Source organism: Rhizobium ecuadorense, from assembly GCF_001187535.1.
Lineage (GTDB): Bacteria > Pseudomonadota > Alphaproteobacteria > Rhizobiales > Rhizobiaceae > Rhizobium > Rhizobium ecuadorense.
The window spans coordinates 1-55338 of sequence record NZ_LFIO01000367.1 but is presented as its reverse complement, the minus strand read 5'-3'; the positions used below and the strand labels follow the sequence as shown (position 1 = coordinate 55338).

The 55338-nt window shown below is 61.8% G+C and carries 63 protein-coding genes (1 of these 63 only partly in view); 36 read left to right on the top strand and 27 right to left on the bottom strand.

The window, feature by feature from the left end:
• The 19 genes from AF337_RS07845 to ureG all read left to right on the top strand — a co-directional run.
• On the top strand, positions 1-194 hold the final stretch of the coding sequence (locus AF337_RS07845; protein ID WP_049731665.1) for an acid phosphatase. Its footprint begins 1711 nt before the window's first position; 194 of the gene's 1905 nt are visible here — the last part of the coding sequence; its start codon lies beyond the left edge, outside the window; it ends in the stop codon at positions 192-194.
• A 188-nt stretch (positions 195-382) separates the two neighbouring features.
• Positions 383-1675 (top strand): urea ABC transporter substrate-binding protein, encoded by a 1293-nt coding sequence (gene urtA, locus AF337_RS07840; protein WP_049731664.1) that lies wholly within the window; start codon positions 383-385, stop codon positions 1673-1675.
• 115 nt (positions 1676-1790) lie between these two features.
• On the top strand, positions 1791-3443 hold the full coding sequence (gene urtB / locus AF337_RS07835; RefSeq protein WP_049731663.1) for an urea ABC transporter permease subunit UrtB: 1653 nt from the start codon (positions 1791-1793) through the stop codon (positions 3441-3443).
• On the top strand, positions 3440-4603 hold the full coding sequence (gene urtC / locus AF337_RS07830) for an urea ABC transporter permease subunit UrtC (protein WP_049731662.1): 1164 nt from the start codon (positions 3440-3442) through the stop codon (positions 4601-4603). The genes urtB and urtC overlap by 4 nt, the downstream gene beginning before the upstream one ends.
• A 5-nt stretch (positions 4604-4608) precedes the next feature.
• Entirely contained in the window at positions 4609-5364 is a 756-nt protein-coding gene (gene urtD, locus AF337_RS07825) for an urea ABC transporter ATP-binding protein UrtD (protein ID WP_049731716.1), read from the top strand.
• Between the two features lie 76 nt (positions 5365-5440).
• The gene (locus tag AF337_RS07820; protein WP_049731715.1) at positions 5441-5959 is read left to right on the top strand and encodes a hypothetical protein; all 519 of its coding nucleotides are present in this window, start codon (positions 5441-5443) and stop codon (positions 5957-5959) included.
• A gap of 18 nt (positions 5960-5977) precedes the next feature.
• Entirely contained in the window at positions 5978-6673 is a 696-nt protein-coding gene (gene urtE, locus AF337_RS07815; RefSeq protein WP_049731714.1) for an urea ABC transporter ATP-binding subunit UrtE, read from the top strand.
• Positions 6674-6824: 151 nt separating this feature from the next.
• Entirely contained in the window at positions 6825-7646 is an 822-nt protein-coding gene (locus AF337_RS07810; RefSeq protein ID WP_049731661.1) for an urease accessory protein UreD, read from the top strand.
• Between the two features lie 20 nt (positions 7647-7666).
• The gene (locus AF337_RS07805) at positions 7667-7969 is read left to right on the top strand and encodes an urease subunit gamma (protein WP_003561955.1); all 303 of its coding nucleotides are present in this window, start codon (positions 7667-7669) and stop codon (positions 7967-7969) included.
• Positions 7970-7979: 10 nt separating this feature from the next.
• Positions 7980-8231 (top strand): DUF1272 domain-containing protein, encoded by a 252-nt coding sequence (locus AF337_RS07800; RefSeq protein ID WP_049731660.1) that lies wholly within the window; start codon positions 7980-7982, stop codon positions 8229-8231.
• A gap of 9 nt (positions 8232-8240) precedes the next feature.
• A complete protein-coding gene (locus AF337_RS07795) occupies positions 8241-8546 on the top strand; it encodes an urease subunit beta (protein WP_049731659.1) in 306 nt (101 codons plus the stop codon).
• A 12-nt stretch (positions 8547-8558) separates the two neighbouring features.
• Complete coding sequence (locus AF337_RS07790; RefSeq protein ID WP_049731658.1) at positions 8559-8966, top strand: lysozyme inhibitor LprI family protein; 408 nt, start codon at positions 8559-8561, stop codon at positions 8964-8966.
• Between the two features lie 16 nt (positions 8967-8982).
• Entirely contained in the window at positions 8983-9621 is a 639-nt protein-coding gene (locus AF337_RS07785) for a hypothetical protein (protein ID WP_049731713.1), read from the top strand.
• Positions 9622-9722: 101 nt separating this feature from the next.
• Positions 9723-11435, top strand: coding sequence for an urease subunit alpha (gene ureC / locus AF337_RS07780; RefSeq protein WP_049731657.1), 1713 nt, complete (start codon positions 9723-9725; stop codon positions 11433-11435).
• Between the two features lie 32 nt (positions 11436-11467).
• Positions 11468-12136 carry a TIGR02117 family protein gene (locus AF337_RS07775; RefSeq protein ID WP_049731656.1) on the top strand — a complete coding sequence of 223 codons (669 nt, stop codon included), beginning with the start codon at positions 11468-11470 and terminating at the stop codon, positions 12134-12136.
• Positions 12137-12466: 330 nt separating this feature from the next.
• The gene (locus AF337_RS07770) at positions 12467-13330 is read left to right on the top strand and encodes a GGDEF domain-containing protein (protein ID WP_049731655.1); all 864 of its coding nucleotides are present in this window, start codon (positions 12467-12469) and stop codon (positions 13328-13330) included.
• An 87-nt stretch (positions 13331-13417) separates the two neighbouring features.
• On the top strand, positions 13418-14044 hold the full coding sequence (gene ureE, locus AF337_RS07765) for an urease accessory protein UreE (protein WP_049731654.1): 627 nt from the start codon (positions 13418-13420) through the stop codon (positions 14042-14044).
• A 6-nt stretch (positions 14045-14050) separates the two neighbouring features.
• Positions 14051-14722 (top strand): urease accessory protein UreF, encoded by a 672-nt coding sequence (locus tag AF337_RS07760; protein WP_049731653.1) that lies wholly within the window; start codon positions 14051-14053, stop codon positions 14720-14722.
• A gap of 89 nt (positions 14723-14811) precedes the next feature.
• On the top strand, positions 14812-15423 hold the full coding sequence (gene ureG / locus AF337_RS07755) for an urease accessory protein UreG (protein WP_003590582.1): 612 nt from the start codon (positions 14812-14814) through the stop codon (positions 15421-15423).
• Between the two features lie 106 nt (positions 15424-15529).
• On the opposite strand, the gene AF337_RS07750 is transcribed toward ureG, so the two are convergent.
• The 6 genes from AF337_RS07750 to AF337_RS07725 all read right to left on the bottom strand — a co-directional run bounded on the left by AF337_RS07750 (position 15530) and on the right by AF337_RS07725 (position 24370).
• Positions 15530-18856, bottom strand: a complete 3327-nt coding sequence (locus AF337_RS07750) for an efflux RND transporter permease subunit (RefSeq protein ID WP_049731652.1) — start codon at positions 18854-18856, stop codon at positions 15530-15532.
• A 12-nt stretch (positions 18857-18868) separates the two neighbouring features.
• Complete coding sequence (locus tag AF337_RS07745) at positions 18869-20059, bottom strand: efflux RND transporter periplasmic adaptor subunit (protein WP_049731651.1); 1191 nt, start codon at positions 20057-20059, stop codon at positions 18869-18871.
• 401 nt (positions 20060-20460) lie between these two features.
• The gene (locus AF337_RS07740) at positions 20461-21432 is read right to left on the bottom strand and encodes an ABC transporter substrate-binding protein (protein WP_049731650.1); all 972 of its coding nucleotides are present in this window, start codon (positions 21430-21432) and stop codon (positions 20461-20463) included.
• Positions 21433-21491: 59 nt separating this feature from the next.
• Positions 21492-22619 (bottom strand): ABC transporter permease, encoded by a 1128-nt coding sequence (locus tag AF337_RS07735; RefSeq protein ID WP_049731649.1) that lies wholly within the window; start codon positions 22617-22619, stop codon positions 21492-21494.
• The gene (locus AF337_RS07730; RefSeq protein WP_049731712.1) at positions 22616-23545 is read right to left on the bottom strand and encodes an ABC transporter permease; all 930 of its coding nucleotides are present in this window, start codon (positions 23543-23545) and stop codon (positions 22616-22618) included. Before AF337_RS07730 ends, AF337_RS07735 begins: the two co-directional genes overlap by 4 nt.
• Before the next feature lie 39 nt (positions 23546-23584).
• Complete coding sequence (locus tag AF337_RS07725) at positions 23585-24370, bottom strand: ABC transporter ATP-binding protein (RefSeq protein WP_049731648.1); 786 nt, start codon at positions 24368-24370, stop codon at positions 23585-23587.
• Positions 24371-24464: 94 nt separating this feature from the next.
• Between AF337_RS07725 and AF337_RS07720 the strand changes: the two genes are divergently transcribed.
• The gene (locus AF337_RS07720; protein WP_049731647.1) at positions 24465-24878 is read left to right on the top strand and encodes a cupin domain-containing protein; all 414 of its coding nucleotides are present in this window, start codon (positions 24465-24467) and stop codon (positions 24876-24878) included.
• A gap of 58 nt (positions 24879-24936) precedes the next feature.
• Here AF337_RS07720 and hydA read toward each other — a convergent pair whose 3' ends face one another.
• Genes hydA through AF337_RS07705 form a run of 3 tightly spaced genes read right to left on the bottom strand, consistent with a single transcriptional unit; the run spans position 24937 to position 27919 of the window.
• On the bottom strand, positions 24937-26391 hold the full coding sequence (gene hydA, locus AF337_RS07715; RefSeq protein WP_049731646.1) for a dihydropyrimidinase: 1455 nt from the start codon (positions 26389-26391) through the stop codon (positions 24937-24939).
• The gene (locus tag AF337_RS07710; RefSeq protein ID WP_049731645.1) at positions 26388-26669 is read right to left on the bottom strand and encodes a hypothetical protein; all 282 of its coding nucleotides are present in this window, start codon (positions 26667-26669) and stop codon (positions 26388-26390) included. The genes hydA and AF337_RS07710 overlap by 4 nt, the downstream gene beginning before the upstream one ends.
• Positions 26666-27919: a Zn-dependent hydrolase gene (locus AF337_RS07705; protein WP_049731644.1), complete on the bottom strand. Its 1254-nt coding sequence runs from the start codon at positions 27917-27919 to the stop codon at positions 26666-26668. The genes AF337_RS07710 and AF337_RS07705 overlap by 4 nt, the downstream gene beginning before the upstream one ends.
• 300 nt (positions 27920-28219) lie before the next feature.
• Between AF337_RS07705 and AF337_RS07700 the strand changes: the two genes are divergently transcribed.
• Positions 28220-28870: a TetR family transcriptional regulator C-terminal domain-containing protein gene (locus tag AF337_RS07700; protein WP_049731643.1), complete on the top strand. Its 651-nt coding sequence runs from the start codon at positions 28220-28222 to the stop codon at positions 28868-28870.
• A gap of 3 nt (positions 28871-28873) precedes the next feature.
• Here AF337_RS07700 and AF337_RS07695 read toward each other — a convergent pair whose 3' ends face one another.
• The 3 genes from AF337_RS07695 to AF337_RS07685 form a co-directional block, all read right to left on the bottom strand.
• A complete protein-coding gene (locus tag AF337_RS07695; protein ID WP_049731642.1) occupies positions 28874-31441 on the bottom strand; it encodes an HWE histidine kinase domain-containing protein in 2568 nt (855 codons plus the stop codon).
• Positions 31438-31974 (bottom strand): biliverdin-producing heme oxygenase, encoded by a 537-nt coding sequence (locus AF337_RS07690; protein WP_049731641.1) that lies wholly within the window; start codon positions 31972-31974, stop codon positions 31438-31440. Before AF337_RS07690 ends, AF337_RS07695 begins: the two co-directional genes overlap by 4 nt.
• 184 nt (positions 31975-32158) lie before the next feature.
• Positions 32159-33058, bottom strand: a complete 900-nt coding sequence (locus AF337_RS07685) for a LysR family transcriptional regulator (protein ID WP_049731640.1) — start codon at positions 33056-33058, stop codon at positions 32159-32161.
• Positions 33059-33161: 103 nt separating this feature from the next.
• Here AF337_RS07685 and AF337_RS07680 point away from each other — a divergent pair, with 103 nt between their 5' ends.
• Positions 33162-34184, top strand: coding sequence for a zinc-dependent alcohol dehydrogenase family protein (locus tag AF337_RS07680; protein WP_049731639.1), 1023 nt, complete (start codon positions 33162-33164; stop codon positions 34182-34184).
• A gap of 39 nt (positions 34185-34223) precedes the next feature.
• Here AF337_RS07680 and AF337_RS07675 read toward each other — a convergent pair whose 3' ends face one another.
• Entirely contained in the window at positions 34224-34634 is a 411-nt protein-coding gene (locus tag AF337_RS07675; protein ID WP_049731638.1) for a rhodanese-like domain-containing protein, read from the bottom strand.
• A 70-nt stretch (positions 34635-34704) separates the two neighbouring features.
• Here AF337_RS07675 and ftrA point away from each other — a divergent pair, with 70 nt between their 5' ends.
• From ftrA to prfH, 3 genes are all read left to right on the top strand, one after another.
• Positions 34705-35706, top strand: coding sequence for a transcriptional regulator FtrA (ftrA, locus tag AF337_RS07670; RefSeq protein WP_049731637.1), 1002 nt, complete (start codon positions 34705-34707; stop codon positions 35704-35706).
• Positions 35707-35905: 199 nt separating this feature from the next.
• Complete coding sequence (locus AF337_RS07665; RefSeq protein ID WP_049731711.1) at positions 35906-37129, top strand: RNA ligase RtcB family protein; 1224 nt, start codon at positions 35906-35908, stop codon at positions 37127-37129.
• Complete coding sequence (gene prfH / locus AF337_RS07660; RefSeq protein ID WP_049731636.1) at positions 37116-37730, top strand: peptide chain release factor H; 615 nt, start codon at positions 37116-37118, stop codon at positions 37728-37730. The genes AF337_RS07665 and prfH overlap by 14 nt, the downstream gene beginning before the upstream one ends.
• A 105-nt stretch (positions 37731-37835) precedes the next feature.
• On the opposite strand, the gene AF337_RS39960 is transcribed toward prfH, so the two are convergent.
• The 5 genes from AF337_RS39960 to AF337_RS07640 form a co-directional block, all read right to left on the bottom strand.
• Positions 37836-38084, bottom strand: coding sequence for an SEC-C metal-binding domain-containing protein (locus AF337_RS39960; protein WP_081278570.1), 249 nt, complete (start codon positions 38082-38084; stop codon positions 37836-37838).
• A gap of 71 nt (positions 38085-38155) precedes the next feature.
• Positions 38156-39469, bottom strand: a complete 1314-nt coding sequence (gene preA, locus AF337_RS07655) for an NAD-dependent dihydropyrimidine dehydrogenase subunit PreA (protein ID WP_049731635.1) — start codon at positions 39467-39469, stop codon at positions 38156-38158.
• A 15-nt stretch (positions 39470-39484) separates the two neighbouring features.
• On the bottom strand, positions 39485-40846 hold the full coding sequence (locus tag AF337_RS07650) for an NAD(P)-dependent oxidoreductase (protein ID WP_049731634.1): 1362 nt from the start codon (positions 40844-40846) through the stop codon (positions 39485-39487).
• Positions 40847-41257: 411 nt separating this feature from the next.
• On the bottom strand, positions 41258-42211 hold the full coding sequence (locus tag AF337_RS07645) for a sensor histidine kinase (protein WP_049731710.1): 954 nt from the start codon (positions 42209-42211) through the stop codon (positions 41258-41260).
• A 248-nt stretch (positions 42212-42459) separates the two neighbouring features.
• On the bottom strand, positions 42460-43254 hold the full coding sequence (locus AF337_RS07640) for a response regulator (protein ID WP_049731633.1): 795 nt from the start codon (positions 43252-43254) through the stop codon (positions 42460-42462).
• A 254-nt stretch (positions 43255-43508) separates the two neighbouring features.
• On the opposite strand from AF337_RS07640, the gene AF337_RS07635 reads away from it, so the two are divergent.
• Positions 43509-43715 (top strand): NepR family anti-sigma factor, encoded by a 207-nt coding sequence (locus tag AF337_RS07635; RefSeq protein WP_007630755.1) that lies wholly within the window; start codon positions 43509-43511, stop codon positions 43713-43715.
• A gap of 10 nt (positions 43716-43725) precedes the next feature.
• On the top strand, positions 43726-44283 hold the full coding sequence (locus AF337_RS07630; protein WP_049731632.1) for an RNA polymerase sigma factor: 558 nt from the start codon (positions 43726-43728) through the stop codon (positions 44281-44283).
• Positions 44284-44494: 211 nt separating this feature from the next.
• On the opposite strand, the gene AF337_RS07625 is transcribed toward AF337_RS07630, so the two are convergent.
• From AF337_RS07625 to hemP, 7 genes are all read right to left on the bottom strand, one after another.
• Positions 44495-44893 carry a hypothetical protein gene (locus AF337_RS07625; RefSeq protein WP_049731631.1) on the bottom strand — a complete coding sequence of 133 codons (399 nt, stop codon included), beginning with the start codon at positions 44891-44893 and terminating at the stop codon, positions 44495-44497.
• 9 nt (positions 44894-44902) lie between these two features.
• Complete coding sequence (locus AF337_RS07620; RefSeq protein WP_049731630.1) at positions 44903-45247, bottom strand: ElaB/YgaM/YqjD family protein; 345 nt, start codon at positions 45245-45247, stop codon at positions 44903-44905.
• A 149-nt stretch (positions 45248-45396) separates the two neighbouring features.
• Positions 45397-46191, bottom strand: coding sequence for a heme ABC transporter ATP-binding protein (locus AF337_RS07615; protein ID WP_049731629.1), 795 nt, complete (start codon positions 46189-46191; stop codon positions 45397-45399).
• Positions 46192-46211: 20 nt separating this feature from the next.
• Positions 46212-47324 (bottom strand): FecCD family ABC transporter permease, encoded by a 1113-nt coding sequence (locus tag AF337_RS07610; protein WP_049731628.1) that lies wholly within the window; start codon positions 47322-47324, stop codon positions 46212-46214.
• A gap of 2 nt (positions 47325-47326) precedes the next feature.
• Complete coding sequence (locus tag AF337_RS07605; protein WP_049731627.1) at positions 47327-48256, bottom strand: heme/hemin ABC transporter substrate-binding protein; 930 nt, start codon at positions 48254-48256, stop codon at positions 47327-47329.
• 11 nt (positions 48257-48267) lie between these two features.
• The gene (locus tag AF337_RS07600) at positions 48268-49317 is read right to left on the bottom strand and encodes a hemin-degrading factor (protein WP_049731626.1); all 1050 of its coding nucleotides are present in this window, start codon (positions 49315-49317) and stop codon (positions 48268-48270) included.
• A gap of 19 nt (positions 49318-49336) precedes the next feature.
• Positions 49337-49519, bottom strand: coding sequence for a hemin uptake protein HemP (gene hemP / locus AF337_RS07595; protein WP_049731625.1), 183 nt, complete (start codon positions 49517-49519; stop codon positions 49337-49339).
• Positions 49520-49696: 177 nt separating this feature from the next.
• Between hemP and AF337_RS07590 the strand changes: the two genes are divergently transcribed.
• The 6 genes from AF337_RS07590 to AF337_RS07565 all read left to right on the top strand — a co-directional run bounded on the left by AF337_RS07590 (position 49697) and on the right by AF337_RS07565 (position 52962).
• On the top strand, positions 49697-50122 hold the full coding sequence (locus AF337_RS07590) for a hypothetical protein (RefSeq protein ID WP_049731624.1): 426 nt from the start codon (positions 49697-49699) through the stop codon (positions 50120-50122).
• A 57-nt stretch (positions 50123-50179) separates the two neighbouring features.
• The gene (tolA, locus tag AF337_RS07585; protein ID WP_049731623.1) at positions 50180-51484 is read left to right on the top strand and encodes a cell envelope integrity protein TolA; all 1305 of its coding nucleotides are present in this window, start codon (positions 50180-50182) and stop codon (positions 51482-51484) included.
• A 109-nt stretch (positions 51485-51593) separates the two neighbouring features.
• Positions 51594-52001, top strand: coding sequence for a DUF2325 domain-containing protein (locus tag AF337_RS07580; RefSeq protein WP_049731622.1), 408 nt, complete (start codon positions 51594-51596; stop codon positions 51999-52001).
• Positions 51998-52270, top strand: a complete 273-nt coding sequence (locus AF337_RS07575; protein ID WP_049731621.1) for a hypothetical protein — start codon at positions 51998-52000, stop codon at positions 52268-52270. The genes AF337_RS07580 and AF337_RS07575 overlap by 4 nt, the downstream gene beginning before the upstream one ends.
• 9 nt (positions 52271-52279) lie before the next feature.
• Positions 52280-52594 (top strand): heme-degrading protein HmuQ, encoded by a 315-nt coding sequence (gene hmuQ, locus AF337_RS07570; RefSeq protein WP_049731620.1) that lies wholly within the window; start codon positions 52280-52282, stop codon positions 52592-52594.
• Positions 52591-52962 (top strand): bleomycin resistance protein, encoded by a 372-nt coding sequence (locus AF337_RS07565; RefSeq protein WP_049731619.1) that lies wholly within the window; start codon positions 52591-52593, stop codon positions 52960-52962. The genes hmuQ and AF337_RS07565 overlap by 4 nt, the downstream gene beginning before the upstream one ends.
• On the opposite strand, the gene AF337_RS07560 is transcribed toward AF337_RS07565, so the two are convergent.
• Entirely contained in the window at positions 52959-53330 is a 372-nt protein-coding gene (locus AF337_RS07560) for a DUF423 domain-containing protein (RefSeq protein WP_049731618.1), read from the bottom strand. The genes AF337_RS07565 and AF337_RS07560 overlap by 4 nt on opposite strands.
• 2 nt (positions 53331-53332) lie before the next feature.
• Positions 53333-53737: a group II truncated hemoglobin gene (locus AF337_RS07555; RefSeq protein ID WP_049731709.1), complete on the bottom strand. Its 405-nt coding sequence runs from the start codon at positions 53735-53737 to the stop codon at positions 53333-53335.
• A 161-nt stretch (positions 53738-53898) separates the two neighbouring features.
• Here AF337_RS07555 and AF337_RS07550 point away from each other — a divergent pair, with 161 nt between their 5' ends.
• The 3 genes from AF337_RS07550 to AF337_RS07540 all read left to right on the top strand — a co-directional run.
• Positions 53899-54462, top strand: coding sequence for a TetR/AcrR family transcriptional regulator (locus tag AF337_RS07550; RefSeq protein ID WP_049731617.1), 564 nt, complete (start codon positions 53899-53901; stop codon positions 54460-54462).
• A gap of 17 nt (positions 54463-54479) precedes the next feature.
• A complete protein-coding gene (locus AF337_RS07545) occupies positions 54480-54821 on the top strand; it encodes a DMT family transporter (RefSeq protein WP_049731616.1) in 342 nt (113 codons plus the stop codon).
• A gap of 192 nt (positions 54822-55013) precedes the next feature.
• On the top strand, positions 55014-55338 hold a 325-nt coding region (locus tag AF337_RS07540; RefSeq protein ID WP_193393587.1), incomplete at its 3' end, for a ThuA domain-containing protein.

The window sequence follows — 55338 nt, the reverse complement described above, 5'->3', positions numbered from 1 at the left end:
TCGAGGGCAAGGCGGCGCTCGCTGGCGATCTCGACGTGACGCTTGCCGATGGTTTTGCCCCGGCACCCGGGACAAAGATCGAGATCCTGAAGGCCGGTAGCGTCGCCGGCACCTTCGGCAAGGTCACTTTTCCTGGCCGCAAGGCCAGCCTTTCCTACAGCCCGACATTGGTCACCCTGACGATTGACGGATAATTTTCTTCTCAAACCAAGAGGGCATTCCCAATGGCGGGGATGCCCTTTGCTTTCCCTGTGTCCGTTTGCCCCCTGCGCCTACGTCATTTTGCGTATGTGTTTTTGCGATGCAGCACCCGATAGTCCCCTCGGCAACAGTTAAATTCCGTTTCCGGCCTGTTGCAGAACAAGAAGAGGGGCTCAACCAGATGAATCTCAGATCCACGATCACCGGCGCTGCGCTCGGTGCCGTCATGGCGGCATCGGCCGCTTTCCACGGCGCGGTTGCCGCCGACGACACGATCAAAGTCGGCGTATTGCATTCGCTTTCCGGCACGATGGCGATTTCCGAAACCACGCTGAAAGACGCCATGTTGATGCTCATCGACGAGCAGAACAAGAAGGGCGGCCTTCTCGGCAAGAAGCTCGAGGCCGTCGTCGTCGACCCGGCTTCCGACTGGCCGCTGTTTGCCGAAAAGGCCCGCGAACTGATCCAGAAGGACAAGGTTGCCGCCGTCTTCGGTTGCTGGACGTCTTCGTCGCGCAAGTCTGTTCTGCCGGTTTTCGAAGAGCTGAATTCGCTGCTCTTCTACCCCGTGCAGTATGAGGGCGAAGAATCCTCGCGCAACATCTTCTACACCGGTGCTGCTCCGAACCAGCAGGCAATTCCGGCCGTCGACTACCTGATGGAAAAAGAAGGCGTCAAGCGCTTCGTGCTCGAAGGTACCGACTACGTCTATCCGCGCACGACCAACAAGATTCTCGAGGCATACCTGATTTCGAAGGGTATTCCGAAAGAAGACATCATGACCAATTATACGCCGTTCGGCTTCTCCGACTGGCAGACCGAAGTTGCCAAGATCAAGGAATTCGGTTCGGCCGGCAAGAAGACCGCCGTCGTCTCGACCATCAACGGCGACGCCAACGTTCCATTCTACAAGGAACTGGGCAACAAGGGCATCAAGGCAACCGACATTCCCGTCGTCGCCTTCTCGGTCGGTGAAGAAGAACTTGCCGGTCTCGACACCAAGCCGCTTGTCGGCCATCTCGCTGCCTGGAACTATTTCGAGTCTGTGGAAAGCCCGGCCAACAAGAAGTTCATCAAGGACTGGCACGCTTACACCAAGAACGACAAGCGCGTGACGAACGACCCGATGGAAGCTGCGTATATCGGCTTCAACGCATGGGTTAAGGCCGTCCAGGCTGCCGGCACGACCGATACCGACAAGGTTCTCGACTCCATCATCGGCGTCAGCGTTCCAAACCTCTCCGGCGGTTATGCGACCGTCATGCCGAACCACCACATCACCAAGCCTGTGCTGATCGGTGAAATCCAGGCCAACGGCCAGTTCGAAATCGTCCAGCAGACGCCTGCCGTCGTCGGCGACGAATGGTCCGATTACCTGCCTGATTCCAAGGACCTGATCTCCGATTGGCGCAAGCCGATGTCCTGCGGCAACTTCAACGTTGCCACCGGCAAATGCGGCGGCAAGGGTTCCTGAGCACGACCCCGATCAGATGATTGTCTGAAGACTTCCGTCCGGGTTTGATCCCGGGCGGAAGCTCCGTCCCAGCGATCACGCCGCGAGGCCAACACTATCCAGGGCGAGAAAGCCGATGCATCGCGCTATAAAGATTTTCCTCATCACGCTCTGCCTGACATTTTCGGGCCTGACATTTTCCGGCCTCGCATTTCCGGGCTTGGCAACATTAAGCGAAGCTCGGGCAGAGGACGATATCCACGTGCTCATCGATGCGCTCGGCATCGGCGACTTCCCGGAACGCGAGGCAGCCATCAAGGCGCTGGTCGCCTCCAAGGATCCCCATGTCAGCCAGATCCTGCAGCAGTTGAGCGACGGCCTTCTCTACGTCAATTCCGATGGCGGCCCGGTGCTCCTCCAGGGCGGCACCGATGACGAGCCGACCTATTCCGATCCGATCAGCGGCGAAGCCGCTGCCGATGTCGATCCTGACATGATGACCAAGGTCAAGATCAACAATGCACTTCGCGGCGTTATCAGCGCCGCCACCAGCCAGTTGACGCTGATGAGCCCGGATCGTTCGGCGCGGCTTGCCGCGGCACAGGGCCTGCTGAAAGATGCCGATCCCGCCAATCTCGACCTGCTGAACGCGGCGCTTGCGGCTGAAAAGGACGCCGAGATCAAAAATACGATGGAAGCGGCGCGCGCAGTGCTGCTGCTGAAGACGGATGCGAGCGTCGAAGACAAGAAGGCAGCGATCGATACGATCGCGGCTCGCGGCAATCGTGATGCGCTGACCATTCTGACGACCACACTCGAAACCGCGCCTGATGACCTGAAGCCGGCGATCCAGGCAGATATCAGCGCCATCAATCGCAGCCTGGCGCTGTGGGATATCGTCCAGAACGTCTGGTACGGATTGTCGCTCGGCTCGGTGCTGCTGCTGGCGGCGATCGGCCTTGCCATCACCTTCGGCGTCATGGGCGTCATCAACATGGCGCATGGCGAAATGGTGATGATCGGCGCCTATACCACCTATGTGGTGCAGGAATACATTACCTCGACCTTTCCCGGCGTGGCGGACTATTCGCTTGCCTTTGCCGTGCCTGCCGCCTTCGTCTTTACCGGCTTCGTCGGTCTGGTGATCGAACGCGCCGTCATCCGCTATCTCTACGGCCGGCCGCTCGAAACACTGCTTGCGACCTGGGGCGTGTCGCTGATCCTGCAACAGGCCGTGCGCAGCATCTTCGGCCCGACCAACCGCGAGGTCCGCAATCCGACCTGGATGTCCGGCGTCTTCGACCTCGGCGGGCTCTCCATCACCTGGAATCGACTGTGGATCATCGTCTTTTCGATGGTTGTCTTCGTGACGCTGCTCCTGCTGCTCAAACGCTCGGCCTTCGGGCTGCAGATGCGCGCCGTCACGCAGAACCGCCGCATGGCATCGTCGATGGGCATCCGCACCGGCTGGGTCGATGCCTTCACCTTCGCGCTCGGTTCGGGCATTGCCGGTATTGCCGGCGTGGCGCTCAGCCAGATCGACAACGTTTCGCCAAACCTCGGTCAATCCTACATCATCGACAGCTTCATGGTCGTCGTCTTCGGCGGTGTCGGCAACCTCTGGGGCACGCTGGTCGGTGCGCTCTCGCTCGGCGTCGTCAACAAATTCCTCGAGCCCTTCGCCGGCGCCGTGCTCGGCAAGATCCTGGTGCTCGTCCTCATCATTCTCTTCATCCAGAAGCGTCCCCGCGGGCTCTTCGCACTCAAAGGAAGGGCGGTGGAAGCATGATAACGGCCTTCCTTCTCCGATCAGTAGATCGCAAGATCGTCATTGCCATCGCCCTGCTGCTTCTGGTCGCCGTTCTCGTACCGGTGCTGAACCTGATGACCGGGCCGACCAATCCGCTGCACGTGCCGACCTATGTCATGTCACTGTTCGGCAAGTATCTGACCTATGCGCTGCTGGCGCTGGCGCTCGATCTCGTCTGGGGCTTCTGCGGCATTCTCTCGCTCGGCCACGGCGCCTTCTTTGCGCTCGGCGGTTATGCGATGGGCATGTATCTGATGCGCCAGATCGGCACCCGCGGCAGCTACGGCGACCCAATCCTGCCCGATTTCATGGTGTTCCTGAACTGGAAGGATCTGCCCTGGTTCTGGTACGGCTTCAACCACTTCTGGTTTGCGGCGCTAATGGTGCTCGTCGTGCCCGGCCTGCTCGCCTTTGTCTTCGGCTGGTTCGCCTTCCGCTCACGCGTCAACGGCGTCTATCTCTCGATCATCACCCAGGCGATGACATACGCGCTGCTGCTCGCCTTCTTCCGTAACGATATGGGCTTCGGCGGCAATAACGGCCTGACCGATTTCAAGGACATTATCGGCTTCAACGTTCAGGCTGACGGCACGCGTGCAGCCCTGTTTGCGGCAACCGCGGTCATGCTGGCGCTGTCGCTGCTGCTGGCCTCGGCGATCGTTCGTTCGAAATTCGGCAAGGTGCTGGTCGGCGTGCGCGATGCGGAGAGCCGCACGCGCTTCCTCGGTTACCGCGTCGAACATTTCAAGCTCTTCACCTTCGTCGTCTCGGCGATGATGGCGGGCATATCAGGCGCGCTCTACGTTCCGCAGGTCGGCATCATCAACCCCGGCGAATTCGCTCCCGCCAACTCGATCGAAGTCGTCATCTGGACGGCGGTCGGCGGGCGGGCGACGCTGATCGGGCCGATCATCGGCGCGATCCTCGTCAATGGCGGCAAGACGATCTTCACCGGTCTCTTCCCGGAGTTCTGGCTGTTTGCGCTCGGCGGTCTCTTCGTCGCCGTCACGCTGTTTCTGCCGAAGGGCGTGGTCGGCACGATCGCCCCCTATCTCGGCAAACGGAAAACCGCTTCCCCTGTGATGCCGCCGGCGGCGCAGGAAGACGGCATCGAGCCGAAAATCCAGGCAGCGGAGTGAACACAGTGATTCCCGACGTCAAACCCAACAGCGTACTTTATCTCAACGGCGTTTCGGTTTCCTTCGATGGCTTCAAGGCATTGAATTCGCTGTCGATCGTCATCGAACCCGGCGAGCTTCGCGCCATTATCGGCCCGAACGGCGCCGGCAAGACGACGATGATGGATATCATCACCGGCAAGACCAGGCCCGACGAGGGCGAAGTGTTCTTCAACGGCACGATCGATCTCACCAAGAAGGACGAGGCCGATATCGCCCAGCTCGGCATCGGCCGCAAATTCCAGAAGCCGACGGTGTTCGAAAGCCATACGGTCTGGGACAATCTGGAATTGGCGTTGAACCGCCGCCGCTCGGTGTTTTCGACGCTGTTCTATCGGCTTTCGGGTGAGGACAAGGCCCGCATCGATGAGATCCTCGAAACGGTGCGGCTGACGCACCGCCGCGACGAGCTGGCCGCCAACCTTTCGCATGGGCAGAAGCAGTGGCTGGAAATCGGTATGCTGCTGGCGCAGGAGCCGAAGCTCCTGCTCGTCGACGAGCCGGTGGCCGGTATGACCGACGCGGAAACGGCGGAGACGGCGATCCTGCTGAAGGACATTGCCAAGACCCGCTCGGTCGTCGTCGTCGAACACGATATGGGCTTCATCCGCGACCTCGGCGTCAAGGTGACCTGCCTTGCGGAAGGCTCGGTGCTGGCTGAGGGATCGATCGATTTCGTCAGCTCCGATCCGAAGGTGATCGAGAACTATCTGGGGCGGTGATCCATGCAACTTAGAGGCTTGAACCTGACAAAAGAAAACGCTCTAAAACGGGCGGGTTTTATTGTGGGGTTTCATCATGGCTTTTCTCGGCATTCTGGTCGTGGCGATCAGCGGCGCGGCCGTCTGGTATTGGCGTTTGAAAATGATGCGTGAAGCGGGAAGCGAGATCATCGATTCCGTCGAACGCATGCGGGGCGTCTATAAGCGCGGAAAGTTGCGCAAGCAGGCGGAGGCAGCGCCGCTGGCCTCGATCGCCGATCCGGCGATTGCGGCAGTGGCTTTCTTCTTCTGCCTCGCCAAGGAAAAGCCGATCCATCTCGAGGCCGCGAAGGATGTCGTGCGCAACCGCATGAAAGGCATCATCCGGCCGGGCGATATGGAAGAGGTGCTGGTTTTTGCCGAGTGGGCGTCCAAGAACGTTACCAGTCCCGAAGACCCGATCCGCCGGTTCCGGGATCTCTGGATGAAGGCGCTCGACATGCATGAGCGTCAGCAATTGATCGGCATTGCCGAGGACGTGGCCGTCGCCGGCGGCGAGAGAACGAAAGAACAGGACCACGCCCTGCAGATGCTGAGGCGGACGCTGATGAACTGATGGGGAATGGGTGAACGGATGCTGACAGTCGAAAACGCAAATCTGCATTATGGCGCCGCACAGGCGCTGCGCGGCGTCTCCATCAAGGCGGAGATGGGCAGGATTACCTGCGTATTGGGGCGCAACGGCGTCGGCAAGAGTTCGCTCCTGCGCGCCGTGACCGGCCAGCATCCGCTGTCGGCCGGCACCGTCACGTTCAACGATACAAGGCTGAACGGCCTGCCGCCCTTTGCCCGCGCCAAGCAGGGCATCGGTTATGTGCCACAGGGGCGGGAAATTTTCCCGCTGCTGACGGTCAAGGAAAATCTCGAAACCGGCTTTGCTCCGCTCGGCCGCCGCGACCGCAACATACCCGACGATATCTTCAGCCTCTTCCCGGTGCTGAAGTCGATGCTGTCGCGCCGCGGCGGCGATCTTTCCGGCGGCCAGCAGCAGCAGCTGGCGATCGGGCGGGCGATGGTGACGCGGCCGAGGATTCTGGTGCTCGACGAGCCGACCGAGGGCATTCAGCCGTCGATCATCAAGGATATCGGCCGGGCGATCCGTTATCTCCGCGATTCCACCGGCATGGCGATCCTGCTCGTCGAACAATATCTCGACTTCTGCCGGGAGCTTGCCGATTACGTCTACATCATGGATCGTGGCGAGATCGTTCATGAAGGCCTTGCCGAAACGCTGGATACGCCGGAGGCCCGCCGTCACCTGACCGTCTGATCGGCAAATGCTGCATTTTGCGGCAGCTGGCGGGGCGCCTTTCAAATCTGCCAGCTCGGCTGCGGCTATCCTTGGACGGCATGGGAATTGCTTGCTTTCCGTGACCCGCACGATTGAATGGAAAACCGGTGGCGCAACCGAAAGGCACGAGATGGTGATTGCGGCGGCAGGCACGAGACCGCAAAGAGCGGAAGGACGCGGGCATCTGGCGGCAAAGCTGCTGGATGGTCGCACGCGGCTGCGTGAACTCTATCAGGAAGGCGCGGCGAAGATCCGCCTGCCCGATACGTTCGATGCCTCGATGGAAGCCGTCATCATCAACACAGCAGGCGGGTTGACTGGCGGCGATCGGATGGACTGGAGCGTCGTGGCCGGCGCCGGCACGAAGATCGACGTCACCACCCAGGCCTGCGAAAAGATCTACAAGGCATCGGCCGGTACAGCCGAGGTGACGACCAGCATCAAGGTCGGAGCCCAAGCCCGCGTTGACTGGCTGCCGCAGGAAACGATCCTTTTCGATCGTGCCGCACTTTTTCGCCGGCTGGATGTCGATCTTGACGAAGACTCCGAATTCCTGGCCGTCGAGGCCATATTGCTCGGCCGCAAGGCGATGGGCGAGACGGTCGAGACCGGGCTTTTCCGCGACCGCTGGCGCATCCGCCGCTCGGGCCGGCTGATCCATGCCGAGGAGCTCAGGCTGTCGGAAGGGGTGACTGCCTTGGCAGCACGTCAGGCGGTGCTCGGCGGACAAGTGGCCTTTGCGACGCTGCTTTATGCCGGACCGCTTTCGGAAGCCTATCTCGGCAAGGTGCGGCCGCTCGTCGAAGGTTCGATGGGCGGCGCGAGCGCCTGGGACGGCAAGCTCGTCGTCCGCCTTGCGGCAGCCGACGGCTTCTCACTCAGAAAAATCCTGATCCCGATCATTTCCGCCTTGCGCAATGGTGCGCCCGTGCCGAAAGTCTGGAATCTATGAGTTCAATAAGCAGGTAGATGATGAACCTCACTCCGAGAGAAAAAGACAAGCTGCTGATATCCATGGCGGCGATGGTGGCACGGCGGCGGCTGGAGCGCGGCGTCAAGCTGAACTATCCCGAGGCGATCGCGCTGATCAGCGATTTCGTCGTCGAAGGCGCCCGCGACGGCCGCCCGGTCGCCGAGCTGATGGAGGCCGGCGCCCATGTGATCGGCCGCGATCAGGTGATGGAAGGCATTGCCGAGATGATCCACGACGTGCAGGTGGAGGCGACATTCCCCGATGGCACCAAGCTCGTCACCGTCCATGAACCGATCCGCTAAGGGGATTGATATGCTCGAGCTCAGGCCCAATTGCGAATGTTGCGACAAGGATCTGCCGCCGGAAAGCAGCGAGGCACGGATCTGCACCTATGAATGCACCTTCTGCGCCGATTGCGTCGATGGCGTGCTGAAGGGCGTCTGCCCCAACTGCGGCGGCAATCTAGTTGCCAGACCCATCCGACCGGCTGATATGCTCGCCAAACATCCGGCGTCGACGAAACGTGTGCTGAAGGCCGAGGGCTGCGCGCCCAGGGCCGCTTAAGGAGATAATATGATTCCGGGCGAGATCATTGCCGCAAGCGGCGACATCGAACTGAATACCGGCGCGCCGACGGTGACGCTGGAGGTGTCCAATACCGGCGACCGGCCGGTGCAGGTCGGTAGCCACTATCATTTCGCCGAGACCAATGCTGGGCTCTCCTTCGACCGGGCGGCGGCGCATGGCAAGCGGCTGGATATTCCGGCGGGAACTGCGGTGCGCTTCGAGCCGGGACAGACGCGCTCGGTGACGCTGATCCCGCTTTCCGGCAAGCGCGAAGTTTATGGCTTCCGTCAGCTGGTGATGGGCAAGCTTTAACGGGAGGGATGCATGCGTTTGAATATCTGCCTGATCGGGGCGGCGATGCTGCTGATGGCTGATCGCGCTTCCTCTCAGGATATCGATTGCCAGAATCCCAAGACGCAATCGGATATGACTTCTTGCGAGTCGGCGCGCCACGAGACCGCCGACAAGGCTCTGAATGTGCAATATAAGAAGACCCGCGCCACCTTGGCGGCGGTCGACAAGGATCTCGATGACGACATGAAAGGTGCGGAGCAGGCGCTGGTCAAGGCGCAGCGCGCCTGGATCGATTACCGCGACGCCGAATGCGACGCCTTCGGTTTCCAGGCCCGCGGCGGCACGATGGAGCCGATGCTGGTCGCCGGGTGCCTCGCCAATATCACCGACAAACGCACGAAAGAGCTGAAAGAGCTCGAAGACACGATGAGCAATTAAGGTGATCAAGAAGATCATGATCGTCGGCAATGGTGAGGTCGCACAGGCGGAAGCAGGTGTGATCGATGCCGCCGATTTCGTCATCCGCTTCAACGATTGCCGTTCCTACGGGACCGGCGGCAGCCGGACGGATGCCGTTGCGGTCTGCAATACCGGCCGGCCGGCAAAGGCGATGCTCGGCGCGCCGCAATGGCGTGCCCATCCCGGCGTCGTTTCGGCCCGCGAAATCTGGAGCGTGCGCGACCCGGAAAAATTCGCCGCGATGCGGGCGCCGCTTGCCGTCTCGCATCCCGATCTCGACGATTTCTGCGACGATTATACGGACGCGTTCGCTGCCTTCTGCGCGGAGACCGGCAAGACGCATGCCGTCATCGGCAAGGCGGTCCACGAAGCGGTTGACGCCTCGCTTTCGGCCTTTGCGCCGGCGCCCTATGTGGTGCCGAGCAGCGGCATGATCGTCATCGCCGAAGTGCTGGACAAATATGCCGAGGCCGACGTGATGCTGGCTGGCTTTGGCCACGTCGGTTGGGAATGGCACCCGTTTGCGGCCGAACGGCAGCTCGTCGATCGTTATATTGCTGCCGGCCGCCTCAGGCGGCTTGGCGGAAAAACACTAGAACAGGATGATTTTAGGCCCGGTTGGCCTAAAATCTGAATCCTGTTCTAAATTAAAGAGTTAGAGCATGATGTCGTCCGAAAACCGCTCACACTTTTCGGCATCATGCTCTAGTCTCTTCCTCCCACGGAGCCTGATGGATGCCCTACAAGATCTCGCGCGCCGCCTATGCCGGCATGTTCGGACCGACGACCGGCGACAAGGTGCGCCTTGCCGATACGGAACTCTTCATCGAGATCGAAAAGGATTTCACCACCTATGGCGAGGAGGTGAAGTTCGGCGGCGGCAAGGTGATCCGTGACGGCATGGGCCAGAGCCAGGTGACGCGGGCGGACGGCGCGGTCGATACCGTCATCACCAATGCGGTGATCGTCGATCACTCCGGCATCTACAAGGCCGATATCGGCCTTAAGGACGGCCGCATCGTCGCGATCGGCAAGGCGGGCAATCCCGATATGCAGCCCGGTGTGAATATCATCGTCGGGCCGGGCACGGAGGCGATCGCCGCCGAAGGCAAAATCGTCACTGCCGGCGGCATGGACAGCCATATCCACTTCATCGCGCCGCAGCAGATGGAGGAAGCGCTGATGTCGGGCATGACCTGCATGCTCGGCGGCGGCACCGGGCCGGCCCACGGCACGCTCGCCACCACCTGCACGCCCGGTCCCTGGCATCTTGCGCGCATGATCGAAGCGGCCGATGCCTTCCCGATGAACCTTGCCTTTGCCGGCAAGGGCAATGCCTCGCTGCCGGGGGCGCTGACCGAGATGGTGCTGGCCGGCGCCACCTCGCTGAAGCTGCACGAGGATTGGGGCACGACTCCAGGCGCCATCGACTGCTGCCTGTCGGTCGCCGACGAATATGACGTGCAGGTGATGATCCACACCGATACGCTGAACGAAAGCGGCTTCGTCGAGGATACGATCGGCGCGATCAAGGGCCGCACAATCCATGCCTTCCACACGGAAGGGGCAGGTGGCGGACACGCGCCCGACATCATCAAGATCTGCGGCCAGCCGAACGTCATTCCGTCGTCGACCAATCCGACCCGGCCCTACACGGTCAATACGATCGCCGAACATCTCGACATGCTGATGGTCTGCCATCATTTGTCGCCATCGATCCCCGAGGATATCGCCTTTGCCGAAAGCCGCATCCGCAAGGAGACGATCGCTGCCGAAGACATATTGCACGATATCGGCGCCTTCTCGATCATCTCGTCCGACAGCCAGGCCATGGGCCGCGTCGGCGAGGTGGCGATCCGCACCTGGCAGACGGCCGACAAGATGAAGCGCCAGCGCGGCCGGCTGAAGGAGGAAAAGGGCGACAACGACAATTTCCGCGTCCGCCGCTATATCGCCAAATATACGATCAACCCGGCGATCGCCCACGGCCTCAGCCACGAGATCGGCTCTGTCGAAGTCGGCAAGCGCGCCGACCTCGTGCTCTGGAACCCGGCCTTCTTCGGGGTGAAGCCCGACATGGTGCTGCTCGGCGGCTCGATCGCCGCCGCCCCGATGGGCGATCCGAATGCCTCGATCCCGACGCCGCAGCCGGTGCATTATCGGCCGATGTTCGCCTCCTATGGCCGGAGCCTCACCAATTCCTCCGTCACCTTCGTCAGCCAGGCCTCGCTCGATGCCGGCCTGAAGGGCCGGCTCGGGGTCGCCAAGCAACTCGTGGCGGTGAAGAATACCCGTGGCGGCATCTCCAAGGCCTCGATGATTCACAACGACCTGACACCGGAAATCGAGGTCGATCCGGAGACCTACGAGGTCAGGGCGAACGGTGAATTGCTGACATGCGAGCCGGCGACAGTGCTGCCGATGGCGCAGCGCTATTTCCTGTTTTAGACACGCGGCCCTCTGTATGACGGATGGCTCCGATGATGACAGGCATCCGCTGGCTGTTGCGGGCCGTATTCCTGCTCGTGTTTCTGGCGGCCTGCGGAACCTTCATTCCCCGGCCGCTGATTGCCCCGGTCAAGGCGTCGTCGGCTGCGGCGCATCGGATTCTCCTGCTGTCCGGACCAATCCATACCGATATCGCCATTCCACTCGACGAGGAGACGCGGGCTGCCTTTTCCTTTCTCGCCGAGACCGGTTTTCCCCTCGGCCATCCGGATGCGGAATGGCTCATTATCGGCTGGGGCGGCCGCGCCTTCTATCTGGAAACCCCGAGCTGGGCGGAGCTGAAGCCGCTGCCGGTGCTGCGGGCGCTGACGATCGACCGTTCGGTGCTGCATGTGGACCTTGCCGGTGATATCACCGAGCCGCAGCCGAGCGTTGCGGCATTCGACGTCAGTGACGATCAACTGGCGCGACTGCGCAATTTTATCGCGGACAGCTTCGTTCGCGACGCGGGCGTGGTGGCGCCGATCGCGGATGCGGGTTACGGCGAGATCGACCGGTTCTTCGAGGCCAAGGGATATTTCAATGCCCTCTTCGGCTGTAACACCTGGACGGCTGCCGCGCTCCGCTCGGCGGGGCTCAGGACCGGTTTATGGAACCCGCTTCCACAATCATTGCGATTGTCTGTGAGTGTCTACAATTGAACCAGCCGCCGGGCGGCCTGCTCTTAAAGTGAATTGTAAAAGCTACTCTCCACCAGGTTGTAAAAATCGCTGGAAAGACCGGTATTTTTTCCAGTTAGACCATTCTGGAACAGCCTCGCGGTGCGGCCCGATAAAGCTGTTTAAAATCAACCATCTAAGTGTCTCTCTGCACTGTTCGATTCAGGGATCGGAAGGCTGCATCTCCTGCTAGAAAAAATCTGTCCACCGAAAGGTCCGAAACCGTTCGAATTTTAACGAGTGGATTAAGACACCCGCAGCAATTGGGCTCCTATCAATGCTTTGAAACGCCGGGCAGGAAGGTTGATTCTCATGAGAAACTGGATGTCGCTGCAGGCCGATTTCGGCAATTTTCAATATCGCGGGAATGTCTATGTCTTTGCATTGAAGATGAGCTTTCTCACGATCATTCTCTCCGGCGTCATCATGGCGCTGACCATACCGCCGCTCAGGCTTCTTGGGCTGCTGCCGGTGACGCTCTGGCACGCGATCGGTTTCGGCGCGATTTTTTCCTGGCTCGTCGGCGGCACGGTTTCCGGCATGCTGTCGCTGGCCGCCGGTTTTGCCCTGCATGAGCTGACGCTGTCGCGGGCCGAGTTCGAAAAGCTCAGCCGCACGGACACGCTTTCGGGCCTGTTGAACCGCCGTGCCTTCACGGAAGCGCTCGAAAACACCGAGGGCAACGCCTCGCTGGTTATTTTCGATGTCGATCGCTTCAAGGCGATCAATGATCGCTTCGGCCATGGCTGCGGCGATGCCGTCATCACCGCGGTTTCGGCCATGCTTATATCCGCCTTCGATGACATGTCCGTCGTCGCAAGACTGGGTGGGGAGGAGTTCGGTGTCATCATCTCCGGCGAGCCGCTGGAGGCGCGGATGGAGCGCATCGAAGGTGTCCGGACCCGGATCGCAAGCGGCGCCATCGCGGCCGAAGGGCACGATATCCGCATCACCGTTTCCGGTGGTGTTGCCGATCTCGCCGCCGGGCGCAGCAAGCAGGCGGTCTATGCTTCGGCAGACCGGGCGCTCTACCTCGCCAAGGCGCTCGGACGCAATCGCGTCGTACACGAGCGGGAAGGCCTGCATCATGCCTGGCACGGGCTGGTCGATAATGGCCTCAATGCCAAGGGCAGGAGCGACGAGAGCGACAACGTGATGCAGGCTTACGGAATATAAAAGTCCGACGCGGGCACAAAGGCCATTGGTGCTTGCATCGGGAAAGGCTATTTTGCATGGTCGTCGTCTCATCAAAACGGACATATCATGCAGCGCGTCACCTCCTATCTTCCCGCCGGAACTCCGTCCTCCCATCCGACCGCCCAGGTCAAGTTGCCGCACGATCTGCGCCATCTGCGCCGCAAGCTGCTGCATCTGGAAAATGGCGAGATGGTCATGCTCGATCTCAAGGATCCGGTGCTTTTCGCCAATGGCGACCTGCTGGTGCGCGACGACGGCGAACTGATCGAGATTCTCGCGGCCGATGAGAAGCTCTTCGAAATTCGCGGCCGCGACCGCACGCATCTGGTCGAGCTTGCCTGGCATCTCGGCAATCGTCATCTCGCGGCCCAGATCGAGGAAGACCGGATCGTCATCTTGCGCGACCACGTCATTCGCAGCATGCTGCAGGGCCTCGGCGCCACCGTCCTCGACATCGAGGAGCCCTTCCAGCCGGCGCGCGGCGCCTATCATTCCCACGGCGCGCATTCGCACGATCACGGTCATGCGGCGCATGACCACGGGCATACCGCGCATGACCACCGTCATGCGGCGCATGACCATGGGCATGAGCACAAACATGATCACGGCCACGACCATGTGCATGGGCCGGGATGTAACCATGACCATGACCATGATCACGACCACGGGCATCACGGCCACAAGCACGACTGAGGTTCGATGACTGGGGATTACGAGCTGCAGGCATTGCTGCGCCTGACGGCATGGCTCTCGCCGGCCTTTCCGATCGGCAGCTTTGCCTATTCGGGCGGGCTGGAGCGGGCCGTGGCGGACGGGCTGGTCACGGATGCCGCCTCGCTTGCCGGCTGGATCGACACGCTGATCGGCCATGGTTCGGTCTGGAACGATGCGGTGCTGCTGGCCGAAAGCCACAGGTGCCAGGAAGAACCCGCGTGCCTTGCCGAGATCGCTGCCCTTGCCGCCGCACTTGCCGGATCGCGCGAGCGCCATCAGGAAACCATGCTGCTCGGCGAGGCCTTCCTGGCGGCGGCACGCGCCTGGCCGGATGGCGTATTCGAAAGGCTGCCTGACAAGGCGGCCTATCCCGTCGCGGTCGGGGCGGTGACCGGCGCGCACGGCATAGGGCCTGAGAAGGCGCTCGCCGCCTTCCTGCATGCCTATGCCTCGCAGGCAGTCTCTTCCGGCATCCGCCTCGGCGTCACGGGTCAGCGGGACGGTGTCGCCGTGCTTGCCGGTCTCGAAGAGCAGATCACCGAAGTCGCCCGGCGGGCGGCGGCCTCGACGCTCGACGATCTCGGTTCGGCGACGGTGCAGGCCGATATTGCCGGCCTGCGCCATGAGACACAGGCGACGCGGCTGTTCCGCTCGTGACGGCGTAAAATTATCCGAGCATCTGCGTCATTTGACGGTGGCGTGCGCAGCGGCCACGGCTATCATCGGGTTCGATTGGAGTGAGACATATGAAATCTAGAAACGGACCTCTGCGCGTCGGCATCGGCGGGCCGGTCGGCTCGGGCAAGACGGCGCTGACCGAAAAGCTCTGCAAGGCGATGCGCGACGACTATTCCGTCGCCGTCGTCACCAACGACATCTACACGACCGAGGATGCCGAGGCGCTGGTGCGCATGCAGGCCCTGCCTTCGGACCGGATCGTCGGCGTCGAGACCGGCGGCTGCCCGCACACCGCCATTCGTGAAGATGCGACGATCAATCTTCAGGCGATCGCCGGCCTCAACCAACGGATCCCCGATCTCGACGTGGTCTTCATCGAATCCGGCGGCGACAATCTGGCCGCGACCTTCTCGCCCGATCTTGCCGATATCACCATCTATGTCATCTCCGTCTGCCAGGGCGAGGAAATCCCGCGCAAGGGCGGGCCCGGCATCACCCGCTCGGATCTTCTCGTCATCAACAAGAAGGATCTGGCGCCCTATGTCGGTGCCGATCTCGAGGTGATGGACCGGGATGCGACGCGCATGCGCGCGAGCCGCCCCTTCGTCTTCTCCGACATGAAGCGCGGCGACGGCGTCAGCTCGATCGTCAGCTTCCTCCGGGAGCAGGGCGGGCTCTGACGATCAGACCTGCGACCGCAGACCGACGCCGCGCATGGCGGCGAGAACAGCAAAATGAAACGGGCCGGGAGATCGCTCCCGGCCCGTTTCGTTTCTTGCGTTTTGCTTATTCCGCCGCAAACGGCGGCAGGCGCAGCACGTTGGTGTCGTTGCCTTTGGCGTTCTTGCGCTTGACTTCCGGGGTTTCGATTGCGGTCAGCCGCTCTTCCAGCGAGTCGATATCGTCGCGGTTCTCGCGGGTGACACGGGTGAGATCCTCGCGCGACAGCGGCAGTTCCTCCTCGTCCTTCCTGCCGACCAGGCGACCGAACATCCAGCCGAGCAGGCGGGACAGATCGTCCATGATCAGGAAGAAGGAAGGCACGACGACGAGCGAGAGCACCGTCGAGACGATGATGCCGCCGATGACCGCGATCGCCATCGGCGCGCGGAACGAACCGCCTTCGCCGACGCCCAGCGCGGAAGGCAGCATGCCCGCCGACATGGCGATCGAGGTCATGATGATCGGCCGGGCGCGCTTGCGGCCGGCTTCGACCATCGCCTCGACGCGAGCCATGCCCTGGTGGCGCATCTCGATCGCGAAATCGACGAGCAGGATGGCGTTCTTGGTGACGACACCCATCAGCATCAGGATGCCGATCATCACGGGCATCGACAGCGGATTGCTGGTGATGATCAGAGCCGCTGCGACGCCGCCGATGGCAAGCGGCAGCGAGAACAGGATGGTGAAGGGCTGGATCACGTCCTTGAAAAGCAGGATCAGCACCGTCAGCACCAGCAACAGGCCCATCAACATGGCGTTGACGAAGCTCTGCTGCATCTCGGTCTGCACCTTGGTGTCGCCGCTTTCGGCAAGGTGCACGGAGGCCGGGATATTGGCAGATTTGACGATCTCGCGGAAACGGGCCGAAGCCGTGTCGAGGGCTACGCCTTGCGGCAGGTCGGAGCCGATCGAGACGACGCGGTAACGGTTGTTGCGCTTGATCGAGCTTACGCCTTCGGAATAGTCGATATTGGCGACGCTCGCGAGCGGAACGGTGCCGCCGCTGGCGGTCTGGATCTTCAACGCGCGGATGGCTGAGAGATCGCGGCGCATGTCGACTGCCGCCTGCACCCGGATCGGGATCTGGCGATCGTCGAGCGAGATCTTGGCAAGGGCCGCATCGACATCGCCGATCGTGGCGACACGGATCGTCTCGGAGATCTGCTGCGGCGTGATGCCGAGGCGGGCGGCCTCGTCCTTGCGCGGGTAGACCTGCAGCTCAGGGCGGGGCAGGGCGCCGTCGGCGCTGACATTGGCGAGCAGCGGGTCGGCGCGCAGCTTGGATTCCAGGATGCCGACGGCGTCATTCAGGTCCTTCTCGTTCTTGGAGAGGAAATTGAAGGAGAGGTCGCGTTCGCCGCGGTCGTTGAGCTTCAGGATATGAACGTCGGGAATATCGCGCAGCTTGGCGAAGACTTCTTTTTCGATACTCCATTGCGGACGTTCACGGCCGTGAACTTCCACCTTCGGCAGCATCGGGCCGATGAGGGGGATGTGCCCGAGCCCGTCATTGACCATCTTCTTGATCAGCGACTGGTCGAGCTTATGGAGTGCCAGCGTGATCGTCGCGCGTCGCAGTTCGAGTTCGCCCTTCGGCGATGCGCCGCCGAGGACGAAGACGCTTTCGACGCCGTTGATATCCTTGACCCTGTCATAGATCGCATCGGTCGTCTTCTCGGTATCGTCAAGGCGTGCATTGGGTGGCAGTTCGACGGAGAGAACAATGCGCGAGGCGTCTTCGGGCGGCAGGAAGCTGCCCGGAACCTGCATCAGGAGCAAAACGGAGCCGGCCAGGAAACCGAAGGCGACAAGCAGCGTCGCATAACGCGTGTACCAGCGCCCCGTCGTGCCGCGTATGAGCCGTGTGTATCCACGCATCAGCAGGCTGTCATTGTCATGATGATCGTCGACGCCGTCTTCCGCACGCATCAGATAGGCGGCCATCATCGGCGTGATGAGGCGCGCCACCATCAGCGAGAAAAAGACCGAGAAGGCGACGGTCAGGCCGAACTGGATGAAATACTGGCCGGGAATGCCCGGCATGAAGGAGACCGGCACGAAGACGGCGATGATGGTGAAGGTGGTGGCGATGACGGCAAGGCCGATTTCATCCGCCGCCTCGATCGCCGCGCGATAGGGCGTCTTGCCCATCTTGATGTGGCGGGCGATGTTCTCGATTTCGACGATCGCATCGTCGACGAGGATGCCGGTCGCCAGCGTCAAGGCAAGGAAGCTGACGAGGTTCAGCGAGAAGCCCATCATGTCCATGACCCAGAAGGTCGGGATCGCCGACAGCGGCAGGGCGATCGCCGAAATCAGCGTCGCGCGCCAGTTCCGGAGGAAAAGCAGAACGACGATGACGGCAAGCAGCGCGCCTTCGAGCAGCGTGTGGATGGCCGCTTCGTAGTTGCCGTAAGTGAAATAAACCGAATCGTCGATCATCTCGATCTTCACATTCGGGTTTTCGCCCCTCACCTTGTCGAGGCTCTGGGCCACGGTTTCGGCGACGCTGACTTCGCTGGCGCCCTTCGAACGGAAGACGCCGAAGGTGACAACAGGCGTATCGTTGAAGCGCGAGAAGGATTTCGGCTCCTCGTAGGTGTCCTTGATGACGCCGAGATCGGACAGCTTGACGAAACGGCCGTTCGGCAGCGCGATCGTCGTATCGGCGAGTTCGGCGACATTGCGGGCGTCGCCGAGAACGCGGATCGCCTGTTCGCTGCCGGCCACCTGGCCGCGCCCGGAGCCGAGGTCGACGTTGGTGCCGCGCAGCTGCTGGTTGACGCTGGCGGCGGTGATGCCGTGGGCATCGAGCTTGCCGGGGGTGAGTTCGATGCGCACTTCGCGCTCGGCGCCGCCGTAACGGTCGACGCGGCCGATGCCGGCCTGACCCTGCAGCGCACGCTTGACCGTATCGTCGACGAACCAGGAGAGCTCTTCCAGCGACATATCGGGCGAGGATACGGCGAAGGTCTGGATCGCCTGGCCCTCGACATCGACCTTGGTGACGATCGGCGCTTCGGCCGTTGCCGGCAGATCGCTGCGGATGCGGTCGATCGCATCCTTGACGTCCTGCACCGCCTGTTCCGTCGGCACTTCCATGCGGAACATGACATTGGTCTGCGAGCTGCCGTCGGTCACCGTCGACTGGATTTCGTCGATGCCGGTGATGGAGGCGATCGCGTCTTCGATCTCCTTCGTCACCTGCATTTCGAGTTCGGCCGGCGAAGCGCCGCTCTGCGTCACGCTGATCGAAACAAGGGGAACGTCGATATTCGGGAAGCGGGTGATCGGCAGCTTGTTGAAGGACTGCATGCCGATGAAGATCAGCAGGCAGAAAGCCAGCAGCGGCGCGATCGGATTTCGAATGGACCAGGCTGAAAAATTCATCGGATGGTCTCTTTAGTTGGAAGCCGCGGGCTGTTCACGCACCGGCGTGATGTGGTCGCCATCGCGGACATAGGCGCCCGCCTTGGCCACGACCTCGTCGCCGCTCTTCAATCCACTGACGATCTCGACATAGGGGCCGTCCTGGATGCCGGTCTCGATCTTGGCGAATTTTACCACGCCGTCCTCGACCTTGCGGGCCGACGAGCCTTCATTGCCGGTCAGCACCGCCGTCAGGGGAAGCGAGACACCATCGGTCTCGCGGACGATGATCTCGGCGCTGCCATACATGCCGGAACGCGCCTTGCTGTCATCGTCGATGGAGATATGGACGAGACCGAGGCGAGTGGCCGGATCGACGGTCGGCGACACCAGGCGCACGGCGCCGGAAAGCTTCTCGCGGCTGCCGGAAAGGGAAATGCTCGCCTTCTGGCCGGCCATGATCCTGACGATGTCACTTTCGGCGACCTCGGCGACAAGCTCGATATCGCCGTCGCGGATGAGGGTGAACAGCGGATCGCCGTTGCCGGCGGCAATCGCGCCGACCTTGGCGTTCTTTGCCGAAATCGTGCCCGCCACCGGCGTCTTCACATCGGTGCGGGCGAGTTTCAGATCCGCATCGGCGATCTGGCTATCGAAGACCTTGAGATCGGCTTCGGCGACCTCGATCGCCTGTTCGGCGGAGACAACACGGGCATTGGCGGCGGCAGCGGTCGCATCAGCCTGTTCGACCTGAGCGGTTGAAACGGTGCCCTTCTTGCCCATTTCCTGGGAACGGGCTTGCTGCTGCCTTGCCTGTTCGGCATTGGCCTGCGCCTCAATGAGCTGGGCGCGCAACTGCGCAAGGCTTGCCTCGCCCTTGGCTTTCGTCGCCATCATCTGGCTCTTCGTCAGCACCAGCGCATCATCGTTGAGGGTTGCCAGCGTGCTTTCCGCTTGAACCTTGTCGCCTACGTCGGCTTTCAACGCGCGGATCGAGAGGCCTTCGACCTGCGGTTGGATATAGACTTCCTCGACCGGCTTGACCGTCCCCGTGCCGATGACACGGTCGACGAGGGTGCGGTTCGCAGCCGTGGTGACGACGATCGCCGGCAGGTTCTGCTGCGGTTTTTCGACCGGCTTTTCCTGTGAAAATGCGGTGGATGCAGCAAGAACAGCTGCAAAAAGGGTGGATGCGCCTAAAGTTCCAATCGGCTTGCGTGCCATGCGTCTTCGTCCAATCTTGTAACAAGCTTAGCCGAACTCGCGCGTCTGTCCTTCAGCTCGCGACCAGGCCACTGCCTTTCCTGCATTCTCAAGGGTATCCACACATCATTTGCCGCCTTCATCCCTCGCCGGCAAATCGGCTTCTAATTGGTATCGATTTGCTCGATATGCAAGCCCGGCAGAAAACAATTCCCCATGAGCCGATAATAATTACCATCAGAACCTGAATCAATCACGGAAGGGTTATGCGAACATGACGATGATTGATCCTGCTTCTACCCCAATGACGTTTGACCCCGGACAAATGCGACAGTGGCAAAGGCATTTTTTCATGCAGGCCGTAAAAATACGAAACGCGCGGAAATCTCTCCCCGCGCGTTCGCCTCGAAATGGTGCCGCGATTACTTGGACGCGGCGTCGGTGATGTCGTGCGTCCAGGCGCCCGAGGGCTCCTTGCTGATGATCTTCTGGTCGAGCAGTGCCTTTGCCGTGCGGGCATAGAGCGCTTCGTCCAGCTTGCCGGAGCCGTCGCCGACGAGCTTGGCGACTTCGCCCATCATGCGCTTCTGGTGGTTCTCGTCCTGGCCGCCATTGTCCATGACGATCTCGGCGGCTTCGTCGGGGTTCTCGGTCGCATATTTCCAGCCCTTCATCGAGGCGCGGACGAATTTGACCATCTTCTCCTTGAAGGCCGGGTCCTTCAGCTTGTCTTCCATCGCATAGAGGCCGTCTTCGAGAAGGTCGTTGCCCATCTCGGTATAGTTGAAGACCGTCAGTTCCTCCGGCTTGAAGCCGGCATCGATCGCCTGCCAGTATTCATTATAGGTCATGACGGAGATGCAGTCGGCCTGCTTCTGGACGAGCGGCTGCACGTCGAAGCTCTGCTTCAGCACGGTGACGCCGTTCGCGCCGCCTTCCGTCGAGAGACCCAGCTTGTTCATCCAGGCGAAGAAAGGATATTCGTTGCCGAAGAACCAGACGCCGAGCGTATGGCCCTTGAAGTCGGCTTCGGTCTTGACCGGGCCGTCCTTGCGGCAGATCATTTCGAGGCCCGACTTCTGGTAGGGCTGGGCAATGTTGACGAGCGGAACGCCTTTTTCGCGGGCAACGAGCGCGCCACCCATCCAGTCGACGATGACATCGGCGCCGCCGCCGGCGATCACCTGCTCGGGGGCGATATCGGGGCCGCCCGGCTTGATATCGACGTCGAGGCCTTCTTCCTTATAGAAGCCCTTGTCCTTGGCGACGTAATAACCGCCGAACTGGCCTTGCGTGACCCATTTCAGCTGCAGCACCACCTTGTCGGCGGCCATCGCGTGAGCGGCGGCCAGCGTCATCGCGCTCGCCATCATTGCAACCATCAACTTTTTCATTTTCTTATCCTTACCCTCTGAAGTTATGCCCGAACCCCGTTTGCGAAGCCCGCGCGCGTCTAGCCACCACGGATAGACGGATGCCAGAACGTCACCGCCCGTTCGCTCAGGGCGATGATGCCATAAAAGATCGAGCCGGCCAGCGCCGCGATGGCGATTTCCGCCCAGACCATGTCGACATTCATGCGGCCGATCTCGGTGGAGATGCGGAAGCCCATGCCGACGATCGGCGTTCCGAAGAATTCGGCAACGATGGCACCAATCAGTGCCAGCGTCGAGTTGATCTTCAGTGCGTTGAAAATGAAGGGCATGGCTGCCGGAAGCTTGAGCTTGAGCAGCGTCTGCCAGTCGCTCGAGGCATAGGTGCGCATCAGGTCGCGCTCCATGCTGCCGGAGGCGGCAAGACCGGCGACTGTGTTCACCAGCATCGGGAAGAAGGTCATGATGATGACGACGGCGGCCTTTGACGGCCAGTCGAAGCCGAACCACATGACCATCACGGGGGCGACGCCGATGATCGGCAGGGCCGACACCATGTTGCCGATCGGCAGCAGGCCGCGGCGCAGGAAGGTGATGCGGTCGGCCAGCACCGCGACGACAAAGCCGCTGAGGCAGCCGACGATATAACCGATCAGCACAGCCTTGAAGATCGTCTGCCTGACATCAGCGCCGAGGATCGGCAGGGAGGCCATGATACGGGCGCCGATGGCGCTCGGCGGCGGCAGGATGATGAAGGGGATGCCGGCACCGCGGGTGACCGCTTCCCAGAGGATGAGGATCCAGGCGCCGAAGATCGCCGGGATCAGCAGCTGGAGCGCCGATTTGCCGACAGCGGCGACGGGCTGCAGTTTCGACAGTTCGGTGACGCATCGCCAAGCCAGCAGCCAGCAGGAAAAGAGCAGCAGGAAGTAAGCCCGCGTCGCCATGCCTTCGTTGCCGGAGAGAGCGGAAAGCAGCATCCAGGCGGCGCCATGCGCGCCGATGAACAGCACGGTGGCGCGGTAGGCCGGCGGCTGCGGCGCAAAAGACAGCAGGGCAGCCGCAATGACGATGATGAAGACGAGGCTTGCCGTGCCGTCCGTGAAGGGCCGTGCCGCGCCCTCGGCCAGAAGCGGCAGGGTGATCAGCGCTGCGATGCAGAAGAGGAGGGCGGTGACGCCCTGCCAGGAGAAGGTCAGATGTCTCATGCCGGTCTCCCGCCCATGGCGCGATCGACGATCTTGGCGGCGAGGCCGACGATCGCGACCAGGATGCCCGCCAGCAGCGATCCAGCGACAAGAGCCGCCCAGATATCGATGGTCTGGCTGTAATAGGAGCCGGCAAGCAGCTTCGAGCCGATACCGGCGACAGCACCGGTCGGCAGCTCGCCGACGATGGCGCCCACCAGGCTGGCAGCGATCGCCACCTTCATCGAGGTGAAGAGGAAGGGGATCGAGGCCGGAACCCGCAACTTCCAGAAGGTCTGCGTCGGGCTGGCATAATAGGTGCGCATCAGGTCGAGATGCATGAGTTCGGGTGAGCGCAAGCCCTTCACCATGCCGACGGCAACGGGGAAGAAGGAGAGGTAGGTGGAGATCAGTGCCTTGGAGACGAGGCGGGAAGCGTCGGAATCGAGGTTCAGGAGATGCGCCAGCGCGTTGTCGCCGGTCAGCACATTGTAGGAGATAATGACGATCATCGGCGCGATGGCAAGGATCGGTATGGTCTGGCTCGCCACCAGCCAGGGCATCAGCGAGCGGTCCATCGCGCGGTTATGCACGATCAGCACTGCAAGAAGGATGCCGAGCAGCATGCCGAAACCGAAGCCGAGCAGGGTGGAGGAGAGCGTCACCCAGCTGTGATAGACGAGGCTGCGGTTGCTCGAAAGGCTGCGCAGGACGGTGTTTTCATAGACATTCTCAGCCACCTGATGCGGCGCCGGCAGGATCGGCTTCGGCTGCGCCAGCGTTTTGCCGATGAATTCGATGGTCGTCGGTGTGGCGCCGGCGCGGCTGTCCATGTCACGCTGGAACGGTGCGTTCATCAGCACGGCGGCGACATACCAGATGGCGATGAGGGTAAGCAGGATGGTGGTGACGGGGATGATCTTGCTTTTGAAGGTGTCGGGTTTCACAGCGACTGCCCCCATTTGTATATTTCTGAACTCAACCGCCTAAACCTCATGGCTATGCCCCGTCCTCAGCCCCTCGCGGACGCGATGGGCGATCTCCAGGAATTCGGGGGTGTCGCGGATGTCGAGCGGGCGTTCGGCCGGCAGGGGCGAATCGATCACATCGGTGACGCGGCCCGGGCGCGGCGACATCACCACGATCTTGGTCGAGAGATAGACTGCTTCGGGGATGGAATGGGTGACGAAGCAGATCGTCTTGTTGGTGCGCGCCCAGAGTTTCAGCAGCTCTTCGTTCAGATGATCGCGGACGATTTCATCAAGGGCGCCGAACGGCTCGTCCATCAGAAGCAGGTCGGCATCGAAGGCCAGCGCCCGGGCGATCGAGGCGCGCTGCTGCATGCCGCCGGAAAGCTGCCAGGGGAATTTCTTCTCGAAGCCGGACAGGCTGACGAGATCGAGCGCCTCGGCGATGCGCCGCGCCCGGTCGGCGCTGGAATAGCCCATGATTTCCAGCGGCAGGGCGATGTTGTTTTCGATGGTGCGCCAGGGATAGAGCGCCGGCGCCTGGAAGACATAGCCATAGGCGCGGGCCTTGCGGGCTTCCTCCGGCGTCATGCCGTTGATCGAGATTTCGCCGGAGGTGCTCTTTTCGAGATCGGCGATGACGCGCAGGAAGGTCGTCTTGCCGCAGCCCGACGGGCCGATGAAGGAGACGAAATCGCCCTTGCGGACATCGAGATTGACATCGCTCAGCGCATTCACCGGGCCGTCATTCGCCTGGTAGGTGAGACAGAGATCCTTGGCGGATACGACGGAGGGTGCTTGCATCAATGCGACCGTTCTTGTTTTCGCCGCTGGGAGGCGGTTTGCGTGTTACCATCGCCGCAGGCCCTGCCGGCGGCACATTTCATGGAGGAAGAGAATGGACGCGACATCAAAACCCACCTGCCACATCGTTCGGCCCAACCATGCCTATGACGGCAAGCAGGGGCTCAGCTATTTCGAAGGGATAGCGGCCGAGACGGTCGGCGCCAAGGGCATCTGCATGCACCTGCTGACGATTCCGCCCGGCGTGCGCGCCAAGGCGCATCTGCATGAGGCGCACGAGACGGCGATCTATATGCTCTCCGGCGAGGCTCATACCTGGTACGGAGACCGGCTCGAGCAGCACGTTATCGTCCATGCCGGGGAACTTTTCTATATTCCGGCCGGCGTGCCGCATCTGCCGGCAAATCTCAGCAGCACGCCGTGCACGGCGATCATCGCCCGCACCGATCCGAACGAGCAGGAAAGCGTCGTGCTGCTGCCGGAGCTGGATGCGCTGGTGCCGGCCTGAGGTCATAGGCATCGAAAGGCCGTTCCCCGGTTGATGGCGGTATCGTCGCGCACCATCATCACACGCCGGTCGCCGGAATGCCGCTGCGCGTCACCTTGCGCGGTGCGGTGATCTCCTTCCACTGGGACAGCGCCTTGCTGACGGCGGTTACCGGTTCGCGCCGGACGAATTCGCCGTGGCCCTCCTGGGTCTTGATGGTGCTCTCCTCGATCGCGACGACGCCACGCGTCAGCGTGTAGCGCGGCAGGCCGGTCACTTCCTTGCCTTCGAAGACGTTGTAGTCGATCGCCGACTGCTGAGCCTTGGACGAGATGATCTTGGACCGCTTCGGATCCCAGACGACGATATCGGCATCGGCGCCGATGAGGATCGCGCCCTTCTTCGGATAGATGTTGAGGATCTTGGCGATATTGGTCGAGGTGACCGCGACGAATTCGTTCATCGTCAGCCGGCCGGTGTTGACGCCGTGCGTCCAGAGCATCGGCATGCGGTCTTCGAGGCCGCCGGTGCCGTTTGGGATCTTGGTGAAGTCGCCGACGCCGAAACGCTTCTGCGCCGTGGTGAAGGCGCAATGGTCGGTGGCGACCACCTGCAGCGACCCGGAGGCAAGCCCCGCCCAGAGTGAGTCCTGATGCTGCTTGTTGCGGAAGGGCGGCGACATCACCCGGCGGGCGGCGTGATCCCAGTCGGGGTTGGAATATTCGCTCTCGTCGAGCGTCAGGTGCTGGATCAGCGGTTCGCCGTAGACGCGCATGCCCTTGGCGCGGGCGCGGCGGATCGCTTCGTGCGCCTGTTCGCAGGAGGTATGAACGATATAAACAGGGCAGCCGGCCATGTCGGCGATCATGATGGCGCGGTTGGTGGCTTCGCCCTCCACTTCAGCGGGGCGGGAATAGGCATGCGCCTCGGGGCCGTTATTGCCTTCGGCCAGCAGCTTTGCCGACATCGAGGCGACGACATCGCCGTTTTCGGCGTGCACCAGCGGCAGCGCGCCGAGTTCGGCGCAGCGCTGGAAGGAGGCGAACATCTCGTCATCATCAACCATCAGCGCGCCCTTATAGGCCATGAAGTGCTTGAAGGTGTTGATGCCCTTGTCACGAACGATGGTTTCCATCTCCTTGAAGACCTGCTCGCTCCACCAGGTGACCGCCATGTGGAAGGAATAATCGCAATTGGCCCGCGTCGATTTATTGTCCCACATGGTCAGCGCTTCGAGCAGCGACTGGCCGGGGGCGGGCAGCGCGAAATCGACCACCATCGTCGTGCCGCCGGAAAGGGCCGCGCGCGTGCCGCTCTCGAAATCGTCGGAGGAATAGGTGCCCATGAAGGGCATTTCGAGATGGGTGTGCGGATCGATGCCGCCGGGCATGACATAACAGCCGGAAGCATCCAGCGTCTCGTCGCCCGACAGGTTCGGGCCGATCTCGATGATCTTGCCGCCGTCGATCTTGACGTCCGCCTTGTAGGTCAGGTCGGCCGTGACGATGCTGCCGTTCTTGATGACTGTGCTCATTTTCCGAACTCCCTGTCGCTGCGCGGTGCCTGCGCAAGCTGGTTATCCAATGACTGGCGGTAGCGGATGCAACCGCGCATAAATTGAGGCCAATCGGGCACGATCTGACCGCCGGCCGGCGGATCAGGCAGGAGCATCCACAGATCGGGATGATGCCAACAGAGTTCATGGCCCGACATATCGCGGTGGATGCGGATCGCGTGGCGCATGGCTCTTGCCGCCGACAACAGATCAGCGTGGCTCATGCTGTCCAGATCTGCGTCCGGATCCGTGATCACACCACGATCTCCGCCGTCTCCACCACCGCATGGAACAGCACATCGGCGCCCGCCGTTGCCCACTCCTTGGAGATTTCCTCCGCTTCGTTGTGCGAGAGCCCGCCGACGCAGGGGCACATGACCATCGTCGCAGGAGCGACCTTGGCGGCCCAGCAGGCATCGTGGCCGGCGCCGGAGATGAGGTTCATGTGGGTGTAGCCGAGCCGTTCGGCGGCGGAGCGGACCGCGGTGACGAGCTTCTCGTCGAAGGTAACAGGCGCGAAATGGCCGATCGCCTCGATGGAACAGCCGACGCCGAGGGCATCGCAGATGCCAGGCGCTTCCGCCTCTATCTTTGCCCGCATGCGGTCGAGCTTGGCCTTGTCGGGCGAGCGGATGTCGACGGTGAAAACCACCTTGCCCGGCAGCACGTTACGGGAATTCGGCGAGAAGAAGACCTGGCCGACGCCGCCGACGGCACCCGGCTGCTCGCCCATCGCCACACCCTGAACCATTTCCAAGATGCGCGACATCGCAAGACCGGCATTGACGCGCATGTTCATCGGCGTCGAGCCGGTATGGGCTTCCTTGCCGGTCAGGGTGAATTCGAGCCACCACAGGCCCTGACAGTGGGTGACGACGCCGATCTGCTTGTCCTCGGCCTCGAGGATCGGGCCCTGTTCGATGTGATATTCGAAATAGGCATGCATCTTGCGGGCGCCGACCTCTTCGTCGCCGACCCAGCCGATGCGCTTCAGTTCGTCGCCGAACAGATTGCCCTCGGGATCCCGGCGATTATAGGCAAAGTCAAGGCTGTGGACGCCGGCAAAGACACCCGAGGCCAGCATGGCCGGGGCAAAACGCGCGCCCTCCTCGTTCGTCCAGTTGGTGACGACAATAGGATGTTTGGTTCTGATGCCGAGGTCGTTCATGGTGCGCACGACTTCGAGGGCTGAGAGCACGCCGAGAACGCCGTCATATTTGCCGCCGGTCGGCTGGGTGTCGAGATGCGAGCCGACATAGACGGGCAGGGCATCGGGATCGGTGCCGGGGCGGGTGGCGAACATCGTGCCCATCTGGTCGACGCCCATGGTCAGGCCCGCCTCGTCGCACCATGTCTTGAAAAGGCTGCGGCCCTCGGCATCCGAATCCGTCAGCGTCTGGCGATTGTTGCCGCCCGCGATGCCGGGGCCGATCTTCGCCATATCCATGAGGCTGTCCCAGAGACGGTCGCCATTGACGCGCATGTTCTCGCCTGGTGCTGCCACCATTTTTATGCCCTCACCTGTTTGCGGCAGTCATGCAAAGGGCATGCCCGCCTGTTCCCGTGGTCTATTCCAGCGCCTCTTATTGGTTTTGTCGAGCGCCGGAAAATCGCCAGTTGCCTTTGTTTTTCATCTGGCGGATAATTTGACCGATTGGTAAACATTACAACTTCCACCGCCGGGCTCAAGACGAAAATCACGAAAATTGCCGATAAAAATACGGGCAGTTGCTTAGGAAAGCGGCAGGGATGTCTCCCCGCCAAAACTTGAGCGAAGAAGTTGAATTTCAAGGGGAAATGACAGCCTGTGACCATACCGAGAGCAGCGAAGACCCTGAGGCGGACGCGAATCCAGGAGGAGAAGGAAGAGCAGATTCTCGAGGCGGCGCTTGACGTGTTTTCGGCAAGCGGCTTCCGCGGCTCGACCATCGACCAGATCGCCGAAGTGGCCGGCATCTCGAAACCCAACCTGCTTTATTATTTCCGGACGAAGGAAGCTATGCACCGGGCGCTGATCGACCGGGTGCTCTACACCTGGCTGGAGCCGCTGCGCGCCTTCGACGCCGAGGGCAATCCGGAGGAGGAAATCCGCAGCTACATCAGACGCAAGCTGGAGATGGCGCGCGATTTTCCGCGCGAGAGCCGGCTTTTCGCCAATGAGGTGCTGCAGGGCGCACCGCATATCGAGGACGAGCTCAAGGGGCCGCTGAAGGAACTGGTCGACGAGAAGGCGGAGGTCATCCGCGCCTGGGCGAAATCAGGCAAGATCATCAAATGCGATCCCTATCACCTGATCTTCTCCATCTGGTCGACGACGCAGCATTATGCGGATTTCGACGTGCAGGTGCGTGCCGTGCTCGGACAGGAGCATTCCGGCGAGGGCCGCTTCGAGGATGCGGCGCGGTTTCTGGAGCAGCTCTTTATTGGCGGGCTGCGGCCGGATCGCTCCGAGAGCTGACGTTTATCGCTTTCTAACAAGCGGCAGACGGGCGAGTGTGTCCGTCACGCCTTCCATCGTATAGGGTTTCTGCAGCACGGGCGCGTCCGAATGGCTGTTCGCCTGAGCGATGCCTTCGCCATAGCCTGTGGCAAAAACGAAGGGCACGCCTTCAGCCGCCAGTCGGTCGGCAATCCCGAAACTCGTCTCATCGCCGAGATTGACGTCGAGAAGCGCCAGATCGAAGGAATGGCCGGCCAGGATCTGCATCGCCTCGGTGACACTTGGCGCCGTTGCGACGTCGGCGCCCATCCGGCGCAGGATGTCCTCCCCATCCATGGCGATGATCAGGTTGTTTTCCACCAGCAGCACCTTCAGCCCGGAGAGCGGCTGATGATCACCAGCAACCGCCCGGCGTTCGGCCGCTCCGACCGGCGCTGAATTTGACCGTTCGCTCGTCGGGCCGACGACATACCGCGCCGGAATACGGAAATCCGCTTCGAGACCGCCCTTGACGAAACGGACATTCGCTTGGCCGCCGAGGTCATAGGGAATCGAGCGCCGGATGATCGTCGAACCGAAGCCTTGGCGGGTGGGTTCGCTGACGGACGGACCGTTCTTTTCGCGCCAGCCAATGTGCAGATGGCCTTGGTCGTCGCGATGCCAGCCGAGCTCGACCGTACCGTCGGTGCCGGAAAGGCTGCCATATTTGGCGCTGTTGGTCATCAGCTCATGGAAAACCAGGGCGGCGGTGGAGAAGGCCTGCGGTTCCAGCAGCACGTCCTCGCCGATCATCTGAATACGTGGGGCGTTCTTGCCGAGATAGGCGGCAGTTTCGGCCGCCAGCAATTGCCGCAGCGAGGCCGGCGCCCAGTGATCGCGTGTGATCTGGTCATGAGCGCGGGCGAGCGACTGGACGCGGCCCTCGATCTGGCGGATGTAGTCGCCGACGCTGACTGACGTCGTCTGCGATTGCCGAATGATGCCGGTGATGAGGCTCAGAATGTTGCGGACGCGATGGTTCAGCTCGGCGATCAGCAGTTCCTGGCGCTCGTTTGCCGTCTGCCGCGCCATGCTGGCCTCGTCGGTGAGACGCAAGACCACCTCGATCAGCGTGACGCGGATCGTTTCGGCGACACGCCGCTCGGCCTCGGTGAAGGGCAGGGAGCGGCCGCGCACCAGTTCGGACCAGGCCTCGAAACTCTTGCGCGGCGTCAGCCGCGGACCGTTGGGGCCGTATTCCACCGGCTTGTGCGGATCTCCGCCCCAGCGGACCGTGCGCACCAGCTCCTGACGGAAAAGCACGACATAATCGCGCGGCGAGCGCGAGATCGGGATGGCGAGCATGCCGGCCACCGCATCGTCGAGTTCGAGATCGGGATAGGTCTCAGCCAACCTGTCGACGGCATAGATGCGACCGGCGGCATTGCGGTTGAGATGGCGGACGAGGGCCGCGAAGCTTCTCTCATCCGGCCCGATGCCGGCAAGCGCCAGCCGGCCGTTGATCCAGACGCCGATGCCGTCGGCAGGAATGGCGTCGGCGAGCGCGTCGATCAGCCAAGCCGGATCGTCGAGCAGGCTGGCATTGTCGGCGACGGAGGTAAGAAGCCGGTCGGCGATGCGGCGCGCCTTGGTCTCGTAGTCGAGCGCCAGCCGCCGTTCGCGGCTTTCAAGGCGCGAGGCAAACATCTGGCCGAACAGCTCGGCGGTGGAGCGGCTTTCAGCCGAAGGCAGGCGCGGGCCGTAATGGTGGCAGGCAAACAGGCCCCAAAGCTTGCCGTCGACGACGATCGATATGGAGAGCGACGCGCCGACGCCCATGTTTTTCAAATATTCGATATGGATCGGCGAGACCGAACGTAAAACCGACATGGAGAGATCGAGCGGCTGTCCGTACTCATCGCGTTCAGGCAGGATCGGAACCGGGACGGCGTCGACATCGGCAATGATGCGGAACAGGTTGCGCAGATAGAGCGCCCGTGCCTGTACAGGGATGTCGGATGCCGGATAGTGCAGCCCGAGAAACGAGCCGATGCCGGCCCGAGCGGCTTCCGCCACCACTTCGCCGGAACCGCTTTCGTCGAAGCGATAGACCATGACCCGATCGAAGCCGGTCAGGGCGCGCGCCTGCCTTGCCCCGTCGCGAAAGAAAGCCTCCATCGTTTCCGTGTGGTCGAGACGGGACATCATGCTGCGCATGGAGAGGGAGGGGGCGTTGCGCCTGTCTTCCTGGCAGCGCTCGCCTTCGACGATGACCCCATTGTCATTCATATGCACGGCAAGATCGAACTTGCTCTGATCCGAGGTCAGAGCAATGCCGAAAATGCGCTCGACGACATCCGACCCGCGCAGCGTGGTCAGCTTGTTGCGGATGGTGTGAAGTGCCTCGGGCGTGATCAGCGAGGTGACAGGCCGGCCGAGCGCGTCGGGCTGTGCAATGCCGAGGAACTCTGCCAGATTTGCCGAGGCACGCGTGACAATCCAGTCCGAGGATATCGCCAGCAGAAAGCCGAAGGGCTGAACCGCGCCGAGTTGATGGATCGGCTCCCGGTCGCAGTTGGTCAGGTCGACGGGTTCAATCGTGCCGCTCATGGGACGGCTTCCAGTTCGAGTTGCCCGGCTTTGAGGAAGAGGCCGAAAACATCGCGGGCTGCGGAAACGGCGGCCGCGGGATCGTCTATGCCGCTGGCATCGAGACGCTCCATGAAGATCCTCATGCCGCCCTTTGGACCCTGTGGCCTGAGATAGCTGCCGGGTAGGTGATCGGGCACGGATTTGGCAAGCAGGGCGCCGCCGAGCTTGGAGCCTTCGAGCACGTAGAGCGCGCCCCAGAGCGCTGCGTCGTTCCGCAATGCCGGTGGCGGAAGGGGCTGGGGCAATGGATCGCCGAGTTCCCCGATATCGGCCAACAGCAGCTGCGTGCGCCGCCGTTCCGGCCAGTCGGGCAGCAGGTGGGCAATTCCCGCATCCTCGAGGGCGTCTTCGGCCGCCGGCACGACCCGGGCATGGGCGCGCAGGAATGTTCTATACTGCTGTCTATTGGAGAGATCGAAGGCGCTGAAAAGCTCGTCGACCTCGCCGTGGCAATCTGCTGTTTGTGCGCGGAGCACGCTGCGAAGTGACATGCGGACCGTGTTCTAAGTAAAATGGCATTCGATGCCGTTCATGCGGGATGGCAAGTTAGCGATATATTGCAGCATCCTGGTATTTCCAGGGAAACCCATAGAAAAACATGGGCTTCCCCTGTTTTCGCAGCTGGTTGTTCGCCTTCATCGGATTTTTGGAGGACGAAACTATCAGGGGGCAACTTCAACCCATCAGGCGCGGCAGATCTGTTGCCAACATATCGATGGCAAGGCGCACCTTTGGCAACATCACGGGCGATCTCGGCCAGACGGCGTAGGCTTCGAAGACGCTTGGCGGTCTATCGGTCAGAACCCGCACGAGTTCGCCCGACAGGACCCTGTCGCGCACCAGCCAGCAGGTGAGCCAGGCGAGCCCGCGGCCCTTTACTGCCGCGTCGGCTATCGAGGCGAGATCGTCAAGCCGCAGCCGCGATTTCGGCAGAACTTCGCGTGCGGGACCTGCCGTTGCCGGAAAAGTCCAGGCTTTGTCGTTGTCGCCGCGGCGATAGACGATGCCCTGATGATGGGCGATATCGTCCAGCGTTTGTGGCACCCCGTATTTTTCCAGATAGGCGGGCGAAGCGCAGACGGTCATAGGCTGTCGAGCGATTGCCCGCGTCATCAGGTCGGAGTTGTCCTTCAGCGGACCGTTGCGCACGGCAAGGTCGAAGCCGTCCTCCAGAAGATCGACGACGCGATCGCTGAAGGAGAGGTCGAGTTCGAGATCCGGATGGTCGTCGAGCAGCCGGGTCAGGATCGGAGCGGCACAATGGCGCCCGAAAAGCGCTGGCATTGATACACGCAGCCTGCCACGGACTTCGCGCTTGCCCGATTCAAGCTGGGCCTCGCCGATGCGGATTTCCTCGACGGCTCTCAGGCAACGCTCGTAGAAGAACCGGCCTTCGTCGGTCAGGCTTTGGGCACGGGTCGTGCGTTTGAAGAGCCGGACGCCGAGCCGCTCTTCGAGCCTTGCAATCGTCTTGCTGACCGCCGAGCGAGTGAGATGGAGCCGCTCGGCCGCGGCCGAGAAACCACCGGCCTCGACCGTCTCGACAAAGATCGAAATTCCCTTCAACTGCTCCATCTTTGTTTCCTTGATGGCACCATTCCGACGACTTAATATCGCAACTAGAGAGGAATATTCAACGATATATCTACCGCTCCGCCCATCGAGAAGGAGCTGAAAGGTGCAGACGACAAGACAATGGCAGACCGATGCCATCGGCCCGGAGGCCAATCTGACGATCGGCGAAGGCAGAATTCCTGATGTGTCAGGCACGATGATCCGGGTGCGGACGCAGGCCGTCTCCCTCAATTTCCGCGACAGGCTGGTGCTTGATAGCGGCATGGGCCTGCCATTGCAGTTCCCCTTCGTGCCGGCCTCGGACATGGCAGGTGTGGTCGATGCCGTCGGGCCTGATGTCACGCGCTTCAAACCCGGCGATCGGGTGATCTCCACCTTTTCCCCGGACTGGATCGACGGACGCGGGCCTGGAACTGCCCGCAATCCACATTATCAGACGCGCGGTGGCTTCTATTCAGGTGTACTTTCCGAGCACACGGTGCTTTCCGAGGAATGGTTCGCGCTTGCGCCTGATACGCTCGATGCGGCTGAAGCCAGCACGCTGCCCTGCGCCGGGTTAACGGCGTGGTTTGCGCTCATCGAATGCGGCAAGCTCAAGGCCGGCGACAAGGTGCTGGTGCAGGGAACCGGCGGGGTTGCGCTTTTCGGCCTGCAGATTGCCAAGGCGCATGGCGCCGAAGTCTTCATCACATCAGGCAGCAGCGAGAAGCTCGAACGTGCATCGGCGCTCGGGGCCGATCATCTGATCAACCGCAAGGAGCGCGACTGGGTCGAGCAGCTCCATCAACTGACTGGCGATTATGGCGCCGACCACGTGCTGGAAATCGTCGGCGGGCCGCATCTCGGCCGGGCGCTGGAGGCTGTGGCGGTCAACGGCCGGATTTCGGTGATCGGCGTGTTTGAGGGCTTTGAAGTCTCGGCGCCCGTGGCGCCGTTGCTTCTGAAAGCGCCTGTCGTGCAGGGAATTACCGTCGGTCATCGCCGGGCGCTGGAGGATTTGGTGCGCGCCGTCGACCAGACGGAGCTGAAGCCAGTGATCGACAGACGTTATTCTTTCGAGGAACTGCCGCAGGCGCTCGATCATCTCTATCGCGGCCCGTTCGGCAAGGTCGTCATCGAGTTCTGAGACATGCGCTCCCCTCGCACCGTCGAGGGGAGCGTTCTCCTATTCGGCGGCAATGGCTTCGCTTTCGAAGGCGAATCCCTCGTCGGCCCAGCCGGTCATGCCGCCGATCATCAGCTTGGCCTTGAGGCCGAGCTTGGCCAGGCGGAAAGCGGCCTTGTCGGCGCCGTTGCAGTGGGGACCGGCGCAATATACGACGAAGAGGGTGTCCTTCGCCCATTCCGACATGCGGTGCGCGGTCATCTTGCCGTGTGGAAGGTTGATCGCACCCGGCAAGTGGGACTGGGCAAACAGCGCCGGCGAGCGCACGTCGAGGAGGACGAAATCGACCTTGGCGCCGGCAAAGGCAGCGTGGACATCGGAGCAATCGGTTTCGAAGGCGAGCTTGGCGGCATAATGGGCGGCGGCGATATCGGGCGCGGCGGCCGGGATTTCGGTGACGGGGCTTGGCATCGATCTTTCCTTCTTCGTTGGAGTTGCCGCCCGGTATCGCCGATGTTAAAGCTCTGCGAAATTGGCCATTATGACCGACAGCGTAAAGATCATGCCAAACGCATTACTGCAGCAGACGAAAGGACCGTTGGTCGTAGCCCTTGCCTATGACGGGCTCTGCACCTTCGAATTCGGCATCACCTACGAGGTCTTCGGCCTGCCGCGCCCGGAGATGGGTGAGAGCTGGTATCGCTTCTCTGTCTGCGGCATCGAGCCGGGTCCGCTTCGCGCCGCCGGAGGGCTGACGGTCGCGGTCGACAATGGGCTGGAGGTGCTCGACGAGGCGGAGCTAATCGTCGTGCCCGGCTGGCGGGCGATCGATGCGCCGGTGCCGGAGCCGCTCGCCGCAGCGCTCCGGGCAGCGCATCAGCGCGGCGCGCGCATCATGTCTCTCTGCTCCGGTGTTGCGGTTCTGGCCGGATCCGGATTGCTTGCCAACCGCAGGGCGACGACGCATTGGCGCTATGTCGGCTCTATCGCCGCACGCTATCCCGACATCGCGCTCGATGCCGGCGTTCTCTACATCGACGAGGGCAGCCTGCTGACGGCGGCGGGCAGTGCCGCCGGCATCGATCTCTGCCTGCATGTGGTGCGCGGCGATTTCGGCGCGGAGGCGGCAAACAGCGTCGCCCGCCGCCTCGTCGTGCCGCCGCACCGCGAAGGCGGACAGGCGCAGTTCATCCACGCGCCGGTCCCCGAGGCACGCGAGGGCATCCGCCTGGGGCCGCTGATCGAATGGATGCGGGCAAGCCTTTCCGAGCAGCAGCCGATCAGCCTGCTTGCTGGAAGAGCGGGCATGAGCATGCGCACCTTCCAGCGTCGCTTCGAAGCGACGACGGGTCTCAGTGTCGGCGAATGGCTGCTGAAGGAGCGGCTGCGCCATGCCCGCGATCTGCTGGAGAAAGAACTTGCCGTTTCGCTCGACGACATTGCCGTCGCCAGCGGCTTCGGCACGCTGGCGACGATGCGGCATCATTTTCGCAGGCGGCTCGGGACGAGCCCGAGTGCCTATAGGCGGTCGTTCGGCGATTGAGCCACCTCACGCTTGCATTTATGTCTCACTTCGCCTAAACGGGCGCTCTCTATTGTTCTGGAAAGGGAGCGCCACGATGACGACTATCTCCGCACGCCCCGAGAGGGTTTCGGCTTAAGTCGGCCAACGGGCTGATGATGCCGGTTGAACATCGCCGTTTCCGGTGATGAAAGACCACTCATATCCAGAGTTCATTATCGTGGGCAATTCTATCGGGAGCGGAAGCTCCCCGACGACGTCGGCGTCAGGTCCGGCGGTCATCAATCGTTTCTTTTCCGGCTCTGCCTGGATCGAAGGCGCTGCCTTGGACCAGCTCGACGAGATGTCGCGCCTGCCGGGTGTTTCGGAAATCGCCGCCTTTCCGGATCTGCATCCCGGCAAATATGGTGCGACCGGCGTCGCCCTGCTGTCATCTCGGCTGCACCCGCTGCTGATCGGCAACGATATCGGCTGCGGCATGTCGCTGTTCGGCCTCGATCTGCCGCTGCGCAAGCTGAAGATCGACAAGGCGGCGGAGCGGCTTCGCCGGCTTGACACGCAGCCCATCGGAGAGGGGCGCGAGTGGCTCGCCGAGATAGGTCTGGCCGCCGATCTGGCGCCCGATGCCTTGGGCACGATCGGCGGCGGCAACCATTTCTGCGAGCTGCAGGCGGTGGAAGATCTTGCCGAGGGCGGGCGCGCCGCCGGTCTGGACGATCAGGGCCTTTATCTACTTGTTCATTCCGGCTCACGCGCCCTTGGCGCCGCGGTTTTCTCAGAGACATTGGCTGCTCATTCGGGACTTGCCGCCGGTCTGGATCCCGGTTCGGAGGCGGGTGCTGCCTGGCTTGCGAGCCATGACCGCTGCGTTGCTTGGGCATCGCTGAACCGGCGACTGATCGCAGTGCGGGCGGCTCTAGCACTTCGTGCCGACCTGCGTCTCATCGCCGACATACCGCACAATCTCGTTCGCCGCTCAGATCGCGGGTTTGTGCATTATAAGGGCGCTGCGGCCGTCGCACCCGGCGAACTCGCGCCGATTGCGGGATCTCGGGCCAGCCTCAGCCATGTCGTTGTCGCGAGTGCCGACATCGGCCGTTCGCTCGGCGGCATTTCTCATGGGGCCGGCCGCAAATATGATCGCGCCACCATGCACGGACGGGTCGGCCGCAACCGGTCCGAACGCGAACAGTTGCTGCGCAATCCCTGGGGCGGTATCGCGATCTGCGACGATCGTGCCCTCGTCGTCGAAGAAGCGGCGTCGGCCTACAAGGATGCCGGACAGGTGGTGAGCGATCTCGAAAAGGCGGGGCTGATCGTCGGGCTTGCCAGCCTGCGGCCGCTCGTCACCTTCAAGAAGGCGGTTGATGAGGCGGAGGTCGAACAGCGCCGGCGAAAGCCTGAATATCGCAGGGAAGGAGGGCGCGGCCATGAGCGCTATTGATCTTCTCGTGACGTCGGGCAACGGTCCGGTGGAGTGCCGGATGGCGCTCTCCGCACTTCTCGGCATCCTTGAGCGCGAGGCTCTCGGGCTTGGCTGTGCCTTCGAAGCCAGCCTCGGTCCTGTTCCGGATCGGCACGGTGCGAAGTCGGCGATCGTCAGCCTCGATGGTCTCGAGGCGGAACGGATTGCCAACGGCTATTGCGGCACGATCAGGTTCACCTTCAAGAGCCCGGTGCGTCCCGGTCACAAACGGCAGAACTGGTACGTCGCGGTTCAGCGTATCGAACCCGGGCCGGAGGGTGGCGAGGTGACGATCGATCCGGCCGACCTGCGTTTCGAGACGCTGAGAGCCGGCGGACCGGGCGGGCAGCACCAGAACACCACCGATAGTGCCGTGCGTGTGTTGCATCGGCCAACCGGCCTGGTGGTGACGGCGCGTGACGAACGCTCTCAGCACCGCAACAAGGCCTTGGCGCTTCGGCGTCTCGAAGCGATGTTGCATCAAATCGAGGCTGAAAAGCAGGAGGCGGCCAAATCCGGACGCTTCATCGCCAACCGGACCATCGAGCGCGGCAACGAGGTCAAGGCGTTCAAGCTGTGATCCGCTGTGTCGCTCTGACCACATAATAATAAACGGCGCCCTTCTGTAAAGGGCGCCGCCACCTTCAGTCACGGTCTCTAAAAATAGTAATCCCGTTCGATGCCGTCATAGCGGCCGGATCGCAGGCAGCAATTCTTGAAACCGTCTCCTGGAGCCGCAGGGACAGGGATCGTTGCGGCCGAGTTTCTCGATCAGTTCGACATCGCCATGAACGATCTGCGAACCGCTTTTGACCCGGGCTTCGGATGGGAAGGATTTACGCCGTTTCGACGTGACCTCAAAAGCTGAAGTCGGTGAGGTGTTTGCGAGCCATGGCTGCCTCCTCTTCGGTTGCACGCTGCGATGGTGCAGCATGATCCCCCTAGATCCATTGCGGGCTCGGTGCAACGCCGCGGATTAAATTTCTCCGCGGCGTTGCAGTCCGATCACTCCGCGGCCTGGCGGGCCATCGGGTTGTTCGGGTGCGTCGTCCAGTTGGCGTAGTTCGGGTCGACCACCTTGCCGGTGCGCTTGTCGAGAGTGCCGGCCGGAAGCTGCTCCATCGTGATGCAGTTCTCGACCGGGCAGACACTGACGCAAAGATTGCAGCCGACGCATTCCTCGTCGATCACCTCGAAATGGCGCAGGCCATTGACGACGTTGGTGATCGCCTGGTGCGAGGTGTCCTCGCAGGCGATGTGGCAGCGGCCGCATTTGATGCAGGCATCCTGGTCGATCTTCGCCTTGGCGATGTAGTTGAGGTTCAGATACTGCCAGTCGGTGACGTTGGGCACAGCGCGGCCGGTAATGTCGTCGAGGGTCTTGTGGCCCTTTTCGTCCATCCAGTCGGAGAGGCCTGAAATCATCTCCTGCACGATCTTGAAGCCGTACGTCATCGCCGCGGTGCAGACCTGGACGTTGCCGGCGCCGAGAACGAGGAATTCGGCAGCGTCCCGCCAGGTGGTGATGCCGCCGATGCCGGAGATCGGCAGGCCGTAGGTTTCGGGATCACGGGCAATTTCGGCCACCATGTTCAGCGCGATGGGCTTGACCGCCGGGCCGCAATAACCGCCATGGCTGCCCTTGCCGCCGACCGTCGGGTTGGGGGCGAAGTTGTCGAGATCGACGGAGACGATCGAGTTGATCGTGTTGATCAGCGAGACGGCATCGGTACCGCCGGCCTTGGCGGCGCGGGCCGGACGGCGGACATCGGTGATATTCGGCGTCAGCTTGGTGATGACGGGCATGCGGGTGTACTGCTTGCACCAGCGCACGACCATTTCGATATATTCCGGCACCTGGCCGACGGCAGAGCCCATGCCGCGCTCCGACATGCCGTGCGGACAGCCGAAATTGAGTTCGACGCCATCGGCGCCGGTCTCTTCTACGAGCGGCAGGATCGACTTCCACGCCTGTTCCTCGCAAGGCACCATGATCGAGGCGATCAGCGCCCGATCCGGCCAGTTCATCTTGACCTGCTTCATTTCCCTGAGATTGGTGTAGAGGTCGCGGTCGGTGATGAGCTCGATATTGTTCAGGCCAAGCAGGCGGCGGTCGGCGCCCCAGATCGCGCCGTAGCGCGGGCCGTTGACGTTGACGACGGGTGGGCCTTCCTCGCCCAGCGTCTTCCAGACCACACCGCCCCAGCCGGCCTTGAAGGCGCGCTCGACGTTGTAGGCCTTGTCGGTCGGCGGCGCGGAGGCCAGCCAGAACGGGTTGGGCGACTTGATGCCGACGAAATTATTGCGGAGATCAGCCATTGTTCATTCTCCCCTTCAAGCGACCGCGACAGCCGGAGCGGCGGCTGCGGACAGGGTGCGATGGATGGATTCAGCTGCGTCGCGGCCATGGGCGACGGCGGAAACCGTGAGATCGTCGCCGCCGAAGACGCAGTCGCCGCCGGCCCAGACGCCATCGAGCGAGGTGTGGCCTTCGACATCGACGGCGATACGGCCGGATTCCATGCGCAGGGGACCGAGGCCGGAGGCATCAAAGCTCTGGCCGATCGCCTTGAAGATCTGGTCGGCGGCGATGACGCCGGTCTCGCCGGTGCCGATAAGGCGGCCGTCGACAAGCTTGGTGTACTCAACTTCGATGGCGGCGACCTTGCCGTCCTGAGCGAGGATCGATTTTGGCGCCAGCCAGTGGCGGATGATGACGCCCTTGGAGCTTGCCAGATCCTGCTCGTATTCCGAGGCGTTCATCTGCTCCTTGCCGCGGCGATAACAGATCGTCACCTCCTCGGCGCCGAGCAGCTTGGCCTGGACGGCGGCGTCGATCGCTGTCATGCCGCCGCCAAGAACGACGACACGGCGGCCGATGGCGATGTCGCTCTTGTCCTCGGCCTGGCGGAGTGCGGCGATGAAATCGACGGCGTCGTCGACGCCGGCGAGGTTTTCGCCGTCGATGCGCAGAGCATTGACGCCGGCAAGACCGATGCCGAGGAAGATGGCGTCATATTGCGCCTGCAGATCGGCAAGCGAAAAATCGCGGCCGAGAAGAGCGCCGTGGCGAACGTCGATGCCGCCGATCGACATGATGTAGTCGACTTCCTTCTGAGCGAAATCGTCGACCGCCTTATAGGTGGCGATGCCGTATTCGTTGAGGCCGCCGGATTTTTCCCTGCCGTCATAAATGGTGACGGAATGGCCCTTCACGGCCAGACGATGGGCGGCGGCAAGGCCCGCTGGGCCCGCGCCGACGATGGCGATCGTCTTTCCTGATGTTTCAGCCCTGGCATAGAACTGCCTGCCGGCCTGCATGGCGGCATCGGTCGCATAGCGCTGCAGGCGGCCGATCTCGACCGGGCGCTCTTCGGCGGTGTTGCGCACGCAGGCCTGTTCGCAGAGCTCTTCGGTGGGACAGACCCGGGCGCACATGCCGCCGAGGATGTTCTGATCGAAGATGGTCTTGGCCGAGCCGATCGGATTGCCGGTCGAAATCTGGCGGATGAACAGCGGAATGTCGATCGAGGTGGGACAGGCCGTCATGCACGGCGCGTCGTAACAGAAATAACAGCGGTCGGCGGCGACCAGCGCCTCATGATTGTCGAGGCGCGGATGAAGATCGGAAAAATTAGCCTCATACTCGGCGGGCGAAAGCCGGCCGGCATGAATCCCGGTTTCCAGTCGTTCCATTGAAGTTCCCTCATTATTGGTAAACGGCCTGTGAGGGAAAGCGTAACTCAGGTTTAAAAATTTATCAAACGGTAAAATTTTGACGGTTTTGTTTTGGGCGCCGTCCGATAAGTAACTGTTTTATCAGTTTAATTTTCGGAGGCGCCCGTTGCTGAAATGATCGGGCGTATGGCCGGAGACGAGCATCCGAAAAAAGATTCAAAAAAGTCGAATTTTTTTGTCCGCGGAGGGAACCAATGTCTGAGGTCGCCGTTATTGCGATATCCGGATGGTGATCGCATCGACCCAACATGCGCGCCCCCAACCCACTATCCGGACGTACTCACGGTCCCCTCCCGGTGAGTGAAGACAGCCGGTGCGCCGCCCTCGCACCGGCTGTTTTTCCGTTCGGCTGTAGTGTTTCCCAGACTTTCACACCCGCTTGAAAATCTCGAATTCGGTTTCCGGAATGGTCAGACGATATTCGATGCGGCCGGGAACGAGGTTCAGCTCCGCCTTGCCGTTGACCGACGAGGGTACGACACGCTCGAGCACGGTGCGGCCGAAGCTGTTGTCGCTGAATTCGTGGACTTCCGACTGGTTCTGCAGCACCTCCGCCCAGGTTACTTCGATCGCCTTTCTGTCGCCGATCATGGCGTCGCGGCAATTCAAGGTGATCGAGGCGGCGCCGCCTGATATCGCGCCGTAGGAGGCGGAGTTGACGATGAGTTCGTGCAGGGCGAGCCCGAGATGCACGGCGGCATTCGGCGTCAGATGGGCGTTGATGCCATAGATCGGCATCGAGCCGGCCGTTTCCGGCCAATAGGGCGCAAATTGCTTTTCGGCAAGTTCGAACAGATAGGCGCCGCGCCAGCTCGAATCCGTGATCAGATCCTGCGAGTTGGAAAGCGATTGCAGCCGGCCGCGGAACTTGAGGAGGAAGCTGTCGAGGGAGAGCGTGTTGCGCGCCGTCTGCGTGGCGATGCCCTGGATGATGGCAAGAAGGTTCTTCGAGCGGTGCGAGAGTTCACGCAGCAGCGATTTCAGCACTTTCTCACGATGCCGGCTTTCGGTGACCTCCGCCATGACCGACAGAAGTCCATGGGTGCCGCGTTTGCCGGTGCGCTGGATTTTCAGCTCATAGGTGCGCATTTCGCCGTCGACGTCGATCTCGACCTCGGCATTGTTGGGGATTCCGGTTTCCAGCACCTTGTGTTTCAGCGCCGTCAGATACCGGCCGTGCGCGTCGCCGAACAGGGCGGCATCGCCGCCGCCCAGCGTGAAGAGCGCTGCGAAATGCGGCGGCAGATTTTCGGCATAGAAGATTGACAGCCGGGCATCCTGGCAGAGGATTGAAATCCCGGCGCTGCCGAGCGCGCGCTCCATCATTGCGGCTTTGCCCTCGAAGGTGAAAGGCGTGCCGGATAATGGTTCCGTCGTATTCACTCGGCCGCCTTTCCTTGTGACATCTTGCCTTGTGACATCTTGAACGTCGCTGACGGAGCGCCCTCAGAGACGCCGCCCGTCAACTCTAGAACAAAGCGCTGCAAAAACCGTTAAGGCCAGCGGAGCGTCCCGGTAGCACCGGAACGCCTGCTTTGGCGATTTGGTTCCGAAGGCCGGAAAATTGCGTCTCAGGCGGCCACTTTGGTCGATTCGTTGAAGAAAAGAGCTTGGCTGATCAATGCCTTGACCATGTCTGGGTTGAAGGGTTTGGTGACAAGGAAAGTCGGTTCGGGGCGCTCGCCGGTCAGAAGCCTTTCCGGGAAAGCGGTAATGAAGATCACCGGCACGCTCGACGTCTTGAGGATGTCGTTGACGGCGTCGATGCCGGAGCTGCCGTCGGCCAGCTGAATGTCGGCCAGCACCATGCTCGGCTTGGTCTTGTTGTAGAGCGCGACGGCCTCGGCATGGGTGCGGGCTATGCCGGTGACCCGATGGCCGAGGCTTTCGACCATTTGCTCGATATCCATGGCGATCAGCGGCTCGTCCTCGATGATCATGATATCGGTCGCAACCTGGCGGGAAATCTCCTGCGAGGCCATGTCGAGCAGACGCATGACATCCTGTTCGTCGAGTTCCAGGATTTCGCCGATCTCGGCGACGCGGAAATTCTCCACGGAGGCGAGCAGGAAGGCCTGGCGGGCGCCCGGCGAAACCTTCGAAAGGTTCAAGGTGGCGCGCTGTTCCCAGGCATAGGGCGAGGTCGGCTCCGGAATCTGGATGGCGGTGGAACCAAACAATTGCGTAAACAGTTTGTAGAGTGCCACCCGGTCATTCGCCGTATCCGGGAAAATAGTGAGATCGGCGATGATAGCTTCGAGAACGGCGGCGACGTAAGCGTCGCCCGAAGTCTGAGTGCCGGTCAGGGCGCGGGAATAGCGGCGCAGATAAGGAAGGTGCGGCGCAATTCGAGTGGAAAGTGTCATTAAGGGCTCCCGTATGCAGGCCGGTCATTGGCTCCAATGACCGGTTAACGTCGCCTTGATAAAAAAGTTCCGGAACGGCAGGAACTTTTTTTGTCGCGCCGCATTATTCAAGCCGACGAAGAAAGGGCGTAGCGTTTTGACCGATGCAGCAAAAAATGCCAGCAACATCGACAATCGAAGGGTCGGTGTCGATGGTTGAAATCGTGATCAGCCCCATGCGCGCCCCAACAGACAACCGGCGAGAAGACGAATTGATGACGACACGCAAGAAAGAAGCAGCCGATCAGCGCAAGCTGGAGCTGCGGGCAAGCGACATACTGGACCCGAACAATCAGATCGGCGTCAGGCTGCGGTCGCTCTATGCCTCCGCGCAGGAGGAGGCGATTCCGGATCGTTTTCTCGACCTTCTCGAAAAGCTCGACCATGCCGAAATGATGGCTTCTGCCAAGATGGCCGAATAGGATCGTCCGCATGGAAGAAAAAACGCAACCCAGCTTCAAGCGGGAATTGCTGGCGGCCCTCCCAAGTCTCCGCGCTTTCGCAATTTCGCTCATCGGACGGCATGATCGTGCCGACGATCTCGTCCAGGATACCATTATGAAGGCCTGGGCCAAACAGGATCATTTCGAGATGGGCACCAATATGAAGGCCTGGCTCTTCACGATCCTGCGCAACGAACTTTATAGCCAGATGCGCAAGAGCGGCCGCGAGATCCAGGACAGCGACGGGCTGTTCACGGAATCGATGGCGATGCACCCCTCGCAATACGGCGCGCTCGATCTGCAGGACTTCAAGAAGGCGCTCGACCAACTGCCGCCGGATCAGCGCGAGGCGATCATCCTCGTCGGCGCCTCGGGTTTCTCCTACGAGGAAGCGGCCGAAATCTGCGGCTGCGCCGTCGGCACCATCAAGAGCCGCGTCAACCGCGCCCGCCAGCGACTGCAGGAGCTGCTGCAGATATCAGGCGAAGCCGATTTCGGCCCCGACGCCACCTCGGCACCGCTGACGTCGAAGGCGTTTGCGTTTTGATGCGGTTGATTGGGGCGGCGCTTGCCTGTTGAGGCGCCGGCTTTTTTTAGCGTTGTCGGTTGTCGGTTGTCGGTTGTCGAGCAGAACGAGCATCTGCTTGGCCGATGCCATTTAGGGCGCTTCATCTCCACCTCATTCCTGTGACGAGCACAGGAATGAGGGAGGGGAATGCGCTTTAATGACGAGCGACCTGAGATCCGGTCCCATCAGATCAATCCTCCCGCTTCGTCCCCACCAGATTAGCCGCGACGATCGCCGCCAGAACGCCGGCCGTCAGCAGCGGCTGGGCGCGGACGAGGCCGAGGCCCACTGTTGCGAGCGACTCCATTGCCGCGCGGCGTTCGCGGGCGCGGCGCTTCTCCCGGGCGTTGATGACGACCATTACCACCAGTGCGATGATGGCGATCAGCAGCGCGCAGGCGGCGAGGAAGAGAACGGCGCCGAGGGCGCCGTAGATGCCGGCGAGCCAGATGGCGCCGGCGGTGACGGCCAGCGCGTAGGCGGTGAGGAGAAAAAGTGCGGCGAGCGCGATGAAGATGCTATTGCGCTTGGCGCGTGCAACGGTCCGGTGCACGCTTGCGCCCGTCAGCAGGCTGAGGATCGACAGCATTGCGCTTCCTCAGCGGCGGGCGAGGAAGGCGATGGCCAGGCCGAAAACGGCAGCTGCGCCGATGGTTGCCAGCGGATGTTTGCGCACGGTTTCGCGCATTTCGGTGGCGCCGAGTTCATAGCCCCGCTGCAATTCGCGCAGCAGATCCTCGCTGCGGCCGAGCAGTTCTTCGTAACCGGCGCCGGCCTGGCTGCGGATTTTCTCGCTTTGGTGACGCGAACTCTTGCCGACGAGGCGCGTCAGTTCCGCGAGGTCGTCGCGCAACGCCTCGATCTGCTCCTCGATGCCGGATTCCAGATTGTGGAAGGTGCCGTTGCGGCGGCTGCGGCCGGACTGGAAGATTGAATAGCTCATGGCTGTCTCCATTGGCTGGGGCGCGCGCAAGCCCGCCTATTTCGCACTGGGGTCACCACCGTCCGTTGCATAAGAGATATCGCCCGGCATTGACCCAGATTACTGCCGAAAACGTGCCGGGCGGTCAAAAGTTCCGCCGCATGCGGCGGTTAGCGCTCGGAAATGGCGCTGTGGGCGAGCACGAAGGGCGTGCCGTCGGCCGGCACCTGGTTGATCCGCAGCGCGCAGCCGAAAACCGACAGCATCGTTTCATCCGTCAACACGTCACCGATGCTGCCGGCGGCGGCGAGGCGGCCGGATTTCATCAGCACGATGCGATCGGCAAAGAGCGCCGTCAGGTTGAGATCATGCATGACGGCGATGACGCCGCCGCCGCCTTTGCAGAAATTGCGGGCAAGCGTCATGATCGTCAGCTGGTGGCTGATGTCGAGGCTCGAGACCGGCTCGTCGAGCAGCAGCCAGCAGGGTTTGCCGTCGATGACGGGCTTGGCGATCTGGCAGAGCACGCGGGCAAGCTGAACGCGCTGCTGCTCGCCGCCGGAGAGTTCCTGATAGAAACGGCCTTCGAAGCCGGTCAGGTCGACCGATGCAAGTGCTGCCGCCGCCGTCTGCTCGGCCTTGTCGGGATTGAGGTTGATGCCCGATGTCAGGCCAATGCGGACGATCTCGCGCACGGTGAAGGGAAATGAGATGGTGCTTGCCTGCGGCAGCACGCCGCGAAGGGCGGCAAGCCGCCAGGGCTTCAGCTCTTTCACCTCGTCGCCGCCGATGCGCACCGAGCCACCATAGGCAAGCTCGCCGGAGATGGCTTTCATCGTCGTCGTCTTGCCGGAGCCGTTCGGCCCGGCAATCGCCGTCAGCTCGCCGGCCTTTGCCGTGAAGGCGACGTCACTGATGATCGATTTGCCGGAAAGGCGGACGGAGAGATCGGAAACTTCAATCATCTTGTCACTCACGACAGCACTCACAGGGCAAGGCGCGAACGCTGCCTCAGCAGAATCCACAGGAAGAATGGCCCGCCGACCGCCGCGGTGATGATGCCGATCGGCAGCTCGGCCGGGGCGACCAGGGTGCGCGCCAGGACATCGGCGAAGATCAGCAGAGAGCCGCCGAGAAGGGCTGCGGCCGGCAGCAGGAAACGATGGTCCGGGCCGATCGCCATGCGCAGGATATGCGGCACGACGATGCCGACGAAACCAATGCCGCCGCTGGCGGCGACGGACGCGCCGGTCGCCGCAGCGACGCCTGTTATCGCGACATTCTTCAGCCGCTGCACCGGCACGCCCATATGAAAGGCGGCGGCCTCGCCGAGCGTAATGGCATTGAGGCCGCGCGCCATGAAGGGCAGGGCGGTGAAGGACAGGAGAATGATCGGGCTGGCGGCGGCGATCTTCGTCCATGTGGCGCCGGCCAGCGAGCCCATGCTCCAGAATGTCAGGTCGCGCAGTTGCTGGTCGTTGGCCATGTAGATCAGCAGACCCGTCATCGCCAGGGCAAGCGCGCTGAGAGCGATGCCGGCCAGCAGCATCGTTGCCACCGAGGTCTGGCCGTGGCGGGTGGCGATCCTGTAGAGCAGCAGCGTCGTGACGAGACCGCCGCCAAAGGCGGCCGCCGGCAGGGCATAGATGCCGAGAAGTGCCTGAAGCGGCGCTGCAAGGCTGCCGCCGAGCACGATCATGGTGACGGCACCGAGGCTTGCACCGGAGGAGACGCCGACAAGGCCGGGATCGGCCAGCGGATTGCGGAACAGGCCCTGCATCACCGTGCCGGAAACGGCCAGCGAGGCGCCGATCAGGAAGCCGAGGATCGCTCTCGGCAGGCGGATGTCGAAGATGATGATCCGGTCGCGCGTGCTGAGCGCCGCCTCGGAACCGGCCATGTTGCCGATAACGTCGAGGATCGAGGCATCCGAGGCGCCCGTCGTCACCGAAAACAGCATCGAGAACACCGAGCCGATGACGAGCAGCGCGATGACCAGCAAGGCGAGCCGCGTTCTGTCGCCCGTCTGCCGGTTTACGCGGATCTCGGCCATCGGGAATGGTCGCCTTCGTTCCATCATGGCTTGCGGCAGGGCCATGATCAGCCCCCGTAGATCGCCGCGTTGAGTTCACGCGCGGCGGCTGCGGTGCGCGGGCCGAAGCCGAGCAGGTAGATGCCGTCCATGCGGATGATCGCCTTCTTCTCGCCAGCCGGCGTCAGCGCGATCGCCGGCTGGGCCAGCAGGTCCTCGTTCCTGGTGCCGGCGCCGTCGCCGCGGTTCATCATCAGGATGATGTCGGGCTTGGCTTCGATGATCGCCTCGTCCGTCAGCGGCTTGTAACCCGGGAATGCGCCGACGGCGTTGATGGCGCCGGCGAGCTTGACGATGCCGTCGGCCGCCGTGCCGGTGCCCGATGCCATGATCCGGCCGTTCTGGGCGCTGAGGATGAAGAGAACGCGCTTGCGCTCGGCCTCCGGACGCTTTTCGGCCTCGGTGATCGCCGCGTCGAGATCGGACGCCACCTTTTGTTCAAGCGCCTTCGCCTTGTCGGGTACACCGAGCAGCGTGCCCACACGGTCGATCTTGGCGATGATGCCGTCGCGGGTAAAGGGGCTCGGCACAGTCTCGAAGGGCACGCTGGCATTCTTCAGGACGGCCAGCGCCTCCTTCGGGCCCGAACCCTCGACGGCGATGATCGCCGTGGGGTTCATGGCAAGGATACCTTCCGGCGAGAGCGCCCGCATGTAGCCGACGTTGGGCAGCTTCAGCGCCGCCTCCGGGTAGATGCTCGTCGTGTCGCGGGCGATCAGCCGGCTTTCCTCGCCGAGCGCATAGACGATCTCGGTGATATCGCCGCCGACTGAAACCAGGCGCGACGTGTCGAGCTTCTTGTCCTCGGCATGGGCGGCGCGGACGAAGGCGAAGCCTTTGACCGCCGGTACCGACGGGATCAGCGGCAGCGCCATGACGGCCGCCGTCAGGGCCAGCTGCCAGGGGCGAATCCTTCGCAGATTGTTACGCATCGTCATCGCTATGATCCTTATGCGGCGACACTTGCTGCCCGCGGTAGATTTTCCATGATCTCGCGCCACTCGGCGCGTTCGTCGGAACCTTCCTTCCGCTTGCCGAAGAACTGGATGATCATCTCGCCCTTGGCATTGTAAGCCTCCAGCGAGGTAACGTGGCCGTCCTTGGTCGGCTTGCGCACGGCCCAGGTCTCGGCGATGTGATCCTGGCGCAGATGCAGATGGAAGGTCGGGTCCATGATATTGATCCATGGGCCCATGGCCTGGACGTTGAAGATCGAGCCGGAATGGATCTGGACGATGCCGTCATTGGCGACGAAGCACATGATCGGCGGGCCGGATTTCACCGAGGCATGCATCATCTCCGCCGTCGCGCTGTTGTCGAGCTTCCAGGCATAGTCGTCGCCGACGCTGCGCACGGCCGCCTGGCGGCCGATCTTCAGGCGCTTGAGCATGCCGAAGAACTCGTGGGTATCGGTGAGCCTGCTCCAGTTGTCGCGCAATTCGTCGCGGCTGACGTCGGCGGTTTCATCGACGATATTTGAGCTCGCGGCCTCGACGAAATCCTGCGACTGGTCTTCCAGCTTCAACGCGGCAACCATCGCATGATAGGCCTCGACGTTCGAATTCGGGCGCAGGTGCACCTTGTGCACGGCGGTACCCGCCTTGTCGAAATATTGAAGGCTGAGGCGCACCTGGTCGCCATCCGTCTTGGATACGGCGAAGCCGTGTTCCCAGCGGCTTGGGAAGATGCGCAGATCGATATTCTCACCGAGAACGATGGCGGCCTGCACGCCCGACTTGATGTTTTCGAAGACGCCGATCTTTTCGTGCACGGCACTTTCGTTGCGCGACAGCGCCATCACTTCGCCGAGGCTCGCTACGCGTTCGAGAAACTTCAGCGCGCTGCCATCGATGCGGGTGACGCTGATGCCGGTTTCGGCGGCGACGAGGGCCGCCTCGGAAATCTTCAACTGAGCGGCGATATCGCGCTCGCGCAGCTTCGGGTTTTCGGCGCGAAACGCACGGATTTCGGCTGGCGCCGGTCTTGTCTGTTCGGTCATGTGTTACCTACTATTGGCCCTACTTATTGAGAATGAGCTTGCCCTGGCGGGTGATCTTCAGGCGATAGATCACGCCGTCGTGTCTGATCATGATCTCGTTCGCGCCGCGGAAAAGATCCGCGCTTTCGACGATCCGGTGCTGCGCCGCGGGCTCGCTCGGCAGCGGCACGTGCTTAAAGTTATCTGGCTTTTCAACCATCATTTCGGTTGGCAATTCCGTGAGGCCGGGCTTCTGGGCTCCCGGTTGTGGTGACATTTATCTTGACTTTCTTACTCATAGTTTTTTAAAGACGCAATAGGAGACTATTATAGTCAAGTTTTCGAAATTGCTGATACGAGCTGCCTGCGGGCTGCTCGCAACGATGACGGAGAAGGTTTTATGACAGGTAGGTTTGCGGCTGTTGCGGCCGGCATGGCGATGACGTTTTCAAGCGTTTGTCAGGCGCAGGAGGCGGCACCGGCAGCCTCCCTCGATGTCGAACTCAATGCGCTGGCGCCCTCGCAGAAGGGCTGCATGATGACCTTCGTGGCGCTGAACCAGCTGCCGGCCGCCATCAACAAGGTCTCCTTCGAACTTGCCTTCTTCAACGACAAGAATGCCGTCGACCGCATCACCGTGCTCGATTTCCGCGATCTGCCGCAGGGCAAGAAGCGGGTGCGCCAGTTCGATATGCCCAATGTCAAATGCGAGAGCGTGACGCGCATCCTCATCAACGACACGCCCGTCTGCGACGGGCCGGCGGTGGGCGAATGCATGAAGGGCCTCGTCACCCGCTCGCAGATTTCGGTTCCCTTCGAGGGCTAAGATAACGCCGGGGATGATCCCCGGCGGACATGTTTCAGGCTGTCCGAGGCGTAGACAATGGCGATTTCAGCGAAAACCAGATCGAGACAGGTGCTCATCGGGGAGGCGGACGCCGATAGTAGTCTGAACGACAACACGCCCGGTATGCATCCCGGCCACGAGCTTGCCGAATTGCGCAATGCGCAGCGGCAGCCGGCCGGCGAAACGATGATCCACTACACGCGTTTTGCGCAGATATCCTCCTTTCCCGACCATCCGGAAACAGCGTCGGCTGTTCCTCTCTCCGCGCCGCCGATGGATGCTGCGGTGGAAAAACAGGATGACGAGAAGAAGCCGGTGCGGCGGCGGCTGGCTTTGACCTGCCTAGGTTCGCTGCTTTTCCACACAAGTCTGGTAGTCGCTCTTGCTCTGTTCATGCCGCAACCGCCGAACGAAGTGATTGAAGACGCTGGTGAGGCTGTCAGCGTCATCGTATTTGGCGATTCCGATATTGACCAGACGTCGGCAGGCGACCCGGAACTGGAATTGAAGCCGGATGAAATTGCCGCAGAGGAAGTTAAGCCGGATACGTTTCAATCGACGACTGTGACTGACGAACTTCGGCCGACAGACACCCAGCCCCAAGAGGTGACCCGTGTTTCGCCCGAGACAGCTGTGGCTGCGGAGCCAGAGATTCTCGTTTCTCAGAATCCCGCCGAAACTTTCGTCGCTCAGCCCATGGCAACCGTAGTGCCGGAGCAGCCCGCGCCTGATGTGGTGCCGACCCTCGTCCCACAACAGGCGGTGACGGCTCCGGTGCAGCCGATGGAAGTTCAGCCAGAGGAAGTGAAGCCCGTCGAGACCGCCGAAGTGTCGCCGAAACCCGAAGAGAAGCCAGAGCCGAAACCGACATCAAAGGTTGAAAAGCCGAAACCGGACAAAAAAGAGCAGCCTCGGAAGAAGGTTGAGCCTACGGGTGGAAAAAATGGCGCGGATCGCCGCGATACGACGAGGGGCGTAACGACCGGTCAGGACGCGCCAGAGTTCAACGGCATGTCGACGGCATCAGGTAGAGGCGATGGTATTGGAAGCGCGGCTGTAGCCAACTATCCTGGCAAGGTGCAGAAGCGTATCCGCCGCGCAATTCGGGTGCCTGACGAATACAAGAGGATGGGCGGAGCAATTTCCGTGCGTCTCAGATTGACGATTGATGGAACGGGCAGGCTGTCGTCAGTTTCCGTTGCCGGTAGCTCAGGTATTCCGGATTTGGACAAGGTTGCTCTCGATGGCGTACGCCGCGCTGCGCCGTTTCCGCCGTTGCCGCCCGAGTGGGGTAAGGCCAGTTGGAGCTTCACCCAGGAGGTTCAGGTCACCTCGCGATAAAATATGATAAAAATAATCAACTTTATACTTTACTCTAAAAATCAGGTTTAATAAGGTCCACCCGCACACGCAGGAATCGTGTGACGATCAACGAGTGAACGGGTGGTATATGGCTCGCAAGGGCAAGAAGGGATCGAACCGGGAGGTCCGCGACGTCGCGGGCGAGGGTGTTGCTCAGGCATCCGCCGGACGATCCAAACTGGATGGCCGCAGTTTCCTTTATGTCGGCGGCCGTGACTGCCAGGTGGCGCATCTTCGCCAGATCGCCAGCAATTTCGGTGCCGAACTCATCCATCACGACGGCGGCCTGCGCGAAGCGGTGTCCCGCATCGACACCGTGCTGCCTTCGGTCGACTGCGTCTTCTGCCCGATCGACTGTATCAGCCACGATGCCTGCCTGCGCGTGAAGACCGGCTGCAAAAAGTTCGGCAAGGCCTTCATCCCGCTTCGCAACGGCAGCAAGTCCAGCCTGGAGCGCGCGCTGAATACGATGAACGAGCGAGACAATACCCGATGAACGATCAGCGTCCCGACGGTTTCACCATGATCGGCCTGCACAAGCTTGCCGCACAGACGGGCGAGGGCCTCGTGCCCGAGCTCTACGAAGTTTTCCGCCAGCATGCCGAACGCCAGGAGATCTACCAGAATGTGGCGCTGTTCCCGACCTGGGAAGCGCGCATGCCCGGAGAAGCGACGACGAGGCCGCTTGGCGCGGCGGCGGCAAACGGCAATAATATTCTCGCTTTTCCCTCGTATGCGGCAAGGGCCGGCAAGAGGAAGGCGTAAGGAGATCGCATGTATATCGCAATGAACCGCTTCAAGGTCGCAACCGGGAACGAAGGTGATTTCGAGACGGTCTGGCGCAATCGGGATTCCAGCCTGGCCGAGGTGCCCGGTTTCGTCGAATTCCGCCTGCTGCGCGGCAAGCTCAACGAAGAGGAGGGCTACACGCTCTATTCCTCGCACACGGTCTGGAAGAGCGAAGCGGATTTCCAGGACTGGACGAAGTCCGAGAATTTTCGCGCTGCGCATCGCAATGCCGGCGACCGCAAGGCGATGTATAAGGGGCCGCCGGTCTTCGAAGGCTTCAACGTGGTCGACGGCATATGAACCAGGGGCCTGATCGCATCGAGGTCCTGCCGGTTCTTCCGTCGCTCGATATCGATGCGACGCTTGCCTTCTATCGAGACAGGCTCGGCTTTGCCAATGTCGTCTATCAGGCGGAGGATTATCTCATCCTGCGGCGTGACGACATGGAACTGCATTTCTGGCGCACCGAAGATGCCGGGCTCTGCGGGAAGACCTCAGTCTATCTCAGGGGCGGCGGTATCGGCGTCCTTCATGCGGAATATCGCGAAAAGGGCATCGAACGCCTGACCGAGATGGAAGTGCGGCCGTGGAACATGGAGGAATTCTATATCCACGATCCACACGGCAACCTCTTGCGCTTCGGTCGCGTACCGCAGCAGCGCGGCTAAGCTCTGACGCGGAAGACAGCACCCGCCGCAACGGCCAACCAGCCGAGCATCATCGCCCAGCCGCCGGTCGGGGCGGCATAGGGGAAGAGGCCGGCGCCGGTGAAGCGCAGGGTGACTAGGTCACCGGCAAAGAGCAGCGTTCCCAAAATCATGAGGAAACCGGCCAGCCAGGCGGTTTTGAGCCTCGTTGTGCCGAGAGCCAGTGCCAGCAGGGCAGGAGCGTGCGCAAGGCACATGGTCGATGCGGATGCGGCAAGATTGGCTTGCCCGCCGCCATGGGCGGCAAGGGCGGCGAGCGCCACGCCGGCGACGCCGAACAGGCCGGCAAAGAGATAAAGCGCCGGTTCCAGGCGCGCGTTCAAGCTCATGGTTATTCCTTGTCTTCAGCGGCCTTGTTCTGCATGTGATAGGCGAGCCGCTCCACCGGCGCCCAGATGAGATCGCGCAGCGCCTGGCTCGCGATCGTCTCGTCCAGGGCGCGGCGGAAACAGAGCAGCCACTCGTCGCGCTCGATGGCGCCGATCTCGGCGACGAAATGGCGACTGCGCAGGCGCGGATGGCCGCGTTTGTCGGTATAGAGCGGCGGGCCGCCGAGATAACCGGTCATATATTCGTAAAATTTCTCTTCGCTGCCGTGAAGGCTCGGCGGATGCACGGCGCGCACGTGGCTTGCCTCCGGCAGCCTGTCCATCAACTCGTAGAAACGGTGCGTCAGCGCCCGCACGACAGGATCGCCGCCGATCGCTTCATATAGAGTGGTGGCCTTCTCGCTCACGAAACCATCCCAGATGTCATTCCCCAGTCTTTCATGCACCGGGGGTGAAATGATCGCAACCGTCATCAAGCTGCCGCGGCATTTTGCGCATAATGCCCGCGCCACAAGGGTTCCAATCGATTCTTCTTGACAAAACCGTCCGGACGGTATCTTTTAATCACATGTCGAACGCCCATCATCGCAAGAAACAGCCTGTCCTCGTGCGCCAGCAGTTGCTGAATGTCGCGGCGCGCCTTGCTGCTAGCGAAGGCATGGCCGCGGTCACGCTCGATGCGGTGTCCGCCGCCTCCAGCGTCAGCAAGGGCGGGTTGCTGCATCACTTCCCGACGAAGAATGCGCTGCTTGATGCCCTGTTCGAGAGCCTGCTCGAAAAGTTCGACGCCGATATAGAGGAACTGATGCGTGGCGATCCGCTGCCGCAGGGCCGTTTTACCCGCGCCTATGTGAGGGCCGTATCCGGTCTCAAGGATCGTCCCGACGATTCCAGGAGCTGGACGCAGGTGACGATCGCGCTTCTTGCCGAGCCCCGGCTGCGCCTTCGCTGGCGCCAATGGGTGCAGGCGCGGGCGGAAGAATATGTCGGCACCGATTCCTCCCTCGACGCGCAGCTCGTGCGTTTCGCCGCCGACGGGCTGTGGTTTGCAGATACGCTGGAAAGCCATGATATCGACGGCGTTCTGAGGCGGGACCTCATCGATCGCCTTGTCGAACTGACCGGGAAATAATCCGAAGGAATTTCGCCATGAGCCAGGCTGCCGTCTACGGGCTGTTGTTTGCCGCCATCGTGCTCGAGGTCATCGGCACGACCGCGCTGCAACTGTCGCAGCAGTTCACCCGTATCGGGCCGACTGTGCTCGTCGTCGCCTGTTATGCGGCCGCCTTCTATTGCCTGTCGCTGACGCTGAAAAGCATTCCTGTCGGCATCGCCTATGCGATTTGGAGCGCTTTGGGAATCGTGCTGATTTCCTCGGTCGGTCTGGTCTTCTTCAAGCAGCGTCTCGATCTGCCGGCCATCGTCGGGCTCGGGCTGATCATTTCAGGCGTTGTCGTCGTCAATCTCTTCTCGAAATCAATTTCTCATTGATATTGCTGTGATATTTCCAGCCGGATTTTCGATCTTCCGCAGTTGAATTTTCCCCTTTGTCAAATTCCTGACAAAGGTCTATGTGTTGCTGAGACGTGGAGGAGACGAGGCGCAGTCGGCGCCGTTTTCCAAAGCGCTTTGAATCTCTGCTTTCCCGCCTATCGATACTTCCAGTTTCTACAGGAGCACATCATGGCCATTCGCACCGTCGTCTGGGGAGAGAATATCCACGAGACCACCAATGAGATCGTCCGCGGCATATATCCCGAAGGCATGCATACGACGATCGCCAATGCGCTGAACGCCGATCCCGCCATCTCGGCGACGACCGCGACGCTGCAGGAGCCGGAGCATGGGCTGAGCGAGGCACGCCTTGCCGAAACCGATGTGCTGACCTGGTGGGGTCACAAGGATCATGGCGCGGTCTCCGACGTCGTCGTCGAGCGCGTCGCCAGGCGCGTCTGGGAAGGCATGGGCCTGCTGGTGCTGCATTCCGGCCATTTCTCCAAGATCTTCA

Coding starts and splice junctions, on each gene's coding strand:
- AF337_RS07650 (WP_049731634.1), bottom strand. CDS start 40,846: ATGGAACGACTGGAAACCGGGATTCATGCCGGCCGGCTTTCGCCCGCC.
- AF337_RS07565 (WP_049731619.1), top strand. CDS start 52,591: ATGAACCAGGGGCCTGATCGCATCGAGGTCCTGCCGGTTCTTCCGTCG.
- AF337_RS07600 (WP_049731626.1), bottom strand. CDS start 49,317: ATGACCGAACAGACAAGACCGGCGCCAGCCGAAATCCGTGCGTTTCGC.
- AF337_RS07795 (WP_049731659.1), top strand. CDS start 8,241: ATGATTCCGGGCGAGATCATTGCCGCAAGCGGCGACATCGAACTGAAT.
- urtB (WP_049731663.1), top strand. CDS start 1,791: ATGCATCGCGCTATAAAGATTTTCCTCATCACGCTCTGCCTGACATTT.
- AF337_RS07745 (WP_049731651.1), bottom strand. CDS start 20,059: ATGGCACGCAAGCCGATTGGAACTTTAGGCGCATCCACCCTTTTTGCA.
- AF337_RS07590 (WP_049731624.1), top strand. CDS start 49,697: ATGACAGGTAGGTTTGCGGCTGTTGCGGCCGGCATGGCGATGACGTTT.
- AF337_RS07770 (WP_049731655.1), top strand. CDS start 12,467: ATGAGAAACTGGATGTCGCTGCAGGCCGATTTCGGCAATTTTCAATAT.
- AF337_RS07785 (WP_049731713.1), top strand. CDS start 8,983: ATGATCGTCGGCAATGGTGAGGTCGCACAGGCGGAAGCAGGTGTGATC.
- AF337_RS07800 (WP_049731660.1), top strand. CDS start 7,980: ATGCTCGAGCTCAGGCCCAATTGCGAATGTTGCGACAAGGATCTGCCG.
- urtC (WP_049731662.1), top strand. CDS start 3,440: ATGATAACGGCCTTCCTTCTCCGATCAGTAGATCGCAAGATCGTCATT.
- AF337_RS07820 (WP_049731715.1), top strand. CDS start 5,441: ATGGCTTTTCTCGGCATTCTGGTCGTGGCGATCAGCGGCGCGGCCGTC.
- hemP (WP_049731625.1), bottom strand. CDS start 49,519: ATGATGGTTGAAAAGCCAGATAACTTTAAGCACGTGCCGCTGCCGAGC.
- hmuQ (WP_049731620.1), top strand. CDS start 52,280: ATGTATATCGCAATGAACCGCTTCAAGGTCGCAACCGGGAACGAAGGT.
- ureE (WP_049731654.1), top strand. CDS start 13,418: ATGCAGCGCGTCACCTCCTATCTTCCCGCCGGAACTCCGTCCTCCCAT.
- AF337_RS39960 (WP_081278570.1), bottom strand. CDS start 38,084: ATGCTGCACCATCGCAGCGTGCAACCGAAGAGGAGGCAGCCATGGCTC.
- urtE (WP_049731714.1), top strand. CDS start 5,978: ATGCTGACAGTCGAAAACGCAAATCTGCATTATGGCGCCGCACAGGCG.
- AF337_RS07790 (WP_049731658.1), top strand. CDS start 8,559: ATGCGTTTGAATATCTGCCTGATCGGGGCGGCGATGCTGCTGATGGCT.
- AF337_RS07560 (WP_049731618.1), bottom strand. CDS start 53,330: ATGAGCTTGAACGCGCGCCTGGAACCGGCGCTTTATCTCTTTGCCGGC.
- AF337_RS07580 (WP_049731622.1), top strand. CDS start 51,594: ATGGCTCGCAAGGGCAAGAAGGGATCGAACCGGGAGGTCCGCGACGTC.
- AF337_RS07640 (WP_049731633.1), bottom strand. CDS start 43,254: ATGACACTTTCCACTCGAATTGCGCCGCACCTTCCTTATCTGCGCCGC.
- AF337_RS07575 (WP_049731621.1), top strand. CDS start 51,998: ATGAACGATCAGCGTCCCGACGGTTTCACCATGATCGGCCTGCACAAG.
- AF337_RS07645 (WP_049731710.1), bottom strand. CDS start 42,211: ATGGAGCGCGCGCTCGGCAGCGCCGGGATTTCAATCCTCTGCCAGGAT.
- AF337_RS07605 (WP_049731627.1), bottom strand. CDS start 48,256: ATGACGATGCGTAACAATCTGCGAAGGATTCGCCCCTGGCAGCTGGCC.
- tolA (WP_049731623.1), top strand. CDS start 50,180: ATGGCGATTTCAGCGAAAACCAGATCGAGACAGGTGCTCATCGGGGAG.
- AF337_RS07685 (WP_049731640.1), bottom strand. CDS start 33,058: ATGGAGCAGTTGAAGGGAATTTCGATCTTTGTCGAGACGGTCGAGGCC.
- AF337_RS07610 (WP_049731628.1), bottom strand. CDS start 47,324: ATGGCCCTGCCGCAAGCCATGATGGAACGAAGGCGACCATTCCCGATG.
- urtA (WP_049731664.1), top strand. CDS start 383: ATGAATCTCAGATCCACGATCACCGGCGCTGCGCTCGGTGCCGTCATG.
- AF337_RS07630 (WP_049731632.1), top strand. CDS start 43,726: ATGGAAGAAAAAACGCAACCCAGCTTCAAGCGGGAATTGCTGGCGGCC.
- ureG (WP_003590582.1), top strand. CDS start 14,812: ATGAAATCTAGAAACGGACCTCTGCGCGTCGGCATCGGCGGGCCGGTC.
- AF337_RS07725 (WP_049731648.1), bottom strand. CDS start 24,370: ATGCAAGCACCCTCCGTCGTATCCGCCAAGGATCTCTGTCTCACCTAC.
- AF337_RS07625 (WP_049731631.1), bottom strand. CDS start 44,893: ATGCTGTCGATCCTCAGCCTGCTGACGGGCGCAAGCGTGCACCGGACC.
- AF337_RS07635 (WP_007630755.1), top strand. CDS start 43,509: ATGACGACACGCAAGAAAGAAGCAGCCGATCAGCGCAAGCTGGAGCTG.
- AF337_RS07545 (WP_049731616.1), top strand. CDS start 54,480: ATGAGCCAGGCTGCCGTCTACGGGCTGTTGTTTGCCGCCATCGTGCTC.
- prfH (WP_049731636.1), top strand. CDS start 37,116: ATGAGCGCTATTGATCTTCTCGTGACGTCGGGCAACGGTCCGGTGGAG.
- AF337_RS07760 (WP_049731653.1), top strand. CDS start 14,051: ATGACTGGGGATTACGAGCTGCAGGCATTGCTGCGCCTGACGGCATGG.
- ureC (WP_049731657.1), top strand. CDS start 9,723: ATGCCCTACAAGATCTCGCGCGCCGCCTATGCCGGCATGTTCGGACCG.
- AF337_RS07810 (WP_049731661.1), top strand. CDS start 6,825: ATGGTGATTGCGGCGGCAGGCACGAGACCGCAAAGAGCGGAAGGACGC.
- preA (WP_049731635.1), bottom strand. CDS start 39,469: ATGGCTGATCTCCGCAATAATTTCGTCGGCATCAAGTCGCCCAACCCG.
- AF337_RS07805 (WP_003561955.1), top strand. CDS start 7,667: ATGAACCTCACTCCGAGAGAAAAAGACAAGCTGCTGATATCCATGGCG.
- AF337_RS07775 (WP_049731656.1), top strand. CDS start 11,468: ATGATGACAGGCATCCGCTGGCTGTTGCGGGCCGTATTCCTGCTCGTG.
- AF337_RS07740 (WP_049731650.1), bottom strand. CDS start 21,432: ATGAAAAAGTTGATGGTTGCAATGATGGCGAGCGCGATGACGCTGGCC.
- ftrA (WP_049731637.1), top strand. CDS start 34,705: ATGACCGACAGCGTAAAGATCATGCCAAACGCATTACTGCAGCAGACG.
- AF337_RS07695 (WP_049731642.1), bottom strand. CDS start 31,441: ATGAGCGGCACGATTGAACCCGTCGACCTGACCAACTGCGACCGGGAG.
- AF337_RS07615 (WP_049731629.1), bottom strand. CDS start 46,191: ATGATTGAAGTTTCCGATCTCTCCGTCCGCCTTTCCGGCAAATCGATC.
- AF337_RS07735 (WP_049731649.1), bottom strand. CDS start 22,619: ATGAGACATCTGACCTTCTCCTGGCAGGGCGTCACCGCCCTCCTCTTC.
- AF337_RS07675 (WP_049731638.1), bottom strand. CDS start 34,634: ATGCCAAGCCCCGTCACCGAAATCCCGGCCGCCGCGCCCGATATCGCC.
- AF337_RS07705 (WP_049731644.1), bottom strand. CDS start 27,919: ATGGTGGCAGCACCAGGCGAGAACATGCGCGTCAATGGCGACCGTCTC.
- AF337_RS07620 (WP_049731630.1), bottom strand. CDS start 45,247: ATGAGCTATTCAATCTTCCAGTCCGGCCGCAGCCGCCGCAACGGCACC.
- AF337_RS07690 (WP_049731641.1), bottom strand. CDS start 31,974: ATGTCACTTCGCAGCGTGCTCCGCGCACAAACAGCAGATTGCCACGGC.
- AF337_RS07720 (WP_049731647.1), top strand. CDS start 24,465: ATGGACGCGACATCAAAACCCACCTGCCACATCGTTCGGCCCAACCAT.
- AF337_RS07750 (WP_049731652.1), bottom strand. CDS start 18,856: ATGAATTTTTCAGCCTGGTCCATTCGAAATCCGATCGCGCCGCTGCTG.
- AF337_RS07550 (WP_049731617.1), top strand. CDS start 53,899: ATGTCGAACGCCCATCATCGCAAGAAACAGCCTGTCCTCGTGCGCCAG.
- hydA (WP_049731646.1), bottom strand. CDS start 26,391: ATGAGCACAGTCATCAAGAACGGCAGCATCGTCACGGCCGACCTGACC.